At 71.0% G+C, this 44,939-nt stretch carries 41 protein-coding genes, 2 tRNA genes and 1 pseudogene; 32 read left to right on the plus strand and 12 right to left on the minus strand.

The window, feature by feature from the left end:
• Positions 1-265: hypothetical protein (locus J5X75_RS45155; RefSeq protein WP_238490891.1), on the plus strand; the 265-nt coding region annotated here is incomplete at its 5' end.
• Positions 266-327: 62 nt separating this feature from the next.
• On the opposite strand, the pseudogene J5X75_RS45160 reads toward J5X75_RS45155, so the two are convergent.
• Positions 328-549: pseudogene (locus J5X75_RS45160) on the minus strand (FmdB family zinc ribbon protein); the annotation flags it as partial.
• Between the two features lie 20 nt (positions 550-569).
• Positions 570-1,490: a 5-formyltetrahydrofolate cyclo-ligase gene (locus J5X75_RS46590; protein ID WP_443607763.1), complete on the minus strand. Its 921-nt coding sequence runs from the start codon at positions 1,488-1,490 to the stop codon at positions 570-572.
• Between the two features lie 82 nt (positions 1,491-1,572).
• Here J5X75_RS46590 and J5X75_RS41100 point away from each other — a divergent pair, with 82 nt between their 5' ends.
• The 6 genes from J5X75_RS41100 to J5X75_RS41125 all read left to right on the plus strand — a co-directional run bounded on the left by J5X75_RS41100 (position 1,573) and on the right by J5X75_RS41125 (position 7,560).
• Positions 1,573-3,546, plus strand: a complete 1,974-nt coding sequence (locus tag J5X75_RS41100; protein ID WP_208473148.1) for a diguanylate cyclase — start codon at positions 1,573-1,575, stop codon at positions 3,544-3,546.
• Positions 3,547-3,593: 47 nt separating this feature from the next.
• Positions 3,594-4,487 (plus strand): UTP--glucose-1-phosphate uridylyltransferase, encoded by an 894-nt coding sequence (locus J5X75_RS41105; protein ID WP_183222578.1) that lies wholly within the window; start codon positions 3,594-3,596, stop codon positions 4,485-4,487.
• Positions 4,484-5,797: a molybdopterin molybdotransferase MoeA gene (locus tag J5X75_RS41110; protein WP_208473149.1), complete on the plus strand. Its 1,314-nt coding sequence runs from the start codon at positions 4,484-4,486 to the stop codon at positions 5,795-5,797. Before J5X75_RS41105 ends, J5X75_RS41110 begins: the two co-directional genes overlap by 4 nt.
• Positions 5,798-6,436 carry a GNAT family N-acetyltransferase gene (locus J5X75_RS41115; RefSeq protein WP_208473150.1) on the plus strand — a complete coding sequence of 213 codons (639 nt, stop codon included), beginning with the start codon at positions 5,798-5,800 and terminating at the stop codon, positions 6,434-6,436.
• A 100-nt stretch (positions 6,437-6,536) separates the two neighbouring features.
• Positions 6,537-7,286 (plus strand): divisome protein SepX/GlpR, encoded by a 750-nt coding sequence (gene sepX / locus J5X75_RS41120; protein WP_208473182.1) that lies wholly within the window; start codon positions 6,537-6,539, stop codon positions 7,284-7,286.
• 197 nt (positions 7,287-7,483) lie between these two features.
• Positions 7,484-7,560: transfer RNA gene (locus J5X75_RS41125), tRNA-Ala, on the plus strand.
• Between the two features lie 78 nt (positions 7,561-7,638).
• Here the strand turns inward: J5X75_RS41125 and J5X75_RS41130 are convergent.
• Both J5X75_RS41130 and J5X75_RS41135 read right to left on the minus strand, forming a co-directional pair.
• On the minus strand, positions 7,639-9,276 hold the full coding sequence (locus tag J5X75_RS41130) for a sensor histidine kinase (protein WP_208473151.1): 1,638 nt from the start codon (positions 9,274-9,276) through the stop codon (positions 7,639-7,641).
• The gene (locus J5X75_RS41135; protein WP_208473152.1) at positions 9,273-9,962 is read right to left on the minus strand and encodes a response regulator transcription factor; all 690 of its coding nucleotides are present in this window, start codon (positions 9,960-9,962) and stop codon (positions 9,273-9,275) included. The genes J5X75_RS41130 and J5X75_RS41135 overlap by 4 nt, the downstream gene beginning before the upstream one ends.
• A 338-nt stretch (positions 9,963-10,300) precedes the next feature.
• On the opposite strand from J5X75_RS41135, the gene J5X75_RS41140 reads away from it, so the two are divergent.
• From J5X75_RS41140 to J5X75_RS41170, 7 genes are all read left to right on the plus strand, one after another.
• Positions 10,301-10,618 (plus strand): hypothetical protein, encoded by a 318-nt coding sequence (locus tag J5X75_RS41140; protein WP_208473153.1) that lies wholly within the window; start codon positions 10,301-10,303, stop codon positions 10,616-10,618.
• A 270-nt stretch (positions 10,619-10,888) separates the two neighbouring features.
• Positions 10,889-11,668 (plus strand): hypothetical protein, encoded by a 780-nt coding sequence (locus J5X75_RS41145; RefSeq protein WP_208473154.1) that lies wholly within the window; start codon positions 10,889-10,891, stop codon positions 11,666-11,668.
• A 5-nt stretch (positions 11,669-11,673) separates the two neighbouring features.
• A complete protein-coding gene (locus tag J5X75_RS41150) occupies positions 11,674-12,168 on the plus strand; it encodes a hypothetical protein (protein WP_208473155.1) in 495 nt (164 codons plus the stop codon).
• Between the two features lie 80 nt (positions 12,169-12,248).
• On the plus strand, positions 12,249-12,821 hold the full coding sequence (locus tag J5X75_RS41155) for a hypothetical protein (protein WP_208473156.1): 573 nt from the start codon (positions 12,249-12,251) through the stop codon (positions 12,819-12,821).
• On the plus strand, positions 12,822-13,877 hold the full coding sequence (locus J5X75_RS41160) for a peptidoglycan-binding protein (RefSeq protein WP_208473157.1): 1,056 nt from the start codon (positions 12,822-12,824) through the stop codon (positions 13,875-13,877).
• Complete coding sequence (locus tag J5X75_RS41165; RefSeq protein ID WP_208473158.1) at positions 13,874-14,587, plus strand: ABC transporter ATP-binding protein; 714 nt, start codon at positions 13,874-13,876, stop codon at positions 14,585-14,587. The genes J5X75_RS41160 and J5X75_RS41165 overlap by 4 nt, the downstream gene beginning before the upstream one ends.
• A 41-nt stretch (positions 14,588-14,628) precedes the next feature.
• A complete protein-coding gene (locus J5X75_RS41170; RefSeq protein ID WP_208473183.1) occupies positions 14,629-15,765 on the plus strand; it encodes an ABC transporter permease in 1,137 nt (378 codons plus the stop codon).
• Between the two features lie 30 nt (positions 15,766-15,795).
• On the opposite strand, the gene J5X75_RS41175 is transcribed toward J5X75_RS41170, so the two are convergent.
• Together J5X75_RS41175 and J5X75_RS41180 are read right to left on the minus strand one after the other, a co-directional pair.
• A complete protein-coding gene (locus tag J5X75_RS41175; protein WP_208473184.1) occupies positions 15,796-16,251 on the minus strand; it encodes a GNAT family N-acetyltransferase in 456 nt (151 codons plus the stop codon).
• A gap of 5 nt (positions 16,252-16,256) precedes the next feature.
• A complete protein-coding gene (locus J5X75_RS41180) occupies positions 16,257-16,760 on the minus strand; it encodes a DUF2199 domain-containing protein (RefSeq protein ID WP_208473159.1) in 504 nt (167 codons plus the stop codon).
• Between the two features lie 131 nt (positions 16,761-16,891).
• Here J5X75_RS41180 and J5X75_RS41185 point away from each other — a divergent pair, with 131 nt between their 5' ends.
• Positions 16,892-18,136 (plus strand): GAF domain-containing sensor histidine kinase, encoded by a 1,245-nt coding sequence (locus J5X75_RS41185; protein ID WP_208473160.1) that lies wholly within the window; start codon positions 16,892-16,894, stop codon positions 18,134-18,136.
• Between the two features lie 55 nt (positions 18,137-18,191).
• Here J5X75_RS41185 and J5X75_RS41190 read toward each other — a convergent pair whose 3' ends face one another.
• The 3 genes from J5X75_RS41190 to J5X75_RS41200 form a co-directional block, all read right to left on the minus strand.
• Complete coding sequence (locus J5X75_RS41190) at positions 18,192-20,456, minus strand: bifunctional polysaccharide deacetylase/glycosyltransferase family 2 protein (RefSeq protein WP_208473161.1); 2,265 nt, start codon at positions 20,454-20,456, stop codon at positions 18,192-18,194.
• Positions 20,453-21,154 (minus strand): hypothetical protein, encoded by a 702-nt coding sequence (locus tag J5X75_RS41195; RefSeq protein ID WP_208473162.1) that lies wholly within the window; start codon positions 21,152-21,154, stop codon positions 20,453-20,455. Before J5X75_RS41195 ends, J5X75_RS41190 begins: the two co-directional genes overlap by 4 nt.
• A gap of 429 nt (positions 21,155-21,583) precedes the next feature.
• Entirely contained in the window at positions 21,584-23,167 is a 1,584-nt protein-coding gene (locus tag J5X75_RS41200) for a dolichyl-phosphate-mannose--protein mannosyltransferase (protein WP_208473163.1), read from the minus strand.
• 75 nt (positions 23,168-23,242) lie between these two features.
• Here J5X75_RS41200 and rsmI point away from each other — a divergent pair, with 75 nt between their 5' ends.
• Positions 23,243-24,094 (plus strand): 16S rRNA (cytidine(1402)-2'-O)-methyltransferase, encoded by an 852-nt coding sequence (gene rsmI, locus J5X75_RS41205; protein WP_208473164.1) that lies wholly within the window; start codon positions 23,243-23,245, stop codon positions 24,092-24,094.
• 121 nt (positions 24,095-24,215) lie between these two features.
• On the opposite strand, the gene J5X75_RS41210 is transcribed toward rsmI, so the two are convergent.
• Positions 24,216-25,229 carry a hypothetical protein gene (locus J5X75_RS41210; protein ID WP_208473165.1) on the minus strand — a complete coding sequence of 338 codons (1,014 nt, stop codon included), beginning with the start codon at positions 25,227-25,229 and terminating at the stop codon, positions 24,216-24,218.
• A gap of 132 nt (positions 25,230-25,361) precedes the next feature.
• Here J5X75_RS41210 and metG point away from each other — a divergent pair, with 132 nt between their 5' ends.
• From metG to J5X75_RS41225, 3 genes are all read left to right on the plus strand, one after another.
• The gene (gene metG, locus J5X75_RS41215) at positions 25,362-27,167 is read left to right on the plus strand and encodes a methionine--tRNA ligase (RefSeq protein ID WP_208473166.1); all 1,806 of its coding nucleotides are present in this window, start codon (positions 25,362-25,364) and stop codon (positions 27,165-27,167) included.
• Positions 27,168-27,352: 185 nt separating this feature from the next.
• A complete protein-coding gene (locus J5X75_RS41220; RefSeq protein ID WP_208473167.1) occupies positions 27,353-28,612 on the plus strand; it encodes a hypothetical protein in 1,260 nt (419 codons plus the stop codon).
• A 172-nt stretch (positions 28,613-28,784) separates the two neighbouring features.
• Entirely contained in the window at positions 28,785-30,083 is a 1,299-nt protein-coding gene (locus J5X75_RS41225; RefSeq protein ID WP_208473168.1) for a hypothetical protein, read from the plus strand.
• On the opposite strand, the gene J5X75_RS41230 is transcribed toward J5X75_RS41225, so the two are convergent.
• Positions 30,084-31,118 carry a hypothetical protein gene (locus J5X75_RS41230; protein ID WP_208473169.1) on the minus strand — a complete coding sequence of 345 codons (1,035 nt, stop codon included), beginning with the start codon at positions 31,116-31,118 and terminating at the stop codon, positions 30,084-30,086.
• A 70-nt stretch (positions 31,119-31,188) separates the two neighbouring features.
• Between J5X75_RS41230 and J5X75_RS41235 the strand changes: the two genes are divergently transcribed.
• The 5 genes from J5X75_RS41235 to J5X75_RS41255 all read left to right on the plus strand — a co-directional run bounded on the left by J5X75_RS41235 (position 31,189) and on the right by J5X75_RS41255 (position 36,325).
• Positions 31,189-32,103, plus strand: coding sequence for a TatD family hydrolase (locus J5X75_RS41235; RefSeq protein WP_372451039.1), 915 nt, complete (start codon positions 31,189-31,191; stop codon positions 32,101-32,103).
• A 20-nt stretch (positions 32,104-32,123) separates the two neighbouring features.
• The gene (gene rsmA / locus J5X75_RS41240) at positions 32,124-33,011 is read left to right on the plus strand and encodes a 16S rRNA (adenine(1518)-N(6)/adenine(1519)-N(6))-dimethyltransferase RsmA (protein WP_208473171.1); all 888 of its coding nucleotides are present in this window, start codon (positions 32,124-32,126) and stop codon (positions 33,009-33,011) included.
• A 28-nt stretch (positions 33,012-33,039) separates the two neighbouring features.
• Positions 33,040-33,984 carry a 4-(cytidine 5'-diphospho)-2-C-methyl-D-erythritol kinase gene (locus J5X75_RS41245; protein WP_208473172.1) on the plus strand — a complete coding sequence of 315 codons (945 nt, stop codon included), beginning with the start codon at positions 33,040-33,042 and terminating at the stop codon, positions 33,982-33,984.
• 7 nt (positions 33,985-33,991) lie between these two features.
• The gene (locus J5X75_RS41250; protein ID WP_208473173.1) at positions 33,992-35,785 is read left to right on the plus strand and encodes an ABC-F family ATP-binding cassette domain-containing protein; all 1,794 of its coding nucleotides are present in this window, start codon (positions 33,992-33,994) and stop codon (positions 35,783-35,785) included.
• A gap of 78 nt (positions 35,786-35,863) precedes the next feature.
• The gene (locus J5X75_RS41255; protein ID WP_208473174.1) at positions 35,864-36,325 is read left to right on the plus strand and encodes a DUF4383 domain-containing protein; all 462 of its coding nucleotides are present in this window, start codon (positions 35,864-35,866) and stop codon (positions 36,323-36,325) included.
• Positions 36,326-36,356: 31 nt separating this feature from the next.
• Here J5X75_RS41255 and J5X75_RS41260 read toward each other — a convergent pair whose 3' ends face one another.
• The gene (locus J5X75_RS41260) at positions 36,357-36,959 is read right to left on the minus strand and encodes a TetR family transcriptional regulator (RefSeq protein ID WP_208473185.1); all 603 of its coding nucleotides are present in this window, start codon (positions 36,957-36,959) and stop codon (positions 36,357-36,359) included.
• 142 nt (positions 36,960-37,101) lie between these two features.
• Between J5X75_RS41260 and J5X75_RS41265 the strand changes: the two genes are divergently transcribed.
• The 8 genes from J5X75_RS41265 to cysD form a co-directional block, all read left to right on the plus strand.
• Positions 37,102-37,173: transfer RNA gene (locus tag J5X75_RS41265), tRNA-Gln, on the plus strand.
• 84 nt (positions 37,174-37,257) lie between these two features.
• Positions 37,258-38,700, plus strand: coding sequence for a bifunctional UDP-N-acetylglucosamine diphosphorylase/glucosamine-1-phosphate N-acetyltransferase GlmU (glmU, locus tag J5X75_RS41270; protein WP_208473175.1), 1,443 nt, complete (start codon positions 37,258-37,260; stop codon positions 38,698-38,700).
• Between the two features lie 113 nt (positions 38,701-38,813).
• The gene (locus tag J5X75_RS41275) at positions 38,814-39,794 is read left to right on the plus strand and encodes a ribose-phosphate diphosphokinase (protein ID WP_208473176.1); all 981 of its coding nucleotides are present in this window, start codon (positions 38,814-38,816) and stop codon (positions 39,792-39,794) included.
• 378 nt (positions 39,795-40,172) lie between these two features.
• A complete protein-coding gene (locus tag J5X75_RS41280; protein ID WP_208473177.1) occupies positions 40,173-40,778 on the plus strand; it encodes a 50S ribosomal protein L25/general stress protein Ctc in 606 nt (201 codons plus the stop codon).
• Positions 40,779-40,866: 88 nt separating this feature from the next.
• A complete protein-coding gene (gene pth / locus J5X75_RS41285) occupies positions 40,867-41,454 on the plus strand; it encodes an aminoacyl-tRNA hydrolase (protein WP_208473178.1) in 588 nt (195 codons plus the stop codon).
• 357 nt (positions 41,455-41,811) lie between these two features.
• Positions 41,812-43,263, plus strand: coding sequence for a sugar transferase (locus J5X75_RS41290; RefSeq protein WP_238490890.1), 1,452 nt, complete (start codon positions 41,812-41,814; stop codon positions 43,261-43,263).
• Between the two features lie 29 nt (positions 43,264-43,292).
• Positions 43,293-44,183, plus strand: coding sequence for a 3'(2'),5'-bisphosphate nucleotidase CysQ (locus J5X75_RS41295; RefSeq protein ID WP_208473180.1), 891 nt, complete (start codon positions 43,293-43,295; stop codon positions 44,181-44,183).
• A 49-nt stretch (positions 44,184-44,232) separates the two neighbouring features.
• On the plus strand, positions 44,233-44,939 hold a 707-nt coding region (gene cysD / locus J5X75_RS41300; protein WP_208473181.1), incomplete at its 3' end, for a sulfate adenylyltransferase subunit CysD.

Consider the following 44,939-nt stretch of genomic DNA (forward strand, 5'->3'; position numbering starts at 1 on the left):
GAACGGCGAAGCGCCGAGCGGGTGGGCGGCTCGGCGCTTCGCGTCAGGGTGGTGGCGGTGCGCTCAGGAAGCGGCCGCGGCCTTTGCACCACCGCTGCTCGACGAGGAGGTCGAGCTGCTGCTGGTGGAGGAGGACGAGGTCGACGGGGTCGACGTCGTCGAGGTGGAGGTCGAGGTGCTCGAGGTCTCCGGCTTCTTGGCGGTGGTGTCGCCGCTGCCCGACTTCTCGGCGCTCACGCTGCCTGAGCGGGAGTCGTTGCGGTAGAAGCCCGAGCCCTTGAAGACGATACCGACCGAGTTGAACACCTTGCGGAGCTTGCCGTGGCAGTTCGGGCACTCGGTGAGTGCCGGGTCGGAGAAGGATTGCACGGCTTCGAGCTGCTCACCGCACTCGGTGCAGGAGTACTGGTAGGTAGGCACGGCTCCTCCGGATCGATCGGCTCTTGGCACTCGCCAACTCCGAGTGCCAATGTTGCGGTATCGGAGGTCAGTTCGTCCACTCCGGGTCCGGCCTGAGGGAGAAGCGGTCGGGTGTATGCGGCCGCTCATGCGGTTCGAAGTGGGGCTGGTCACACCCGGTGATTGGCGGTCGGCCGGAGGGAGAGGCCGCCGGTCGGAGTGATCACGGCGTGCACGCGACGGTCGTGCGGTTCGGCGGGAACGGTGTCGACGTCCTCGCCGTCGTGGAGGAGCGCCACGATCCGTGGGCCGCTCGGCCGGATCCGGTCGCTTGAGTGGGGCGTTGCCACGCCGCCGTGATGGGCCCGGGATGGGTCGCCGGGGCCGTCCGCGTGGGCCGGGACCTGGTCGTGCGGGCCGCGGCCGGGGGCGTTGTCGGAACCCGGGATCTGGTCGTGCGGGCTGCCGGGGGCGTTGTGGAAACCCGGGATCTGGTCGTGCGGGCTGCTGGCGGGGGCATTGTGGGAACCCGGGGCCTGGTCGTGCGGGCTGTGGCCGGGGGCGTTCAGGTGGGGCGGGGCTTGGGTGTGCGGGCCGTGGCCGGGGGCGTCCAGGCGGGACAGGGCTCGGTCGTAGGAGCCGCCGCCGCGGCCCATGCGGGTGCCGTCCAGGGCTACGGCCAGGGCGGGGACCAGGATGAGGTCGGCGTGGCGCAGGCCGGCCGGGCCCAGGCGGGGGCCGGTGGGTTCCCGTAGGCCGCGGGGTGCGGGTGTGAGGTCGCCGGTGAATGCGGCCCAGTCCAGGTCGTTGTCGGGCAGCAGGACCGGCAGCAGCAGGCGGCCGCCGGCGGGGAGTGCCTCGGCCAGGCGGTACGGGAGATCGGGCCCCCCGGGTTCGGAGCCGATGGGGACATAGGCGGCGATCGTGATCGGGTGCGCCGCGCGTACCAGAGCAAGGGTTTGATCGTGAAGTTTGGCCGCCGCGGACGCGAGGGCGATGTCCGAGAGTGATCGACGGACGGTGAGGAGCCGTGCGCGTAGCGCGATCTTGATTTGCCGTGATTTTTCCGCGTCACCGGTTAAATCCGACATGCAACACCCCCTTTTGAAATGCGGCAAACGGTGCACACTATGTCAGCATCGCTGGAAGAGAAGGTCGCTCCCGGGAGGATGTGTGACACTTCGAGGCCGGCTGACCAGTGCTTTCCTGGTCGTCGTGCTCGGTCCGGTCCTGCTCGGGGCGATTTTCGTCGCACTGACCGTGAGTGCCGTCAGCCGCGACCGGACCACCGAACGCCTGGACCACGCGGCCACCACGGTGAGCGCCGCCGTGGGCGCTCTCTGCCGCCAGTTGCAGGCCGCGGCCGACGCGGTGGCGGTGGTTCCCGCCGAGAACCGGATCGCGGTCGCCGACCAGCTGGTCGCGCGAGGGCTGGCCACGACGGTGGACGTGACCGTTCCGGACCAGCCGTTGCTGGGTCGTGCGGCGGCGACCGGGAACGGGACGACCAGCCCGCTCAGTTGTGCCGACCCGGCGCCGCGGGGCACGGCCACGGCGTTCGCCGCGTACGCGTACGCCGACGAAGTGACCGTGATCGCCGCCCAGGGCATCGATCCCGCCCTGATGGACCGGCTCGGGGATGCCGCCGGGGTGGCCGTGGCGATCGGCGCGCCGGCGCCGGAGACCGGCGCCCGCACGACCCGGCAGCTGACCGCGGTGCCCGGCCAGCCGTTGCCGCTCACGCTGAGCGTGCCCACCGGCGAACCCACCCTCCGGTACGCGATCCTGCTCCTGATCGTGCTGGTCACCGCTGTGGTGGCGGTCCTGGCCGCCCGCTGGCTGGCCCGGTCGACCACCCGCCCGCTCGGTGACCTGGCCTGGGCCGCCGACCGGGTGGCGAACGGCGATCTGGACACCCGGGTGCCGATCCCGCGCCCGGACGAGCTGGGCCGGCTCGCCGGGACCTTCAACCGGATGACCCGTGAGCTGCAGTCCTACGTGCAGGCGCTGACCGCGAGCCGGGATCAGCTGCGCCGTCATCTGGCCATCCTCGGCGACACCCTGTCCAGTACGCACGACCTGGACCGGATCCTGCCGGTGATCCTGCGCACCGCGATGACCGCCACCGGCGCCCGGGCCGGGCTGCTGCTGCTCGCCGACCCGTCGGACGGGCGACTGGCGGCCCGCTGCGGGGCCGGGCTGACCGGCGCGTGGGACCTGACGCCGGCCGAGCTGGCGCAGCGCCGCCTGCCGTCGGGGCGCGGCGTGCTGGGGACGGTGGCGTCGACCGGCCGGCCGATGCGCGGGACCGGCGGGCAGAGCCCGGACGAGCCGGTCTGCGAGTCGTATCTCGCGGTGCCGATCTGCGCGCCGCCGGCCGATCCGGAGACCGACCCGGAGCCGGGCACGCTGGGGGTGCTGGCCCTCTACGACCGGCTGGGCGGGCCCGCTTTCGAGGACGCCGACCTGCGGACCCTGCGCACCTTCGCCGGGCAGGCCGGGGTGGCCGTGCACAACGTCCGGGTCCATGAGGAGGCACAGCGTCTGTCGTTGACCGATCCGCTGACCGGACTCTGGAACTACCGTTATCTGCGTGAGGTGCTGCGCCGCGAGGTGGAGCGGGCCAGCCGGTTCGGCCGGATGCTCACCGTCCTGGTCCTCGATCTGGACCACTTCAAGGAGGTGAACGACACGTACGGGCACACCGCGGGCGATCAGGTGCTGGGCGAGTTCGCGCGGCGGATCCGGATCGGGCTGCGGGAGGTCGACGTGGCGTTCCGGCAGGGCGGGGAGGAGTTCGTGGTGCTGTTGCCGGAGACGGACGCGTACGGCGGGGTGATCGTCGCCGAGCGGCTGTGCGCCGCGGTGCGGGACCGGCCGGTGCCGGTCGATCCCCGCCGGCCCGGGCTCGACGACCGGATCCCGATCAGCGTCTCCATCGGCATCGCCGTCTTCCCCGAGCACGGCGGAACCGCCCAGCAGGTGCTGGACGCCGCCGACGAGGCGCTGTACGCCGCGAAGCACGCCGGCCGGGACACCTATCGGCTCGCGGAACGGGTTTCCCAGGCCGGGCCGGAGGGGCATCTGGATGCCGCGACCGCCACCACCGGTGGGCCGCAGCCGCCGCGACCCGGCCGTGGCCGATAGTCTCGCGGCATGCCTGGTCACGAACCCAGCGAAGGTGAAGGAACGGAATGACGACGAAGCGCGCCGTCAAGGCGGTGATTCCGGCGGCGGGACTCGCGACCCGCTTCCTCCCGGCCACCAAGGCGGTACCCAAGGAACTGCTGCCGGTGGTGGACCGGCCGGTTCTGCAGTACATCGTCGAGGAGGCCGCGTCCGCCGGCATCACCGACGTCCTGCTGGTCACCGGCCGTGGCAAGACCGCCATGGTGGATCACTTCGACCGCCGGCCGGACGTCGAGGCCCGGCTCGAGGAGAAGGGCGACCACGAGCGTCTCGCCGCGGTGCGCCGGTCCAGCGAACTGGCCGACATCTACACCTGCCGGCAGGGTGAGCCACTCGGGCTGGGGCACGCGGTCGGCTGCGCCGCCTCGCACGTCGGCGACAACCCGTTCGCGGTGCTGCTCGGTGACGAGTTCGTCGAGGAGGACAAGCCGCTGCTCCCGGCCATGCTCGACCTCCAGGCCCGGACCGGCGGCATCGTCCTGGCGTTCATGGAGGTCGCGCCGGAGGAGACTTCCCGGTACGGCATCGCCTCGATCCGGGAGAGCGACCTGGGCGAGGACGTCGTCGAGGTGACCGGCCTGGTGGAGAAGCCGGCGCCGGGGGAGGCCCCGAGCAACCTGGCGGTCCTCGGCCGGTACGTGCTGCCCGGCTCGATCTTCGACGTCATCGCCGACACCAAGCCCGGCAACGGCGGCGAGATCCAGCTGACCGACGCGATGGCCGCCATGCTGGCCGACGGGGTGCCGGTGCACGGCATCGTCTACCGCGGCCACCGGTACGACACCGGCATGCCGCTCGGCTACCTCCAGGCCGTCGTCCAGCTCGCGGTGCAGCGACCCGACCTCGGCGAGGAGTTCCGGGCCTGGCTCACCGAATTCGTCGGTGGCCGGAAGGGATGACCGCCACGGCCGATCGCGAGGCGGCCGCTTCCAACGAGCTGATGCCTCTCGCCGAGTACCTGGGCAGCGTGCTGCGCAGGCTCCGGGCGCTGCCTCCGCTCGACCTCGACCTCACCCAGGCGCACGGGAACGTGCTCGCCGCCGACGTGGTGGCGCCGCATCCGTTCCCGGCGTTCGACCAGGCCGCGATCGACGGGTACGCGGCCCGATGGGAAGACCTGGCCGGCGCCGGGCGCATCGGGTCGCACCCGTCGTTCGGGCAGTTCGAGAACACCGCCCGTACGGTCCGGCTGAACGTGGTCGGCGACATGGGCGCGGCACACTGGCGGCCGGTCCGGATCACCCCCGGCACCTGCTTCTCGGTGGCGGCCGGGGCGCCGCTGCCGATCGGCGCCGACGTGGTCGTCCCGGTCCACTGGACCGATCAGGGCATGGCCGCCGTCGAGATCCTGCACGCCCCGAAACGGGGTTCCGGGGTCCGCCGGGCCGGTGAGGAGTTCGCCGTCGGGCAGCTGCTCGCCGCCGCCGGGTCGTACGTGACCCCGCCCATGGTGGCCGTCTTCGCCGCCGCCGGGATCGGCCACGTCCTGGTCCGGCCCAGTCCGCGGGTGGTGGTCGTGGCCACCGGCGACGAACTGGTCGACGTGGGCCGCCCCAGCCAGCCCGGCCAGGTGGTGGACGCCAACTCGCACGCGCTCACCGCGGCCGCCGTGGAGGCGGGCGCGCTGGCGTACCGGATCGGGATCTGCGACGACGACCCGGAAGGGCTGCGCGGCCTGCTGGAGGACCAGACGCTGCGCGCCGACCTGATCATCACGACCGGCGGCACCGGCACCGGCCCCGGCGACATGCTGCGCCGGGTGCTGTCCCGGCCCGGCCCGAGCCGCGGCACCGTCGAGTTCACCGACGTCGCCCTCTGCCCCGGCACCTCGCTCGGCTTCGGCACGGTCGGTGGCGAGGAGGTGCCGGTGGTCTGCCTGCCCGGGGAGCCGGGCGCCGCACTGATCGGCTTCGAGGTGCTGGCCCGCCCGGTGATCCAGCTGCTCGCCGGCGCCGAACCGGTGTTCCGTCCCGGGGTCAAGGCACATCTGCTGGAGACCGTCTCCTCGCCCGGTGGGCTGCGCGAGTTCCGGCCGGCGCACGTGGCCGAGCGACGTGGTGGCGGTTACACGGTGCAGCCGCTCGCCGGGGGGCCGTACACTCTCTCCGGTTTGGCCGAGGCGAACGGCCTGCTGGTGCTCGGCGAACGGGTCACCACAGCGGCCGCCGGCTCGACCGTCGACGTCCTGCTGCTCGACCGGAGGCGATGAATGCTCGGGGCCACCACACCCGGATGGCCCGCCGTGCTGTCGGACGGGGCCGTGCTGCTCCGGCCGTACAAGCGGGGTGACGCCCGGGCCTGGTCCGAGGTGCGGATCGCCAACCAGGCGTGGCTGGCGCCCTGGGAGTCGGCGCCGCCCGGGCCGTGGGCGGAGATGAACTCGCCGCGCGCGTACGGCTACGTCTACCGCGACATGAAGCGGGCCGCCCGCAACGGCGACAGCATGCCGTTCGCCGTCTGCCTGCTCGAGGACGGGCGGGAACGCCTGGTCGGCCACGTCAACCTGGGCAACATCGTGCGGCGGGCGTTCGCGTCGGCGTACGCGGGCTACTGGGTCGACCATCGGGTGGCCGGGCGGGGCGTGATCCCGACCGCGCTCGCGCTCGCCGTGGACCACGCGTTCGGGCCGGGCGGGCTGCACCGGATCGAGGTCAACATCCGGCCGGAGAACGGGCCGAGCCGCCGGGTGGTGGAGAAGCTGGGGTTCCGCGAGGAGGCCTACCACCAGCGGTACATGCACATCGACGGTGGTTGGCGCGATCACCTCGGTTATGCGATGACGAGCGAAGAGGTCGCCGCCGAGGGTGGCCTGCTGGCGCGGTGGCGGCGCGCCCGTACCGCTAAATGATCTTGAAGGTCGGAGAGCCTCCGGCGCGGCGCGCGAAATATCACGGCTACCGCCCGTAACCTCGCATTCGTCGTGTCCTTTTCCGTGGCGGATCGGAGGCCTGAGGGTGCCGACCTCGGTGCTCCTTGCGGTCCTCGCCGCGGCGGGTCTGCTCGCTCTCGCTCCGGCGCTGGCCCGCCGGTACGATCCCGCCGAGCGCCTCGCCGCGGAGCGGGCGTCATCGACGGCGCGGGTGCTGCAACGCCGCCGCCGTCTGCGCACCGTGCCCGGACGCCGACCGATCAACCCCGCCCGCCAGGTCACGGTTACGGTTCCGGCCCCATCGGGTGATCCCACGCCACCCGAACGCAGGCTCCGCCTCGTCACCGGCCGGCCGCGCCGCGTCCCACGCCGCCGCGGCACCCCCGCCATCGTCCGCCGCCGGCGTGTCTTCGCCGCCCTGGTGCTGCTCAACGCCATCGAACTGGTCGGCGTACTGGCCGTCGGCCCCGGCTTCTGGATCAGCTTCGCCGTCACCGGCAGCCTCCTCGGCCTGTACCTCGTACACCTGCGCAACCGCGCCATCGCCGATCGCCGCCGCCGGCGCGTGCAGGCCCGCGAAGCCGCCTGGCTCGCCGCCCGCCAGGCCGAGGTCCGCCGCGAACAGGCCCGCCGCGCCGCCGCCCGCCGCGAAGCCCAGCGCCGCCTCGCCGCCCAGCGCGAAGCCGTCCGGAGGGCCGCCATGGGCCTCGACCGGGAACCCTCCGACCTGCCCGTCGCCGCCAACGGCGGCTCGGTCTCCTATCGGAGGCGCGGCGGGCTGCGTGGTCGCCCTTACGAGGCCGGGGGTCGGCATCATCACGCTTCCTAGAAGGGGTACGGCCTACGCCGCCCCCAGGAATCGATCCCCGTCCCGTCCGCTCCGCGCGACCTGGCTGCCAGTCCAGCCGGTGCCGCCCGTTCCGGGCGGGGCTGCCCTGCCGCTTCGAGGAGGGGCGGTTCGCGAGGCGCATGGACGACCTGTTAGCCTTTCCTCGGTTCCACGGTGAGCGATCATCGAGGGACCAAGGGGCTGTGGCGCAGTCTGGTAGCGCACCTCGTTCGCATCGAGGGGGTCTGGGGTTCAAATCCCCACAGCTCCACCAGTAAGACCAGATCGACGGGCTGATCGCGGAAATTCGCGACCAGCCCGTTCTGCATTCGATACCGCGATGGGACCGGCTTCAACGCCGGCCGGGGTCGCTGCTGACCGGCAGCGTCACCGTGAAGGTGGTTCCCCGCCCGATCTCACTGGTCACGCTGATGGTGCCGCCGTGGTCGGCGATGATCTGGCTGACGATGGCCAGGCCCAGCCCACTGCCGCCGGCACCGCGCCGCCGTGCGGCGTCGGCCCGCCAGAACCGGTCGAACACGTGCGGCAGGTCCGTTTCGGCGATGCCCTTGCCGGTGTCGCTGATGCGGACCACGGCGCGGTCGCCGGCCCCGGCCACCTCCAGCCGGATCCGTCCGTTCGGCGGGGTGGCGGCGATCGCGTTGCGGATCAGGTTGCCGAAGACCTGGCGCAGGCGATCCGGGTCGGCGTACACCGGCATCTCGGCCGGGGCGTCCACGGTGAGGTCCAGGCCGGCGGCCTCGGCGACCGCGCCGTGTGCGGTGCGGCAGGTCTCCGCCAGTTCGGCGAGATCGACCACACCGCGGTGGTAGGTCAGGACGCCGGCTTCGGCCAGGGCCAGATCCTGGAGGTCGTCGATGATCCGTTGATGGAGCAGCGCCTCCTCGTGGAGTGAGGCGAACAGTTCCGGATCGGGTTCGAGTACCCCGTCGGCGAGCGCCTCCAGGTATCCCCGCAGATTCTGCAGGGGTGTGCGAAGTTCGTGGGCGATGTCGGCGATGAGCTGGCGCTGCTGCCGCTCGCTCTGGTCCAGGGACGCGGCCATGTGGTTGAAGGTGCGGCCGAGTTCGGTGAGTTCGTCCCGCCCGGTGATGGCGACCCGCTCACTGCGGGCTCCGGCGCCGAGCCGGCGTGCGGCGGTGGTGAGGGCGCTGATCGGGCGGAGCACCCGGCGGGTGAGCAGCAGGGCGGTGCCGGTGGCGACCAGCACGACCGCGCCGGCTACCAGGGCGATCGACCCGCCGGAGAGGCGGTACGGCACCTCGTCGCGCGCCCCGATGTAGAGCCGCAGCGGCTCCGCGGCCGGGGTCGCGACCTGGCGGGCGAAGAGGGTACGCAGACAGGTGTGGTCGTCGCCGGTCTCGGTGCAGGCGTACGCCTCGCGCCCGGCCGCCCGGGCCTGCTCGGTGCTGCTGCGGGTCCGTTCCCGGCAGGCCGTCACGACCGCTGCCGCGCCGTCACCGTCGAAGACCGGTACGCCGTCGGCGCCGGGCCGCTGCCGCACCTCGGCACCCGCCTGGGCCAGGCAGTCGGCGAAGGCCCAGCCGTCCCGGTAGGCGGTGATGGTCCGCCCGATCAGCCCCGCCCGGGCCGACGCCGTGGGAAGGGTGAGTTCGGGCATGGGGGGCCGGGGGTCGACGACCGTCGGCTCGCCGGCGACGGCCCTGGCCTGACGCCCACTGAGCAGGTCGGAGTCGGCGACCACCAGCCCGTCCTCGGTGACCAGCCGGATCCGCTGCCCGAATTCTCCGGACAGGTCGGCAACGCTGCGTTCGACGCCGTCCCAGGAGCCGTGCGCCAGGCCGTAGCCGGTCAGCCTTCCGGTGATCGCGGTGACCTCGCGCTGACCGGCCGCGACCGTGTCGGTGAGCTGTCGGTTCGCCTGGCGGAGGGTCAGCCAAGCGGTGGCGGCCGACGACGTGAGCACCAGGAAGGCGGTCAGGAGCAGCACCCGGAGACGAAAGCTCATGGCTGTTCCACGAGCCGGTACCCGCGGCCGTACACGGTCTGCACGTAGCCGGGCTTCGCCGGATCCTCCTCGATCTTGCGGCGCAGGTTCATGACGTGGGCGTCCACGGTGCGCTCTTCGACGTACCGGTCGAAGCCGAAGGCCCGGTCGATGATCTGCGCCCGGGTGAACACGTGGCCCGGTTCGGCCGCGAGGACCTGGAGGATGCCGAATTCCTTGGCGGTGAGGGGGATCTGCCGGTCGCCGACCCAGACCTCGAACCGTCCGACATCGATCCGGAGTTCGCCGACGGTCAGCACCGCGGTCCGGTCGGTGCTCAGGGATCCGGAGCGGCGCAGCAGCGCACGGACGCGCGCGGTCAGCTCACGAGGGCTGTACGGCTTGGTCATGTAGTCGTCCGCGCCGAGGTCCAGGCCGGTGAGCAGGTCCTCCTCGGTGTTGCGGGCGGTCAGCAGCAGGATCGGGACCTCGCACTCGGCGCGCAGCACGCGACAGACGTCGAGACCGTCGAGGACCGGCAACATGATGTCGAGGACGATGAGGTCGGGCTGGTACGCCCGGCAGCGGTCCACCGCCGACCGTCCGTCGCCGACGACCTGAACGCTGTGCCCGTCCCGCTCCAGGTAGACCTGAATGAGTTTCGCCTGTTTGGCGTCATCCTCCGCGACCAGGACCCGCGCCGTCATCAACCGCTCCTCCCGTGGCGTCCGGCACCACCCTAGAGAACGGGGCGGGCCCCGTCGAACGGGGATTTCGCGGAAATACTTTGACGTGGGCCTATCTCAGGATGTGGAAGGATTGTTACTTCCCCTGCGTAGTTATTCGATCTTTTCGGCAATTCCATGGTGCTCGCCGCCGCACAGGCCAGGCGAGCTGCCAGCGAGTCATGGAGATCGACACGTAACGTATAGAAATTTCTCAATTAAATTTCAGGCAACATTCTGCGCCCCCGATCTTCCCTGCCCGGCTGTTAGTTTCACGCTGATCGATCGATCGTCCGAAACATTCACGGGAGGAAGAAAGAATGCGTTCCATCACCCGACAGCTCACGGTGGCCGCCATGGCCACCGGTGCGGTCCTGGCCGCGGCCGTTCCGGCCCAGGCCTATGTCGACGGCGACTACACCGGGAACGGTGTCCGCATCCGGGCCAGCGCGCCCAGCGGCACCACCCACGGCCTGGGTTACCCGGGCCAGGGGGCCCGGCTCTACTGCTACGTCACCAGCTCGACCGTCAACGGCAACCCGTACTGGGACAGCAACCGCAACCGGACGACCGGCGTCACCGGCTACAGCGCCGAGGGTCTGCTGACCCCGCAGTACGCGAACATCCCGCACTGCTGAATCACCGCGTAGTCAGCTGAAGGATTCCGCCGGGCGGGCCCGCCCGGCGGAATTCCGTGGTCCGAGTACGACGTCCACGACGAGGAGTTGAGTTCCCAGGTGTCATCCGCACGCCGTGCCGCGGGGGTCCGGCGTCCGGTGCAGGGCCTCGCGCTGCTGTTCGCAGCCTGCGCCACGTTGCTCACCGGTTGCCATGACCCGAATCCGCCGCACCAACCACGATCCAGCGATGCGCCGCTACCCGCACCGTCCATCAGCGCGATCCCCACGGTGAGCGCGGGAGCCAGTCACGCGTTGCCACTGGCGGCCTACATCGGTTCCGCCGAGGAGCAGGCCACCCTGAGCCGGGCCGAGGGGATCCTGCTGCAGCGGTGCATGCACGGTCTCGGTTTCACCGGCTGGCGGCCCACCGAGACCCAGCCGGCCACCCAGTGGACCACCGGTCTGCGGATCGGCATCGTCGACGCCGAGTTGGCCGGGAAGTACGGGTACCACCCACCCGGGGAGCGCACCGAACGAGTCGCCCGCGCCACGGCGAGCCCACGGCAGCGCGCCGAGATCGCCGCGCTCACCGGACAGAAGACCGCCGAGGCGGCCACCACCGAGCCGTTGATCGGTAGGACGATCCCTGATGGCGGCTGCGAGGGCGAGGCCGAACGTGTGCTCGGGGCCGGCATGCCGGCCTACGACAACGAGCTCTACGGAAGGCTCGGAGTCGAGGCGGACAAGGCCACCCAGCGCGACGACCGGGTGGTAGGCGGTCTCCGGGCCTGGAGCGACTGTATGAAGCGGGCCGGGCATCTTTACCGCAACCCCTGGGAGGCCGCCGCTCAGACGTGGGCGGTCGTTCCTACCGCTACCGAGAAGGCGCTGGCCACCGCGGACGTCGCCTGCAAGACCGAGACCGGCCTGCCGGGCATCTGGTTCGCCGTGCTCGGCGGGTACGAGCAGCGACTGATCGACCGGAACCGGGCGGGTCTGGAAGCCACCCGTGCCGCGGTGGAAGCCCGACTGCGGAACGCCGGCGCGGTCCTTGCGAGCAAGGGATGAACCGGATGCGTACGTTTCGCTGGTCCCTGGCCGCCGCCGGCCTGCTGGCATCGACCGCCTGCACGCCCGCCGCCCCGGCCACCGACGCCGCCTCGTCCGCGCCGGCGCTCCCGCCCGATGTCGACGCCGCCTACCAGGAGTTCTGGGCGACGTGGCAGGCGGCCATGGCCTCGCCGGACTACGACGTCGAGCGGCTCGGCGCGCGCGTGGGGGATCCGTTGCTGGAGACACTCCAGACGAACCTTCGCAAGACGCGGGAGCAGCACGTGGTGACCCGCGGCCAGGCCACCCACCAGATCCGGCAGGTGGAGGCCGACGGCGGGGCCTGGTGGGTCACCGACTGTGTCGGCATCGGGGGCTGGCAGCTCTACGACGCCGGCTCCGCCAGCCCGATCGCCGGCCAGGCCGACGGGCCTCGGAGCCAGCTGACCATGCTGGTGCTGCGGCGGCAGGACGGGGCGTGGAAAGCCACCAACATGTACGACTCCGGCGTGTGCTGATGAAGTGCCCGGCAGAGGCATCACGACGGCTGGACAACTCCTTCAAGAGTTCTTCATACCGCGCTCCCTACCGTGGCACTGTGCGAATGAAATGGACATCAATCAGCCTGTTCCTCCTGTTGAGTGCCGGTCTGGCCGGCTGCGCCGGCGCATCGGAGGAGCCGAAGATCGCCACCGCGGCCAGCGCGCCGGCCGCCGCCTCCGCGGCCGCCGCCACGACCGCGGCCGGCGACGAGGTGGCCGCCTACCTGGCGAGCGCCCGCGACTACGCGCGCTGCATGCGGGACGCCGGCTTCAACGTCAGCGACCCGGACGAAAAGGGCCAGGTCAAGACGCTCGGTGAGCCCAAGGCCGGCGCCGACCCGCGCGCCGGCCGGGAGAAGTGCTCGAAGCTGTTGCAGCCGATCCCCGCCGAACTCCAGCAGGGCACCGAGCGTACGGCCGAGCAGATCGCGGCCGCGCGGGAGTACGCGAAGTGCATGCGTGCCAACGGGGCCGCCGACTTCCCCGACCCCGACGCCAAGGGCGAGTTCCCGGACTCCGCGGACGGCAAGCCGGCCTGGAACCAGGAGACCGCCGCGGCGCGCAAGGCGGTCCAGAAATGCGCCCCGATCGTCGGAGGCAGCGGCGACACCTCCGGGGGAGTGGGCTGAGTGGGCAGACGCCGGGTCGCCACGGCGGCACTCGGGTTCGGGGTGGTGACCGTCGCCGCGCTGGCGGTCACCGCGTCGCTCGGCCTCCACTGGAATCAACGGTCGGCGGAACCGGTGGTCCCGGCCGCCGAGTTCGCCACCACGCCGATGAAGCGCGAGACGCTCGTCGCGTACAGCACGGTGGACGCGCAGATCAGTTACGGGGCAGGCTGGCCGATCAGCGTCCGGTCGCAGGGTGTGGTGACCTGGCTCCCGGCCGCCGGGAAGGTGATCCGGCGGGGCGAGACCCTGTTGCGGGTGAACGACACGCCCATCGTCCTGCTGTACGGCGACCTTCCGGCGTACCGGCAGTTGACGGAGGGCACCGAGGGTAATGACGTGCGTGAGTTCGAGGAGAACCTGAGCGCCCTCGGCTACCGGGGCTTCACCGTCGACCGGATCTATTCGAAGTCCACGGTGGACGCCGTGAAGCGCTGGCAGAAGGATCTGGGCCTGCCCGAATCCGGCACCGTGGAGCCGGACCGGGTCCTCTACGCCACCCGGCCGGTGCGGATCGCCGGCCGGCTGGTCCGGGTGGGTGCGACGGTTCCGGCCGACGTGCTGACGGGCAGCGGTACGCGCAAGGTCGTCACCGCCGAGATCGAGACCGCCGACGCCGCCTGGGCGACCGCCGGTACGACGGTGAGCGTGCTGCCGGCCTCGGGCAAACCGGTTCCCGGCAAGATCACCTCGGTGAGTGAGCCGTCCAACGCGGGAGCGGACACCGAGGCCGGGACGAGCAAGATCAAACTGGTGGTGAGCGTCGAGAACCAGAAGGCGCTGCCGGCCGGCGGTGCGGGCATCTCCATCCGGCACACCGAGCAGGAACGGCGTGACGTGCTGACCGCCCCGGTGACCGCGTTGCTCGCCCTCGCCGAAGGTGGCTACGGCGTCGAGGTCGTGGCGGACGGCACGTCCCGGATCGTGGCCGTCGAGGTGGGCATGTTCTCCGGCGGCCGGGTCGAGGTCTCCGGCGCCGGTCTGGAGGCCGACACCCTGGTCCGGGTTCCGAAATGACCACGTCACCGGCCGAACCGCCCGCGGTCGAACTCAGCGGGGTCGGCAGGACCTATCCCGGGGGCGTGACCGCGCTACAGGATGTGGATCTCCTGATCCACCGGGGTGAGCTCGCCGCCATCCTGGGGCCCTCCGGCTCCGGAAAGTCCACCATGCTGAACCTTCTCGGCACCCTTGACCGCCCGACCACCGGATCGGTGCGCATCGACGGCTGCGACGTGTCGGCGATGTCCGACCGGGAGCTCTCCGCGCTGCGAGCCGCCAGCATCGGTTTCGTCTTCCAGCAGTTCCACCTGTCGCCGGGCCGGTCGGCGACGGAGAACGTGGCGGATGGGCTGCTCTACACGGGCACGCGCCGACGGGAACGCCTGCGCCGGTCCGCGGAGGCGCTGCACCGCGTCGGCCTCGGGCACCGCCTGGACCACGCCCCGCACGAACTCTCCGGCGGCGAGCGCCAGCGGGTGGCCATCGCCCGCGCCGTCGTCGGCGAGCCGGTCCTGCTGCTCGCCGACGAGCCGACCGGGAACCTGGACAGCGTCTCCGGAGCCTCGATCCTCGAACTCCTGGTGCGGCTCAACGCGGCCGGGACCACGGTTCTGGTGATCACCCACGACAGCGGGGTGGCACGGCAACTACCGCGCCGGATCGAGATCCGGGACGGGCGCCTGGTCTCCGACTCGGCCGTACCGGAGAGGGTGGGAAGCCGGTGAGGGTGCGTCGTCTCAGCGTGGCCGACCTGGCCCGCCTCGGCATGGTGGGCCTGTTCGCACGGCCGTTGCGGGTCTTTCTCTCCGCGCTCGGCATCGCCATCGGCATCGGGGCGATGCTCGCCGTCGTCGGGATCTCCGCCTCCAGCACCGCGGAACTGGACCGTACCCTCAGCCGGCTGGGCACCAACATGCTGATCGTGACCCCGGGCAAGACTCTGAGCGGCAAGAACGCCGAGCTACCGGCCGAGGCGACCGCGATGGTCAGCCGGATCGGCCCGGTCGAGGCGGTGGCCGCGACCGGGCGCGTGCCCGCGTACGTCTACCGCAACGATCACATCGCACCCGGCGAGACCAACAGCATCGAGGTGCTCGCCGTCGACCGCGACCTTCCGGGCACGGTTCGGGCCACCGTCTCGGCGGGCAGCTGGCTCACCCCGGCGACGGTCGACTACCCGGCCGTGGTGCTCGGCGCGGTCGCGGCCCAGCGGCTGGACGTCCGCACACCCGGCACACGGGTGTGGCTCGGTGGCCACTGGTACGCCGTACAGGGGGTTCTCGCCCCGGTCCCGTTGGCGCCGGAACTCGACCGGGCCGCACTCGTCGGCTGGGGAGCGGCCCGCGAGTACGCCGGCTTCGACGGCCATCCCACCACGGTCTATCTCCGTGCGGTGGAGAGCCAGGTCGAGGCGGTGCGAGGGGTGCTGGGCCGGACCGCGAACCCGCAGGCGCCGATGGAGGTGGGCATCTCCCGCCCGTCCGACGCGCTCACCGCGAAACGGGCCGCCGACGACACCCTCACCGCCCTGCTGCTCGGCCTGAGCGCGGTCGCCCTGCTGGTCGGCGGGGTCGGGGTGGCCAACACGATGGTCATCTCGGTGCTGGAGCGCCGCTCCGAGATCGGGCTGCGCCGGGCGCTCGGCGCCAAGCGGAGTCATGTCCGGATCCAGTTCCTCAACGAGGCGCTGCTGCTGTCCGCGCTCGGCGGGGCCGGTGGCGTGATCCTCGGCGTCCTCGCGACCGGCGCGTATGCGCTGAGCCGTGGCTGGCCGGTGGTGGTGCCCGGCTGGGCGAGCGCGGGCGGTCTCGGGGCCACGCTGATGATCGGTGCGCTGGCGGGGGTCTATCCGGCCATGCGGGCGAGCCGGGTGGCGCCGGCGGAGGCGCTCAGCGCCCCCTGATCCGGGCCGGCGGTCGCTCCCCCGTACCGATCAGAGGATTTTGACCGCGACCGTCTCGTCTCCGCTGATCTCGCCGGTGGGGGTGAAGCCCAGCTTGGCGTAGAACGGCCCGGGACCGCCTTCGCGGGGCTCGTAGGTGACGTAGGCGCGGGTTTCGCCGCGGGCGCGGATCTCGGCGCAGACGGCCTCCACCGCGAAGGTGCCGTAGCCGTGGCCCTGGCGGTCGGCGGCGATGTTGAGGCGCCAGAGGCCGGAGCGCAGGTCGGTGGGGTCGGAGGGCTCGCCCCACGGGAGGTCGAGGAAGGCCATCACGAAGCCGACCAGCTCGTCGCCGTCGTAGATCAGGCGCGGCCAGGCGTATTCGGGATAAACGTACGCCTCGGCCAGGGACTTGACCACCGGCTCGACCAGGTCCTCCTGGTCGGGGCGGACGGTCAGGGCCAGGGCCGCCTCGTAGTTGCCGGGGGTGACCGCGCGGAGATGCATGCCGGTCATCGGTGCAGGTGGAAGGAGGCGATCTCCTCCACCCGGGTCCGGGTGACGCCGGCGAGTTGTTCGACGGCGAGGGGGTGGCCGGTCGGTTCCAGTTCGATGTACGGCAGCTGGCCCACGGCCCGGGTGTGCACGTTCGTCCGGAGATTGAGCGTCGACGGCTCGTATCCGGCGATGATGTTGGAGAGCCAGCCGAAGTAGGGCGGTTCCTTCTCGCGGCCGGGCTGTTCCCAGACGTCGACCGCGCGGGTGAAGCTGGCCCGGCTCAGTGACACCCACATGCTGTAGGTGAACACCTCGCCGGTGTCCCAGACCGGCAGTTCGATCAGGCCGCGGACGAAGAACTGCTCGCCGGCGATCACGCACAGGTCCGCGTCCAGCAGGCAACCTTCCTGGTCCGCCATCTCCGGCTGCCAGAAATCCGGTGCCGGGGCGGCGAAACTGAGCGGCGGGCCGTCGTGCACGGCCCCGCACGTGCCGCAGGTGAACTGCTCGGTGCTCATGGCCGCGAAGCATACGGGCGAGCCCGGCTGTGGCGGTCGGCACGCCCGCTGCCGGTGCCTGATCTGGGTGAAAAGCGAGTGTTGCTACTTTTGGGTGGTACCTCTGAATCAAGTCTCGGAGGTGACGTCACATGAAAGCACCACTGCCCGACAACGAGATCGAGCGGCTGGCGGCGCTGTACTCGCTCGACATCCTCGACAGCCCCCCGGAGAAGGACTTCGACGACATCGTCGCGCTGGCGGCCGCGGTCTGCGAGGCACCCGTCGCGATGGTCAGCCTGGTCGACGCCGATCGGCAGTGGGCCAAGTCCAGGACCGGCTCCGAAGTAGCGGAGACCTCCCGGGACATGTCCATCTGCGCCCACGCCATCCTCGGCCGCGACCTGCTCATCGTTCCGGACACCCGGGCCGACAACCGGTTCGCCGACATGCCGGCGGTGGCCGGGAGCGGAGGCATCCGGTTCTACGCCGGGGCGCCGCTGCTCACCACCGACGGGTTCGCGCTCGGCACCCTCTGCGTCATGGACGTCGAACCACGGCGGCTCGACATGGAGCAGCAGCAGGCGCTGCGTGCCCTCGCCCGGCAGGTGACCGCCCAGCTGGAGCTGCGCCGGTACGCCTTCGCGCTGGCCAACACCACGGCCCGGCTCCAGGAGCTGGAACGCCGCAAGGACGACCTGGCCGGTCTGGTCGGCGGGGAGTTGCGGTCGTCGCTGCGGCTCATGTCGGCGTACCTGGAACGCCTGGGCGACACCGGCTACCACGACGCCGAGATGGCGGACCTGGTCGGCCGGGCCACGGCGGCGCACGTGCGGGGGCTCCGCGAGCTGATCGACCACCTCACCACGATGGCCGACGCCGGGCTGGGCGGGGAGAGCCTGCACATGCGGCAGTGCGACCTCACCCGGGTCACCCAGCGGGCGGTGGAGGCGGTACGGCCGATCGCCGCCAGCAAGCACATCTGGATCCTCAACCAGGCGGGCGGCCCGTCGTTGCCGATCATCGCCGATCCGGTGCGCCTGGAGCAGGTCCTCACCCACCTGCTGTTCGCCGCGGTCAAGTACACGCCGGAGGGCGGCCGGGTACGGGTCGGCACCGAGATGGAGTCCGGCCCCACCGTACGGCTGGACGACATGGACCTGCCCGACGGCCTGCGACCCGACCTGTTCCCGCATCTGTACTACGGGGCCATCGCCAACCCGACCGACGTACCGGGGCCGGACCGGGGGCTGGCCGTCGCCAAACGCATCCTGGACGCCCATCACGCCACCGTGGCGCTCTCCGACCGGCCGGGCGACGGGACGTCCCTGCACGTCGTGTTCCCGTACGCCGAGATGAACCCGGCCGAGATGATCCGGGACCTGGCCGTCGCCTGAGCACGAGCGGAACCCGCCCCCGATCGGCTGCAGTTCGGTCGGGGGCGGGCCGGTCTCATCGCCGTGCCGGTGGCCTTCCGTGCGCGGACGGCGGCCAGGTGTCCACGTCGGGCGCCACCCGCTGCCCGGGCATCGCCGGCGTCGGCGGAGGCGGCGGAGCCGGCGTACGCGGGGCCAGCCCGGCCCGGTTGAGCTTGTGCCAGCGCAGCCGCCCACCGGTCAGGGCCGTGGTCGCCGACTGCAACAGCACCAGGTACATCAGCTGCCGGTACGCGAACTGCTGCAACGGCAACCGCAGCAGCGGCTTGAACGACTCCTTGTCGAGGCGGAACGCGACCCCCGCGGTGAACAGCTGGAGGGCCAGCATGCCGAGCCAGGCCGCGACGGTCTCCTGGCGCTCCCAGAAGACCAGGCCGTACACGAGCATGATGTCGACCACCGGCGCCAGCATCGGCAGCGCCACCCCGAAGAGGGCGAGGAACGGCAGGCCCACCCGCCCGAAGCGGCCGGACGGCCCGGAGTCGAACAGCGCGCCCCGGTGCTTCCACATCGCCTGCATGGTCCCGTAGCTCCACCGGTACCGCTGCCGGTACAGCTGCTCCAGCGTGGTCGGGGCCTCGGTCCAGGCCAGGGCGTCCTCCACGTAGACGACCCGCCATCCGCCCCGGCACAGCGCCATCGTGACGTCGGTGTCCTCGGCCAGGGTCTCGTCGCTGACCCCGCCGACCTGGGCCAGCGCCTCCCGGCGGAACGCGCCGATCGCGCCGGGCACGGTGGGCATGCAGTTCAGCACCTCGTAGAGGCGGCGGTCCAGGTTGAAGCCGATCACGTACTCGATGTGCTGCCAGGAGGCGACCATGGTCTCCCGGTTGCCGACCTTGACGTTGCCGGCCACCGCGCCCACCGACGGGTCGCCGAACGGCTGGACCAGCCGGTGCAGCGAATCCGGTTCGAAGATGGTGTCACCGTCGACCATCACGATCAGGTCGTGCTTCGCCATGGCCACACCGGTGTTCAGGGCGTTCGGCTTGCCGCCGTTGGGCACCCGGACCACCCGCACGTGCGGCAGGCCCATCCGGTCGACCAGGTCGGCGGTGCCGTCGGTGGAGCCGTCGTCGACCACCACCACCTCGATCATCGGATGGTTGCCGCCGGCCAGGGAGCGGACCGCGGCCTCGATGCCCTCCTTCTCGTTGTAGGCGGGCACGATCACCGAGACCGGCTCGTTCACCGGTGGGCCCCAGCTCCAGCCGGGCTTGCGCCGCTGCCGGGCGTTGTGCGTGGCGAGCAGGAGCATGAGCAGCGTACGGCCGATGGTCAGCAGCCCGACCACCAGGAAGAGCACGGCGATCACGGTGACCATGCCGTCGGCCAGGCCGACCGTCCAGATCAGGGCCATGCCGCGCCACTCGTCGCCGGCCGGCGCCTCGGGGTTGACCGGCAGCGCCGCCGCGGGGGCGTCCGCGCGTTCGGCGAGGCCCAGGTTGAGCCCCTCGGTGACGGTGGTGAAGCGGTAGCCCTGGGCCTTCATCCGCGGGATGAACTCGCGCAGCGCCGCGACGGTCTGCGAGCGCTCGCCGCCGGCGTCGTGGAAGAGGACGATCGAGGACTGGTCGCCGGTCGGGGCGGCGTTGGCGATGATCTCGTCGATCCCGGGGCGCTGCCAGTCCCCGCTGTCCTTGTCGTTGACCACGACCAGGTAACCGAGGGCGCCGGCCTCCTTGATCAGCTTCCAGTTCACCTCGTCGATGGCCGCGTTCTTGGACGAGTACGGGAACCGGGCCAGGTTGGTGTGCACCCCGGTGGCCCGGGCGATCGCCACCTGGTTCTGGGACAGCTCGAGCTCCCGCCGCCACGGGGCGAGCTTCTGCATGTTGCGGTGGGTGAAGGTGTGCAGGCCCAGTTCGTGGCCGCCGTCCACGATGCGCTTGGTCAGCTCGGGGTGCCTGGCGACCTGGGCGCCGACGACGAAGAAGGTGGCGTGGGCGTCCTGCTCGCGCAGCACCTCCAGGATCTTCGGCGTCCACACCGGATCCGGCCCGTCGTCGAAGGTGAGCGCGATGGTGCGATCCGGCAGCCGGCTGGTGCTCTCCTGGCCGCCGGTGGTGTTGATGACCGGGCCACCCTCGCGGATCGCCGACGGCACGCCGGCGTGGTCGCCGGCCTTGCTCGCCACGTGGTCGCCGGTGAACTTGGGGTTGATGTACGTCTGCACGAACAGCACCGCCGTGAAGAACACGACCAGGAGCGTGCCGAGCAGCACGCGCGGCGGGGGCACGATGCGGCGCCGGCTGCGGGCCCGGCGGGACGCGGCGGTCACGGGGCGGCCCGGGTGGACGGCGGAGTGCTGTCGGCCGCGTCGTCGGCGACCGGTGGCAGCGACGGCGGGGGCGCCGGCGTGCCGGTGTCCTCGGCCGGCGCCGGGCCGCCGCCACCCTCACCGCCGGAGTCGGGGACCACCGGAGGCGCCGGCGGCACCGGCCCGGTGGGGTCCGGGGTCGGGGTGATCGTCGTGGTGGGGGTCGGTGTCGGCGACTCGGTGGACTCCAGCGTCTTGGTGGTCGTGGTGCTGGGCGTCCCGCCGGCCGGCGGCCGGGTGGTCGCCTTCGCCGGTCCGCTGGAGGTCGGCGCGGACTGGCTCGCGGTACGGCGTTCGGTGCCGCCGGTGCGCCGCTCCACCGACTCGATGCGCCGGGTCGGGGTGGCGCTCGGGGTGGGCGTCGGCGCCGGGGTGGGACGGGCCACCGGCTTCTCCTCCTCGCCCTCGTCCTCGTCGTCGTCCAGTCCGGGCAGCGGGAACACCACGCTCGAGGCCACCGGACCACCGGCGAGGCTGACGCCGACCAGGCCCCCGTACGCGACGAGAAGGACGCCGAAGGCCAGTGCGAGGCGCCGGAGCAACCGGCTGCGGCGTCCGGTGGAGTCCACGAACACCGGCGCCGGCTCCGGCACGGTGATCACTTCCGTGGGGAGGTAGGGGTCGACGTCGTCTGGGTTTCTGGGCTCCTGCGAAGTCACGCGGCGAGCTTAAGAACATTTATCGCGATCTTGGCACAGATCACTCACAAGGGGGACAGCCGACTGATCCTCTGAAATAGGACGAAATGCCGTGCGTGGTGATTTGGCCGGTCGGAGGGGGTGTGAACGCGTTTCGCTGACCTGCGGCGCGGCATCGGATCGAAAGACGTTATGCCCTTGCCCAAAGCAATTTACTGTCGTATTCCCGACCGCGCGGCCGAGCATTTCTCGTGAAAGAAGAAGACCGATAAGAGAAGTAAGAACTTAATGTCGGAATCGCTGTGATGGTGGGAGCGACACGAGAAACTCCTGGCGGCACCCGTTGTGCACGCCATCCGACCTAGTTAAGCTCTTGATGCGCGCCCCAATCGCCCGCTTCCCCCGTGGCAGGCGATCGGGGCGCGCCCTTCTGTTTCCGGGCTGTCGCCGCTAGATCCAGCGGCCCCCGAGCCACATGCGCACCGACCAGTCGTCGTAGGGCAGCAGTGTGCCCACGAAGACCGGATAGAAATACGCGAAACACAGCGCGACCAGGACGACGTAGGTGGACACCGCGACCGCGCCGATGAGCTGCCGGTCGGAACGGTTCGCCCCCACCGCCATCCCGCCCGGGGGCGTCATGATCGCCCCGAGCACGTAGACCACCGCCAGGATCAGGAACGGCAGCGCCGGCATCACGTAGAACGCGAACATCGTGCGCCCGTCCTTGACCGCGAAATAGAACCACGGCAGCAGGCCGGCCACCGCGCCGGTCATGATCGCGTAGGCCCGCCAGTCGCGCCGGGCGATCCCGAACCAGGCCAGCGCGCCCAGCGCCGGCAGGAACGACCACCACAGGATCGGCGTACCCAGGAGCAGGATCTCGGCGGCGCAGCTCGGCGCCCCGCAGTTGCCGGCGGTGCTCCAGTAGAAGGCCACCGGACGGCCCAGCAGCAGCCACTGCCACGGCCACGACTGGTAGGTGTGCTTCTCGGTCAGTCCGGTGTGGAAGTTGAACGCCTCGGAGTGGTAGTGGGCCAGGTTGAGCAGCGCCCCGACGACCGGCGGCTCGCTCCACCCGTTGTCCGCCCGGTAGTGCCGGAAGTAGCCGTTGTCGGTGACGAACCAGCCGGTCCAGCTGGCCAGGTAGACGCCGATGGCCAGCCCGAAGCAGAGCAGCAGCCAGCCCAGGTCGCCGATGATCCCGGCCAGCACCGGCCCGCGCACCCCCGCGGAGCGCCGCGCCTGCACCCGCCAGACGATCACCAGAGCCGCGAAGAACGGCGCGAAGAAGGCGGCGCTCCACTTGACACTGCACGCCATGCCGAAGGTGATCCCGGCGACCAGCAGCCACCACGGCACGATCAGCGGCACGGTCGGCGTCTTCTGCGGGTCGTAGCCCCGCTCCAGCGCGCGCAGCCAGCGACGGCGGTAGTGGTCCCGGTCCAGCACCAGGGCACCGAAGGTCATCAGGATGAACAGGCCGATGAAGATGTCCAGCAGCGAGGTCCGGGAGAGGACCAGCTGGAAGCCGTCCAGCGTCATCAGCAGACCGGCGATCCCGGCCAGCACGATCGAGTGGAACAGCCGGAACGCGATCCGGATCAGGATCAGCACCATCAGCGTGCCGGCGACCGCGGTGGAGAACCGCCAGCCCAGCTCGTTGTTGCCGTACACCGACTCGCCGAGCGCGATCAGCCACTTGCCGAGCGGGGGATGCACGACGTACGCCGCGCCGTTGACCTTCTCGTCCCACTCGATGCCGTGCTGGAGCATGTCCCAGGCATCGGTCGGGTAGTACACCTCGTCGAAGATGTAACCCTTCGGCTTGTCCAGCCCGGCGAACCGCAGGATGCCGGCCACCGTGACGATGATCAGGGTGATGAGCCACGAGTAGGGATTGAACCGTCGGTCCAGCGTCGACAGGCGACGCCGGACGATCTCGGGCACATCACGCACGCTTGGGGATGACCCCGTCCCGGCGGTGGGGTCCGCGGGGGTGAGGTCTGTGTCAGCTGTCGCCGCCGTCGTCACCCCGGAATCGTAGGACGGAAGCCTGAGAAGCGATGCCCGCCATCACCACCTCTTGCCATGTGATGGACTTTTGCGATGTCTGATGACGAAGAAGCCGGCGGCCGGGTGATCCTGGTGGGTGCTCCGCTGGGCAACACCGGCGACGCCTCGACCCGGTTGCGCGAGGTCCTGGCCTCGGCAGACGTGATCGCCGCGGAGGACACCCGGCGGCTCGGCCGGCTCGCCCGGGACCTCGACGTCACCGTGCGCGGCCGGATCGTCTCCTACTTCGAGGGCAACGACGAACGGCGTACCCCCGAACTGGTCGAGGCGCTGCGCGACGGCGCGGTCGTCGCCGTCGTCACCGACGGCGGCATGCCGAGCGTCTCCGACCCCGGCTTCCGGCTGGTCCGGGCGGCGCTCGACGCCGGCTTCCCGGTCACCTCGGCGCCCGGGCCGAGCGCGGTCACCACGGCGCTGGCCCTCTCCGGCCTGCCCAGCGACCGGTTCGTCTTCGAGGGCTTCCTGCCCCGGTCCGGCTCGAACCGCCGCTCCCGCCTCCGCGAACTGGCCGCCGAGCCGCGCACGCTGGTGTTCTTCGAGGCGCCGCACCGGATCGCCGGCGCGCTCGAGGACCTGGCCGCGATCTTCGGGGCGGACCGGCCGGCCGCTCTCTGCCGGGAGCTCACCAAGACGTACGAGGAGATCCGCCGGGACACCCTCGCCGAGCTCGCCGCGAACGCCGCGGCGGATCCGCCGCGCGGTGAGATCACCCTGGTGGTCGCGGGTGCGCCGGCCGGGCCGCCGGAACGGCCCGGCGACGACGAGCTGCGTGCCGAGGTCGCCCGGCGGGAGGCCGCCGGCGTTTCCCGCCGAGACGCGATCCAGTCGGTGGCCGACGCTTATCAGCTGCGCAAACGCGACGTCTACGCCCTCATACACCATTGATTCGTACGACTACCCGAACCGGTTTCGGAAAATACGCGAGGCGCCGTCCCGCCCAGCCATCGGTTCGGTAGGCGGCCACCCGTTCGGTAGACGGCCACCCATTCGGTAGGCGGCCACCAGTTCAGTAGGCGGCCACCAGGAAGCCGCTCAGCAGCAGGAGCGGGCCGAGGAAGCTGGCGATCAGGGCGCTGCGCCGGGTGGGCCGGGACGGCAGCCGCCGTGCCCCGGTCGCCTCGGCGATGCCGTAGCCGCAGATCAGCACGAGCAGGAAGCCGAGCCCCCAGCGCAGGTGCATGAGCGCCCCGTCCGGCGCCGCGTAGGCCTGGTCGCTGTCCGGGCTGACCATCCGGGCCGAGGACACCGCGCCCGCCTGCCGTCCCGAGCCGGAGATCCCGAGCAGCGTCACCCGGGAGACGCTGTAGTGCCCGTCGAGCGAGGCGAACCGCCCGGCGCAGCGCTGGGCCAGGCCGTCACCGCGGCAGTGGGTGGTGGTCGCGTACCCCCGATCGCCGTGTCCCACCGCCAGCCAGAACGGCTCCGCGCTGACCCAGCTGAAGAAGGCCGCCACCAGGCTCAGCGAGATCAGCGCGAGCAGCGCGCTCAGCGGGTTGTGCGCGGGCGGCCGGCGGCGCCGGCCGGGCCTGCGGTCGAAGCGCGCCGCGTCGTTGCGGGCCCGCTCCTCCTCGGTGAGCCAGAACGGCGAGTTCTCCATCCGTTCCAGGCGGGCCTCGATGTCGGGGCAGCCGATCACCTCGGGCAGTGGCGTGACCCCGGGCCGGGGCTCCCGCTCCGGGCCGCTTTCGACGATCATCAGCTCGCCCGCGGTGGCGAGCCGGGAGCCGTCGGGCGCCGCGCCCGGTTCGGTCAGCCGGGCGGGCGGTCCCGGCTCCCCGGCGTGGTCCCGGCGGTCCCGATGGTCCCGGCCGTCCCGGCGATCCAGGTGTTCCAGACGGTTCAGGTGCTCGGTGAGGTCGCGGACCCCGGCGACGTGGGCGGCGACCGACGGTGGATCGTCGGCGTCCGGCCGGTCCCGGTCGTCCTCGCCGTGCCACCAGGCGCCGTCGGGGTCGGACAGGGTCCACGGGTTGCCCTGGTCACGGGGCGGTTCCGCGGGCTGTGGAGCGTCTCCGGTCATTTGCCCATTGAATGCCCCGGCTCGTCGGTGATCACGTTCCTGATCGGGCGTGTCGGGACAAATCGGCATACCAGCGCGGGAGGAGGCAATCCGTTCGCGAAGCCCTGGGAGCGGTCACTACGCTTGGACACCATGAGTCACGTTCTCGCCGCGGTTGCCTGGCCCTACGCCAACGGCCCCCGCCACATCGGTCATGTGTCCGGCTTCGGGGTGCCGTCCGACGTCTTCAGCCGGTACATGCGGATGGCCGGCCACGACGTGCTCATGGTCTCCGGCACCGACGAGCACGGCACCCCGATCCAGGTGCAGGCCGACGCCGACGGGGTGACCCCGCGTCAGCTCGCCGACCGGTACAACCGGGTGATCGTGGAGGACCTGCACGGGCTCGGCCTGTCGTACGACCTGTTCACCCGGACCACCACGCGCAACCACTACGCGATCGTCCAGGAGCTGTTCGAGGGGCTGCACCGGAACGGGTACATCGTCGCCCGGACCACCCTCGGCGCGATCTCCCCGTCCACCGGCCGCACCCTGCCCGACCGCTACATCGAGGGCACCTGCCCGATCTGCGGCTACGAGGGCGCCCGCGGCGACCAGTGCGACAACTGCGGCAACCAGCTCGACCCGGAGCAGCTGCTGAACCCGCGCTCCCGGATCAACGGCGAGATCCCGCAGTTCGTCGAGACCGAGCACTTCTTCCTCGACCTGCCGGCCTTCGCCGAGGCGATCGGCGGCTGGCTGGACCGCCGGGAGAACTGGCGGCCCAACGTCCTCAAGTTCTCCCGCAACCTGCTCGACGACCTCCAGCCCCGGGCCATCACCCGGGACCTGGAGTGGGGCGTGCCGATCCCGCTGGACGGCTGGCGGGACCGGGCCGACAAGCGCATCTACGTGTGGTTCGACGCGGTCATCGGTTACCTGTCCGCGTCCATCGAGTGGGCCCGGCGCAGCGGCGACCCGGAGGCCTGGCGGCAGTGGTGGTCGGCCGACGCGCAGGGCAAGGACGCTCTCGGCTACTACTTCATGGGCAAGGACAACATCGTCTTCCACTCGGTGATCTGGCCGGCCCTGCTGCTCGGCTACTCCGGCGAGGGCGACTCCGGCGGCACGGCCGGCGAGTTCGGCAAGCTCAACCTGCCCACCGAGGTGGTCTCCAGCGAGTACCTGACGATGGAGGGCAAGAAGTTCTCGTCGTCCCGCCGGGTGGTCATCTACGTGCGCGACTTCCTGGAGCGGTACGACGCCGACGCCCTGCGTTACTTCATCGCGGCGGCCGGGCCGGAGTCCAACGACACCGACTTCACCTGGGCCGAGTTCGTCCGGCGCAACAACGACGAGCTGGTGGCCGGCTGGGGCAACCTGGTCAACCGGTCGATCTCGCTGACCGCGAAGAACTTCGGTGAGATCCCGGCGGCCGGCCCGCTCACGCCGGAGGACGAGGCGGTCCTCGCGGTGGCGAAGGCCGGTTTCGAGACGGTCGGTGAGCTGATCGGCAAGCACCGGCAGAAGGCGGCGATCGGCGAGGCCATGCGGGTGGTCGCCGAGGCCAACCGGTACCTGTCCGAGCAGGCCCCGTGGAAGCTCAAGTCCGATGAGGACAAGCCGCGCCAGGCCACCGTCCTGCACGTCGCGCTCCAGGTGGTGAGCGACGCCAACACGCTGCTCACCCCGTTCCTGCCGCACTCCGCGCAGAAGGTGTTCGAGCTGCTGGGCGGCGAGGGTGTGCACGCCCCGATGCCGCGCATCGAGGAGGTCGAGGATCTGGACGGCGGCCCCGGCTACCCGGTGCTGACCGGTGACTACCGGGTCGGCGCCCGCTGGGAGTCGGTGCCGCTGGTGCCCGGCACCCCGCTGGCGGCACCGAAGCCGGTGTTCCGCAAGCTCGACCCGTCGGTGGTCGAGGAGGAGCTGGCCCGCCTGGGTGGCGACGAGTCCTGAGCCGAACGCGATGCCCACCGGATTGTGATCAATCCGGTGGGCATCGTCGTTGCCTAATACGTTGATCACGTCCCGCCGGTTCGGTATCTTCACCATGCCACGGGGACGGGGGCGTTTCGTCGATACGTTTTGGTAACGGCCAATCCGCTCCTTCGAGTGGCGAACATCCCCCTTGAAGGAGTTCTGTGAAGACACGCCTTGCCGTCGCCGTCGTGAGCGGCGCCCTCATCGCGGGCGGCACGCTCATCGGCGCACCGGCCTACGCGATCCCGGATTCGGCCGCCGACGCGCCCTCCGGGAAGAACCCGTCGGCCGTCATCGAAGAGTCCGCCACCGGCCTGGACGCGGTCGACCCGACGCCGACGCCGACGCCGACGGACCCCACACCGACCCCCACCGACCCCACGCCGACGCCGACGGACCCGACCCCGACGCCGACGTCCACCGAGCCGACCCCGGACACGACGAAGCCGACCGGTTCGTTCGCGCTCGACTACACCTCGGTCTGGGTCGGGCAGCAGATCAAGGTCGTCCAGGAGTCCTGGGACTACAGCGACCCGGGCGACGCCCAGAACACCCTCAAGCGGGTGGTGAACTGGGGCGACGGCACCAGCACCGCGCTGAGCCCGACCACGTCCAGCGCCCGGAAGTCGTACGCCCGGTCCGGCAGTTTCAAGGTCACGGTGACCATCACCGACCCGGCCGGCAACACCTCGGCGATCCCGGCCCGTACCGTCGCGGTCACCGTGCCCGCCGGCAAGGTCTCGCTCAGCCGCAAGAGCGTCTACCAGGGCGGGCTCTTCAACATCAACATCGGCAAGGTTCCGGCCGGTGCGACGATGTACAAGATCGACTGGAGTGACGGCTGGGACTCGGCCCACTGGTCGAGCTCCAAGTCGCTGACCGGGCGCATCCTCTACCGGTGGAGGTGGGACCCGGCGGCGAAGCGCCACGTCAAGGTCAGCAACGCCCGTCTCTCCGGCGTTCGCACCCTGCGGATCGCCTGGGGCAACGACAAGGGCTACGGCGCCTGGCAGGCGATCGGCAACCTCAACCTCGTCAAGGACAGGTGGAAGCCGACCCTGACGATCAAGAAGCCGTCCAGCACGAACCGGGCCAGCTCCTGGAAGACGATCACCGGCACCGTCGGCGACAAGGGCGCCGGCGTGCGGCACCTCGGCGTCACCGCCTTCCGGGTCACCGCGAGCGGCAAGGCCTACTGCCTCACCCCGGCCCGGAAGTGGAAGCGGTACTACAGCGACGCGGACGTCGACAAGTACTGCTACGCGACCGGCGTCAAGGTGAAGATCAAGAACGGCAAGTGGTCGCTCAAGCTGCCCGCCGGTCTCGGCAAGAACCAGTACTTCGCGGTCGACGCCTGGGTCTACGACTACGCGGACTACTTCCGCGAGACCTACCGGACCGCCAAGATCACCCGTAGCTGACCTCGGTCCGTCCGCCCGCCGCCCGTCGGAGTCGATCTCCGGCGGGCGGCGTCGTTTCCCGGCCTTCCGCAGGATTGATCGTGATCCGGCCCTGGGGTAGCGTCCCGACAACCGCGGGGAGGCCTGGCTTTCGCGTGTCCTTCGTGCGGTTTCCGCACCGAAGGAGTCGAAGTTGAAGTCACGGCACACCCGCCCGCTCGTGGCCGCGATCGTCAGTGGCGTGCTGGTGGCCGGCGGCGTGGTCGTCACGTCCCCCGCCTCGGCGGTCGGCCCGGCCACCACACGGGTCGACCTGGCCGACGAGTCGACCGACCCCACCGTGGACCCGACCGAGACGACCACGTCGCCGACGCCGGACGAGACCACCACGCAGCCGACGACCGAGCCGACCACCACCCCGCCGACGACCGACCCGACGACGACGCCGCCGACCACCGGGCCGACGACGACCCCGCCGACCACGGACCCCACCACGACGGCGCCGACCACCGGGCCGACCGGTGACACCGCGGCGCCGACCGGCACGTTCCGGGTGAACGCCACCTCGCTCTGGCTCGGCCAGTCGGTGCAGCTCAGCCAGACGGCCGCCGACTTCCAGGACGACACCGACACCGACGCGCAGATCACCCGGGTGGTCAACTGGGGTGACGGCACGACGCAGACCCTCGCGGCCGGCGCCGTCGGTGCGACCAAGCAGTACTCCCGGGTCGCGTCGTTCACGATCACCGTGACGATGACCGACCGGGCCGGCCACGCCCGCGCCCTCACCCGGACCGTCGCGGTGACCAACCCGGCCGCGAAGTACTCGCTCAGCCGGGCCGGCGTCTACCAGGGCTACCCGTTCGCCGTGAAGATCAGCAGCCTGCCGGCCGGCGCCCGGTACATGTCGATCGACTGGGGCAACAACTACCGGTCCAGCCTGTCGCCGAAGACCGGCACCTACAACACCTCGCTCCTGTACGACTGGGACCCCGCGAGCCGGCAGTGGAACCTGAGCCGGAAGATCACCGGCGCCCGTACCCTGAAGATCGCTTTTTGGAACGCGAACGGATGGAGCGCCTACCGGGCCATCGGCACGGTCCGGGTCTACGCCGACGCCGTGAAACCGTCGCTGACCATCACCAAGCCGTCCCCGTCGAACCGGGTCGGCTCCTGGAAAACGATCCGGGGCACCGCCTCCGACAAGGCGTCCGGCGTGACCCACGTGTGGATGACCGTGGCCCGTTCCACCGCGAGCGGCAGGCTCTACTGCCTGACCCCGCAGCGGAAGTGGAAGCGGTTCTACACCGACGCCCAGTTCCAGACCTACTGCTCGAACGCCGGGGTCCGGGTCACCGTCAGCAAGGGCCGATGGTCGCTCAAGCTGCCGGCCGGGGTGACCCGCGGGCAGTTCCTGGTCTACGCCTGGACCTTCGACCGGGCCGGCAACCTGACCGAACGGGCCCGGCAGGTCACCCTCACCAAGAGCTGACTACATCAGGTAGGCGATGTCCGCGATGTGGTGGTCGGTCAGCTCGTCGATCGGCGCCCACGCCTCGTAGACGCCACGCTCGTAGCACCGGGCGCCGGTCGTGTTGATCCCGTCCACCTCGGGACGGAGCAGCCGCAGCCGGGCCCAGGTCTCGTCGCGCTGCAACACCCAGCAGGAGACCCCGCGCCAGTGGGCCTGCTCGGCCCGGCGGCTCAGGGTCTGCACCGGATAGCGGGCCGCGCGGGTCAGCGCCCGCACCCGGAACTCGCCGGGCGGGTCGGCGACCGCCTCGTACTCCTTGTCGTCGATCCGGCCGACCAGCCGGGCCGACCCGGCCGACGTGCAGGGCACGTACTCCCGGTCGGGGCTGCCGCCCGGGATCTCCGACAGCAGGCTCCGCCAGCGCGGCCCGGCCAGGCGCAGCCAACCGTGCTGTTCCGGCTGGTACGTGTACAGCACCACCTCGTCCCCGCCCGGCACATACGCGAGGAGCTGCGCGTTCGCCGGCATCGGCAGGTCCGCGAAGCCGGCCGTCACATACTCCGGGATGAGGTCGTCGGTGCTGGGGTTGAAGCCGGTGCCGAGCACCATGGCCCCGATCCGGGAGTGCGCCGGCAGCGCGGCCAGACCCGGTTGCGCGGGCTCGCCGGGGATCTCGTAGTCCAGCGGATCGGTGGCCCGCCAGCGCAGCGCGAACGTCACCTGCGAGCCGTCCGTGCCGTCCGTGCGCAGCAGTGCCAGATCCCCGGGTTCACGCAGGTGGGCGAGGTCGCTGGAGCGGTAGCAGAAGCCGTACGGCAGCCAGCCGGCGAGATGGCCGGCGACCTGGGCGGCGGAGAGCACCTTGGTCATCCGGGTGCCCCGGCGGATCGCCGCGGTGGCCCGGATCCGGCGCAGCATCGGATCGTCCCGGTAGGCCACCGACTGGCTCATCGACTGCACCTGCTGCCAGGTGAGGTCGCGGCGCAGCGGGGCCATCAGGGGCGGCTCGAGTGGGTCGGTGCCCAGCTCGTTCTCCTCACCGGTCACGGTCACGCGGCGCAACCTAAGTGATGCCGGTGGATATCGGATGAACGCCCGGTTACCGGAAAACTCGGCGTGCACAATGTCTCACATGCCTTCGTCTCCCTCGGGTCAGTCCCCATCAGACCGGCGCCGTGCCAAGGAAGCCCGCCGGGCCGGTGAGTTCCCGCCGGCGCCCGAGCCGCTCGCGGTTCCGGTCTTCGACAGCCACACCCACCTCGACCTCACGGTTCAGGAGGCGGGGGTGCCCGGGGACGGCGCCGGCGACCCGGTCGAGGCGCTGATCGGCGCGGCCGCCAAGAGCGGTGTCGACCGGCTGGTCCAGGTGGGAGTGGACGTCGACTCGTCCCGTTGGGGCGCCGACCTGGCCGAGCGCCATGAGTCGATTCTGGCAGCGGTGGCCCTTCACCCGAACGAGGCGCCGCGACTCTCCGATCTGGACGAAGCGCTGCGCGTCATCGAGTCGCTGGCCGCCCGCGACCGGGTGCGGGGGATCGGCGAAACCGGGCTGGACACGTTCCGTACCGGGGAGGAGGGCCGGGCCGCACAGGAGGAGAGCTTCCGCGCGCACATCGCCATCGCGAAGCGCTACGGCAAGGCGCTGATCATCCACGACCGGGACGCGCACGCCGACGTGCTGCGGGTGCTCGACGCCGAGGGCGCGCCGGACCGGGTGGTACTGCACTGTTTCTCCGGCGATGCCGAGTTCGCGGCCGCATGCGTGCGGCGTGGCTACTACCTGAGCTTCGCCGGGACGGTCACCTTCGCGAGCGCCGGCAGCCTGCGGGAGGCGGCCGCGATCACGCCGCCCGGGCAGATGATGGTGGAGACCGACGCGCCCTACCTCACCCCGACACCGTTCCGGGGGCGGCCCAACGCGTCGTACCTGGTTCCGCTGACCATGCGGGCGCTCGCCACCACGACCGGCACCGACCTCGACACGCTCTGCGCGGCGATCTCGGCCAACGGCGAGGAGGTCTTCGGCGGCTGGCGATGAGGTCACCGTAGGCTCTGGCCATGGCTGATGCACTTCTCGGCCCGGCGGAGATCCGGGACCTGGCCGCGCGCCTCGGCGTCGCGCCGACCAAGAAGCTCGGCCAGAACTTCCTGCACGACCCGAACACGATCCGCCGGATCGTGGCGGTGGCCGCCCTGCGCCCGGACGACGTGGCCCTGGAGGTCGGCCCGGGGCTCGGCTCGCTGACGCTGGGCCTGGTCGGCGCGGTCCGGCACGTGCACGCCGTGGAGATCGACCCGGCCCTGGCCGCGGCGCTGCCGGGCACCGTCTCCGCGGCGCACCTCACCGTGCACCCGGCCGACGCGCTCAAGGTGACCGGCGACCGGTTCGATCCGGCGCCCACCATGCTGGTGGCCAACCTGCCGTACAACGTGGCGGTCCCGGTGGTGCTGCACCTGCTGGCCGAGCTGCCCACCCTGCGCGGCGGGCTGGTCATGGTGCAGAAGGAGGTCGCCGACCGGCTCACCGCCGGTCCGGGCTCGAAGGTGTACGGCGTGCCCTCGGTGAAACTGGCCTGGTACGCCGAGGCCAGACCGGCCGGGAAGGTGCCGCCCGCGGTGTTCTGGCCGGTGCCCAACGTGGACTCGGGACTGGTCGCCTTCACCCGCCGGGAGCCGCCGGCCGACGTCCCGCGGGCGGCCGTGTTCGCGGTGGTCGACGCCGCCTTCGCGCAGCGCCGCAAGACGCTGCGGGCCGCGCTGGCCGGCTGGGCGGGCGGACCGGACCGGGCCGAGTCGGTGCTGCGGGCGGCCGGGGTCAGCCCGCAGGCCAGGGGAGAGGCGCTCACGGTGGGTGAGTTCGCCGCGATCGCGGGGGCGGCCCGACAGCAGGGGTACGGCGGTAAGCTCACCCCGTCCGGCGCAGAGCCCGAGGAGAAGAACTCATGACCACGGAAGCTATCCGGGACTTCGCTCCGTGACGGAGGCGTGGGGACCGGACGATGACGAGCCGCGCCCGCACCACGGTCCGGTGAAGGTGCGTGTCCCGGCGAAGATCAACCTGCATCTCGGGGTCGGCCCGCTGCGGCCGGACGGATATCACGAGCTGAACACCGTCTACCACGCGATCAGCCTCTTCGACGAGCTGACCGCCCGCCGTGGGGACACCCTCACCCTGACCATGGAGGGCGAGGGCGCCGGCGAGCTGGAGCTGGACGAGTCGAATCTGATCATCCGGGCGGCCCGGGCGCTGGCCGCCCGCGGCCGGGTCCCGGCCTACGCGCGGCTGCACCTGCGCAAGAGCATCCCGCTGGCCGGGGGCCTGGCCGGGGGCAGCGCCGACGCGGCCGCGACCCTGATCGCCTGCGACATGCTCTGGGGCCTCGGCATGTCCCGTGACGAGCTGGCCGAGGTCGGCGCCGAGCTGGGCTCGGACGTGCCGTTCCTGCTGCACGGCGGCACCGCCCTGGGCACCGGCCACGGTGAGGCGGTCAGTCCCATCCTGGCCCGCCCGACCACCTGGCACTGGGTGGTGGCGATCGCCGACGGCGGGCTCTCCACCCCGGCGGTCTACCGCGAGCTGGACCGGTTGCGCGCCGCCTCGCCGCCCGAGCCGCTCGGCGGGCCGGACGAGCTGATGGCCGCCATGCGCCAGCGTGATCCCAAGGTGCTCGGCGCCGCGCTCGGCAACGACCTCCAGCCGGCCGCGCTCGCGCTGCGCCCGCAGCTGGCCGACGTGCTGCACGCGGGCCAGGAGGCGGGCGCCATCGCCGGCCTGGTCTCCGGTTCCGGCCCCACCTGCGTCTTCCTGGCCGCCGACGCCAACCACGCGCAGCGGGTCGCGGCCGGGCTCACCGAGGCCGGGGTGTGCCGGGCGGCGGTCACCGCGCGCGGACCGCAGCCGGGCGCGCGGGTAATCTAGAAGCATCGTGGCCAACATCATCAACCTGGACCGGGTCAGCAAGGGTTACGGCGCCGCCGGTCAGCTGCTCACCGACGTGTCGCTCGGCCTGGACGACGACGCCCGCATCGGGATCGTCGGTCTCAACGGCGCCGGCAAGTCGACCCTTCTCCGCATGCTCGCCAAGACCGAGGAGCCGGACTCCGGCCGGGTCACCCACCGCCGTGACCTGCGGGTCGCGTCGCTGCCGCAGACCCTCACCCTGGCCGGCGAGGCCACCGTGCGGGATGTCGTGCTCGGCACCGCCTGGCTGCCGCAGAGCATGGGCGCCGAGCACGAGTGGGCCGGTGACGCCGGGGTGCGCACCATCCTCGACGGCCTCGGCATGGGCTACCTCGGGCTGGACACGCCGGTCGGGCCGATGTCCGGTGGCGAGCGCCGCCGGGTCGCCCTGGCCGCGCTGCTGGTCCGGCAGAGCGATCTGCTGATCCTCGACGAGCCCACCAACCATCTGGACGTGGCCGGTGTCGACTGGCTCGCCAAGCATCTGCTGACCCGCCGGGGCGCGCTGCTGGTGGTCACCCACGACCGCTGGTTCCTGGACGCGGTCTGCACCATGACCTGGGAGGTCGTGGACCAGCAGGTGCACACGTACGAGGGCGGTTACGCCGCCTGGGTGCTGGCCCGCGCCGAGCGCCAGCGGGTCGCCGCGGCCGTCGAGGCCCGCCGGCAGAACCTGTTGCGTAAAGAGATCGCCTGGCTGCGCCGTGGCCCGCCGGCCCGGACGTCGAAGCCGAAGTTCCGGATCGACGCGGCCAACGAGCTGATCGCCGACGTCCCGCCGGTCCGGGACACGGTCAGCCTCCAGCGGCTCGCCACCACCCGGCTCGGCAAGCAGGTCTACGACCTGGAGCAGGTCCAGCTGAACGCCGGTCCGAAGAGCATCTTCCAGGATCTGACCTGGCAGGTCGGCCCCGGCGACCGGATCGCCGTACTGGGCGCCAACGGGGCCGGCAAGACCACCCTGCTGAGGCTGCTCGCCGGAGTGACGAAACCGGACGGCGGCCGCCTCGTCACCGGTTCGACGGTCCGGCCCGCCTTCCTCTCCCAGGAGCTCAAGGAGCTGCCCGGGCAGCTGCGCCTGCTGGAGGCCGTGGAGGAGGTCGCGAAGCGGGTCAAGCTGGGCGACCGGGAGCTGTCGGCCGGTCAGCTCGCCGAGGTGTTCGGGTTCACCGACAAGCGGATCTGGACGCCGGTCAGCGACCTCTCCGGCGGTGAGCGGCGGCGGCTCCAGCTGCTGCGCCTGCTCGCCACCGAGCCCAACGTGCTGCTGCTCGACGAGCCGACCAACGACCTGGACACCGACACCCTGGCCGCGCTGGAGGACCTGCTCGACTCGTGGCCGGGCACCATGGTGGTGGCCAGTCACGACCGCTACCTGGTGGAGCGGGTCACCGACACGGTCTACGGCATGTTCGGCGATGGCCGGCTGGTGCACCTGCCCGGCGGCATCGACGAGTATCTCGCCCGGGTCTCCGCGCCGGGCGCCGTGCCGACGGTGGCCAAGACGGGCGCCCCGTCCACTGCCCCGGGGCTCTCCGCCGGCGAGCTGCGCCAGGCGAAGAAGGACCTGGCCCGGCTGGAGCGGCAGATGGAGAAGCTGTCCGACCGGGAAGCGAAGATCAACGAGAGCCTGGCCGAGCACGGCAGCAACTACGACAAGCTGATCGAGCTGGAGGCTCAGCTCAAGGCCGTGCAGCAGGAGAAGGCCGAGGCCGAGGAGGCCTGGCTGGAGCTGGCCGAGCAGGTGTCCGAGAACTGATCCGGGGGGTGTGGCTGCGCCCGTTGTCGGGGATACGCGAGAATCTGCTCGAAGACACCCGACCTTGGAGACTGAACCATGGCGCACACCCCGGTCAATCACCCGCTTCGGCCGATCTACCGGATCGTCGGCTTCATCACCGGTGCGTACCTGGTGGCGTTCGGCCTCATCGGGTTCATCACCACCTCCGGTGAGGAGTTCACCGGCCCCGGCGTGCGGGTGCTCGGGCAGGGCAGCAACATGCTGTGGTCGATCGTCTCGCTGGTGCTCGGCGCGCTCGTGCTGCTCGGCACCGCGGTCGGCCGCAACATCGACGTCGTCGTCGACCAGTACCTCGGCTGGGGCCTGCTGGTGGTCGGCACCTACGAGCTGGCCATGCTGCGCACCGACGACCTGAACATCTTCGGGTTCACCATGTCGACCGTGGTCGTCACCTACCTGGTCGGCCTGCTGCTGATCACCGTGAGCCTGTACAGCAAGACCGCCCCGAAGGCCCAGGCCGGCGCGCCGCGGCAGGTGCGCGAAGGCCGTACCGCCTGATCCGCCGCCCGGGTGACCCGCCGGGGACCGCTCAGCGGACCCGGCGGGTGATCAACCCCGGTTTGGCCTCCAGATGGGACAGGCCGTTCCAGGCCAGATTGACCAGGTGCGCGGCGACGATCTCCTTCTTGGGCTTGCGCTCCTCCCGCCACCACTGACCCACCAGCGCCACCATCCCGACCAGCGCCTGCGAGTAGAGCGCGGCGAACCTCGGATCGAGGCCCCGGCTCTTGAACTCGGCGCCGAGGATGTGCTCCACCTGGTGCGCCACATCGCTCAGCACACTCTGGAGATTGCCCGAGGCGGACAGCACCGGCGACTCGCGCACCAGCACCTGGAAGCCGTGCGGCTCCTCGTCGATGTAGTCGAGCAGCGCCAGCGCGGCCTGCTCCAGCAACTCGCGTGGATGCCCGGCGGTGAGCGCCGTGGTGATCCGGTCCAGCAGGGACCGCACCTCGCGGTCGACGACCACCGCGTACAAGCCCTCCTTGCCGCCGAAGTGCTCGTAGACCACCGGCTTCGACACCTTGGACCGGGCCGCGACCTCCTCGACGCTGGTGGCGTCGAAACCGCGCTCGGCGAACAGCTGTCGCCCGATCGTGATCAGTTGCTCCCGGCGCTGGGCGGCCGACATCCGAATGCGTCTCTGCCGGTCGGTGGCGTCCCCGTGCTCACTCACCCGGTTCATCCTGCCAGCCGATCCTGTCGTCAACTCGACAGGCTTCGTCCGCTTATCGCGATCGCACAGCGGGACGCTAGTCTGTCTCCAGCAACATTCGGCCGTGGTGTAATTGGCAACACCTCTGGTTTTGGTCCAGATGTTCCGGGTTCGAGTCCTGGCGGCCGAGCAATTTCTGTGGTGAGCCCCGATGGCTGCGGGTGGACATGACGCCACCTATGCAAGATGCCACTGCGATCGATGGAGTTACCGCGTGAGCCAGGCCCCCAGCCGTACCGTCGTCGTCCTCGCCGCCGGCGAGGGCAAGCGGATGAAGTCCCAGACGCCCAAGGTCCTCCAGCCGCTGCTCGGGCGCACCCTGCTCGGGCACGTCCTGGCCGTCGCCCAGGCCATCCACACCGACCGCACCGTGGTGGTCGTCGGTCACAAGGCCGACCAGGTCGGCGCGTTCCTGGCCGAGGCCGCCCCGGAGGCCACCCCGGTGCTGCAGGCCGAGCAGAACGGCACCGGCCACGCGGTGCGGATCGCGCTGGACGCCACGGCCGGCCTGACCGGCACCGTGGTGGTGCTCAGCGGTGACGTGCCGCTGCTGCGCCCGGAGACGGTGGAGGCGCTGCTGGCCACCCACGAGAAGGCCGGCGCCGCGGCGACCGTGCTGAGCGCCGAGGTGGCCGAGCCGGGTGGGCTGGGCCGGATCGTCCGGGGCGCCGACGGCAACCTGGAGCGGATCGTCGAGCAGAAGGACGCCACCGAGGAGCAGCGGCGGATCCGCGAGATCAACTCGGGGATCTACGCGTTCGACGCGGTGCTGCTGCGCGACGCGCTGGGCAAGCTGTCCACCGACAACGCGCAGGGCGAGGAGTACCTGACCGACGTCTTCGGGATCCTGGCCGCCCAGGGGCACCCGGTGGCGATCGAGGTGGCCGAGTTCGCGTACGAGACCCTCGGCTGCAACGACCGCGCCGAACTGGCCCGGCTGCGGGTGCTGATGCGCGACCGGGTGAACGAGGCGTGGATGCGCTCCGGCGTGCTGATCCTCGACCCGGCCACCACCTGGATCGACGTGACCGCCACGCTCGAGCCGGACGCGACCGTCGACCAGAACTCGCAGATCCTCGGCACCAGCTCGGTCGCCACCGGCGCGGTGATCGGGCCGGACACCACGCTCGTCGACACCGCGGTGGCGGCCGGCGCCACGGTCCTGCGGACTCACTCGATCGGGGCGCAGATCGGCCCGTCGGCGACCGTGGGACCGTACTCGTACCTGCGCCCGGGCACCCGTCTGGGGGAGAAGTCCAAGATCGGTGGCTTCGTCGAGGCGAAGAACGCCGAGCTCGGCGCGGGCGCCAAGGTGCCGCACCTGACGTACGTGGGTGACGCCACGATCGGGGCCAAGGCGAACATCGGCGCCGGCACCATCTTCGCCAACTACGACGGGGTCCGGAAGAGTCACACCACCGTGGGCGAGGCGGCCTTCGTCGGGTCGGACACCGTGCTCATCGCGCCGGTGGAGATCGGCCCGGGGGCGTACGTGGCGGCCGGCAGCGCCGTGCAGAAGAACGTCCCGGCCGGCAGCCTCGGGATCACCCGGGCGCCGCAGCGCAACGTGGACGGCTGGGTGGCGCGGGCCCGTCCCGGGACGGCCTCCGCGGACGCCGCCGCCAGGGCCGCGGATACCACCCCTGACCAGGAGTGATCCAGCTGGGGTGAGCCATCCCACGCGAGGCCCTCGAAACGTGGCGGTTACGTTGCCGCAAGGGATACTTCACTGCGAACCTCCACCCCCTAATCCACGGGAGCAGCGAGCCGATGGGCAGCATCGTCGCCGAGAACCGTAAGAGTCTGATGCTCTTCTCCGGCCGGGGTTTCCCGGAACTGGCCGAGGAGATCGGCCAGGTGCTCGGTGTGGCACCGACCCCGTCGGACTCGTACGAGTTCGCCAACGGTGAGATCTTCGTCCGTTTCAAGGAGTCGGTCCGCGGCTCGGACGCCTTCGTCGTCCAGTCGGTGACCGAGGGCGTCAACCGGTGGGTCATGGAGACCCTCATCATGATCGACGCGCTGAAGCGCGGCTCGGCCAAGCGGATCACCGTGGTGCTGCCGTTCTACCCGTACTCGCGGCAGGACAAGAAGCACCGCGGCCGTGAGCCGATCTCCGCCCGTCTGGTGGCCGACCTGCTGAAGACCGCGGGCGCCAACCGGATCCTCACGGTGGACCTGCACACCGCCCAGATCCAGGGCTTCTTCGACGGCCCGGTGGACCACCTGTTCGCCATGGACACGCTGGCCGACTACGTGCAGAAGAAGTACGCGGGCCGTCCGATGACCGTGGTCGCGCCGGACTCCGGCCGGGTGCGGGTGGCCGAGCGCTGGACCGACCGGCTGGGTGGTTGCCCGCTGGCCTTCATCCACAAGACCCGTGACCCGCTGAAGCCCAACCAGGTGGTGGCGAACCGGGTGGTCGGTGAGGTGGAGGGCCGTGTCTGCCTGATCGTCGACGACATGATCGACACCGGCGGCACGATCGCCAAGGCGGCCGACATCCTGTTCGAGGAGGGCGCGGCCGACGTGATCGTGGCCTCCACGCACGCGCTGCTCTCCGACCCGGCCACCGAGCGGCTGAAGAACAGCAGGATCAGCGAGCTGGTGGTGACGAACACGTTGCCGCTCTCCCCGGAGAAGCGACTCGACAAGATCACTGTGCTGTCCATCGCCCCGCTGCTGGCCCGGGCGATCCGTGAGGTGTTCGACGACGGCTCGGTGACCACCCTGTTCGGTGGCCTGAGCTGACTCTGTTGTTCGTGAGGCGCCCGTCGACTCGGCGGGCGCCTTCGCATGTGGTGCAACTTGCATCAGTAGCATCGTTTTTTCGCGGACGCCGCCAGCCGGACGGACCCGCTGACTGATGCACGATCGTGCCAGGTAAGCTGGTGCGGTTGCCACGGCGAGGGTGCCTCGTGGTCTGCTGAGGTTCCGCAGTCCACTCGAGGTGCCGTCATCGACGCGGTGCTCCGGGCCTGTGCCCAGCGCGCCCCTTGCCCGGCAGCGCCAGGAACACCTACGCCTTCGACGGTCACGCGCCGTCGGCGGCGACCACCGCAGCACTGCCGGATACCGCAGCCGCAGACTTAGCCGCAGCCCGCATCGAAGAGTTTCAGGAGTTTCCCCGTGTCCGAGGTAAAGATCAGCGCCGAGCCCCGTACCGAGTTCGGCAAGGGTGGTGCCCGCCGCACGCGCCGGGCCGGTCTCGTGCCCGCCGTGCTGTACGGCCACGGCGAGGCGCCGCAGCACATCGCCCTGCCGGCCCGTGAGTTCGCGGCCGCCATCCGCCACGGCGGCATGAACCAGGTCTTCACGATCGACATCGCCGGCAACTCGGGCGCCACCCTGGCGCTGCCGAAGGCGATCCAGCGTGACCCGATCAAGGACACGTACGAGCACGTGGACCTGCTGATCGTGAAGCGCGGCGAGAAGGTCCAGGTCGACATCCCGGTGACCCTGACCGGCGAGGCCGCCAAGAACACCCTGATCGTCAACGAGTCGACCACCGTCGCCGTGGTCGCCGAGGCGCTGCACCTGCCGACCGAGCTCGAGGTCTCGATCGCCGGCCTGGAGGCCGGCTCGCACGTCACCGCCGGTGACGTGAAGCTGCCCAAGGGCGTCGAGCTGGCCGCCGACCCGGAGCTGGTGCTCGCGGTGATCAGCGCCGCCCAGAGCAACGCCGAGGCCACCGAGGAGTCGGCCGAGGGTGCTGAGGGCGAGAGCGCGGAGTAATTCTGTCGCGCAGCAGCGGTAAGCCAGATATCAGGGAAAGTGCCGGGCGGCACTTTCCCTGATGCGTATGCGGCGGGAGGCGAGAGGGATGAGCGACGAGGCACCCTGGCTGGTGGTCGGCCTGGGCAACCCGGGCCGGGAGTACGCCGGCAACCGGCACAACGTGGGATTCATGGTGGCCGACCTGCTGGCCTCCCGGACCGGTGGCAAGTTCGGGCGGGCGAAGCGGGCGCAGGCCGAGGCCGCCGAGGGCCGGCTGGGCTTCGGTGGACCCAAGGTGATCCTGCTGAAGCCGCTCACCTACATGAACCTCTCCGGTGCTCCGGTGGTGGCGCTGTCGCAGTTCTTCAAAGTCCCGGTGGCGCAGGTGATCGCGGTGCATGATGAGCTGGATGTGCCGTTCGGGCAGGTTCGGGCGAAAAGGGGTGGGGGCGAGGGCGGTCACAACGGACTCCGCTCGATGTCCAAGTCGCTCGCGACCAAGGAGTACGCCCGCGTGCGCTTCGGCATCGGACGGCCTCCCGGACGGCAGGATCCGGCCGACTACGTGCTCTCCGACTTCTCCGCAGCGGAGCGCAAGGAGCTGGACTTCCTGGTGGACCGGGCCGCCGACATGGTGGAGGCGATCGTCCATGAGGGCGTCGAATGGACCCAGAACAAGTACCATGGTGTCTGATTTGTCCATCTAATGATCCCGTGACGCGTTCCGCCTCCGACCCGTTGGTCACTCGGACGCACGAACCGGTGCGCTGGCTGACGTGACGGGAGGTTCGAGGTGCCGCAGGACGTGTCCGAGGACCGTGCGGATGCGTTGACCGAACCCACGGCGACGCTGCCGGCGGTCGATGGGCGGGGCGCGGGACTGAACCAGGGGCCGCAGCGGACGCCCGAGCGGCGCAGCGGCCTCAACACCCGGATCCCCGGCCCGGCGGCCGGTGTGGAGAACGCCCCGCCACAGGCCGTCCGTGGTGAGCCGGTGCCGGCCCGGAACCAGGCGGTCGAGCGGCACGTGCCGGCCGGCCGCAACCGGTCGATGGCGGCCCGCCCGTTCCAGCGGGTCCGTGGCCGGCACGCGGCCATGTCGCGCCGGCAGGACTGGGAGCGCCGCTACGTACGCTCGCTGCTCCTCTCCGATCTGACCGCCGGCGTGGTGGCCGGGGCGGGCACCTTCTTCACCCGGTTCGGCGACCAGGTCACCGTGTACAACCGGCAGTACCTGGTGTGGTCGGCGCTCATGCCGCTGGCGCTGCTGCTGGTGCTGGTCGCGGCACGGGCGTACGAGCGCCGCTACCTGTTCGTCGGCTCCGACGAGTACCAACGGGTACTGCGCGGCGGTGCGGGTCTGGTCGGCGGGGCGGCCGTCGTGTCGTACGCCCTGCATCTCGATCTGGCCAGGTCCTACGTCCTAGTGGCGTGCCCGCTGGCCATCGTCGCGATCGTGGTGTTGCGGTTCGTGCTGCGCAAGCGGCTGCATCTGGCCCGGTCCCGGGGCGAGAACCTGCGCCGGGTGATCGTGGTCGGGCACGAGCTCTCGATCATCGGCATGACCCGGCAGTTGCGCCGTGAGCGCTACCACGGTCTGGAAGTGGTCGGCGCGTGCCTGCCACCCGGCGCCGACGGGGTCGGGCTGACCGATCTGACGGTCTTCGGCACCTTCGACGACGTGGCGACCGCGGTGGAACTGGCCGATGCCGACACCGTGGTGGTGCTGAGCTGCCCGGAGCTGGACGGCGCCGCCGTGCGCCGGCTGGCGTGGCGGCTGGAGCGCGACGAGGTGGACCTGGTGGTGGCCAGCGCGCTGGTGGACGTCGCCGGTGCGCGGACCACGATCCGGCCGTTCGACGGGCTGCCCATGCTGCACGTCGAGCATCCCCGGCTGCACGGTGGCTCGCGCCTGGTAAAGGACCTGGTCGATCGGCTCGGCGCGGCTGTCCTGCTGATTCTGCTGAGCCCGGTGCTCTTGACCGTGGCGCTCTGCGTGGGCCTTACGTCTCGCGGGCCGGTACTCTTTCGCCAGGTGCGCGTGGGACGTGACGGCCGGTTGTTCCGGATCTTCAAATTCCGCAGCATGTACGTCGATGCCGAAGCCCGGCTGGCCGAGCTGAGGCATCTCAACGAGCACGATGGTGTGCTCTTCAAAATCCGCGACGACCCGCGAGTCACTCCGGTCGGACAGTGGTTGCGCCGGTTCTCGCTCGACGAGCTGCCGCAGCTGCTCAACGTCCTGTCGGGGCAGATGTCGCTGGTCGGTCCGAGGCCGCCGCTGCCGACCGAGGTCGCCGCCTACGCCGACGACGTGCGGCGCCGGCTTGCCGTCAAGCCGGGCATGACCGGCCTCTGGCAGGTGTCCGGGCGGTCGGATCTCTCCTGGGAGGAGGCGGTCCGGCTCGACCTGCGCTATGTGGAGAACTGGTCGTTGAGCCTGGATCTGGTGATCCTGCTCAGGACGGTGACCGCGGTGGTGCGGTCGTCGGGGGCGTACTGAGGACGCACACGGAGCGAAGGAGCGAGACGATGGGCGAGCAGACGAAGACGTCGGCACGCATTGCCGGGCCACGAGAAACCGGTGAGGGCGGAGCGCCCCCGGTGAACGACTCCGCCTTCGCCCGCTGGCTCGCGGATCGTGCCGGACAGGTGCTGCTCCAGGTCCGGCAGAACACCGGCTTCTCGGACGGCAAGGCCCTCAAGACGGCCGGTGACCAGGCCGCCCACGAGCTGCTCCGGGCCGAGCTGGCCCGCTGGCGCCCGGCCGACGCGGTGCTCTCCGAGGAGGACGAGCACTCCCGTACCGCCTGGATCGAGGGCGAGCCCACCCTGACCCGGCCGAACCGGCTCGACGCGAACCGGGTCTGGATCGTCGACCCGCTCGACGGGACCCGCGAGTTCTCCGAGGAGGGGCGGGACGACTGGGCCGTACACGTGGCCCTGTGGACCGCCGACTCGTCGGCGCCGGCCCGGCTGACCGCGGGCGCCGTGGCCATGCCGGCCCGGCACTGCACCCTGGCCACCGACCACGCGCCGGCCTACCCTCCGATGCCCCTGGAGGCGGCGACCGGTGGGGCGATCCGGATCGCGGCGAGCCGGACCCGCCCGCCCGCCTTCGTCACCGCGCTGGCCGGGGAGATCGGCGCCGAGCTGGTGCCGATGGGCTCGGCCGGGGTGAAGATCGCCGCGGTGATCAACGGCGACGCGGACGCCTACGTGCACGCCGGCGGTCAGTACGAGTGGGACTCCGCCGCCCCGGTCGCTGTGGCGTTGGCCACGGGCCTGCACGCGAGCCGTATCGACGGCACCCCGCTCACCTATAACCAGGCAGACCCCAAGTTACCTGACCTGGTGGTTTGTCGGAAAGATCTCGCTCCTCGGTTGCTTGCTGCACTGCAGAGGCACCTTCCGTCAGAATGACGTCTGCCCTGCCCGGCTGATACCGGAGAAAGGTCTGGGGACAGAACCCATGAGCCAGACGAAGCCCTATCGCGTATCGCATCTGGATGCTCTCGAAGCGGAGAGCATCTTCGTCATGCGTGAGGTCATGGCCGAGTTCGAGCGCCCTGTGCTGCTCTTCTCCGGCGGTAAAGATTCGATCGTGATGTTGCGCCTCGCGGAGAAGGCGTTCGCGCCGGCGCGTATCCCGTTCCCGGTCATGCACGTGGACACCGGGCACAACTTCCCGGAGGTCCTGGAATACCGGGACCGCCGCGTGGCCTCGCTCGGCCTGAACCTGGTGGTGGCCAGTGTGCAGGAGGCGATCGACACCGGCCTGGTCCGGGAGTTGCCGGACGGTACCCGTAACCGGATCCAGACGCCGGTGCTGCTCGCCGCGGTGGAGAAGTACCGGTTCGACGCTCTCTTCGGCGGTGCTCGCCGTGACGAGGAGAAGGCTCGCGCCAAGGAGCGGATGTTCAGCTTCCGTGACGAGTTCGGCCAGTGGGATCCGAAGAACCAGCGGCCCGAGTTGTGGGCGCTCTACAACGGCCGGCATCATCCGGGCGAGTCGATCCGGGTCTTCCCGCTGTCCAACTGGACCGAGCTGGACGTCTGGCACTACATCGCCAAGGAGAACATTCCGCTCCCGGGCATCTACTACGCCCACGACCGGGAGGTCGTCGAGCGTAACGGGATGTTCTACGCGGTCAACGAGTTCATCCGGCTGCGTGACGG

The sequence above is a fragment of the Actinoplanes flavus genome, assembly GCF_017592555.1.
In the GTDB taxonomy this organism is placed as follows: domain Bacteria; phylum Actinomycetota; class Actinomycetes; order Mycobacteriales; family Micromonosporaceae; genus Actinoplanes; species Actinoplanes flavus.

Coding starts and splice junctions, on each gene's coding strand:
- J5X75_RS46590 (WP_443607763.1), bottom strand. CDS start 1,490: ATGTCGGATTTAACCGGTGACGCGGAAAAATCACGGCAAATCAAGATC.
- J5X75_RS41105 (WP_183222578.1), top strand. CDS start 3,594: ATGACGACGAAGCGCGCCGTCAAGGCGGTGATTCCGGCGGCGGGACTC.
- J5X75_RS41110 (WP_208473149.1), top strand. CDS start 4,484: ATGACCGCCACGGCCGATCGCGAGGCGGCCGCTTCCAACGAGCTGATG.
- J5X75_RS41115 (WP_208473150.1), top strand. CDS start 5,798: ATGCTCGGGGCCACCACACCCGGATGGCCCGCCGTGCTGTCGGACGGG.
- J5X75_RS41130 (WP_208473151.1), bottom strand. CDS start 9,276: ATGAGCTTTCGTCTCCGGGTGCTGCTCCTGACCGCCTTCCTGGTGCTC.
- J5X75_RS41135 (WP_208473152.1), bottom strand. CDS start 9,962: ATGACGGCGCGGGTCCTGGTCGCGGAGGATGACGCCAAACAGGCGAAA.
- J5X75_RS41140 (WP_208473153.1), top strand. CDS start 10,301: ATGCGTTCCATCACCCGACAGCTCACGGTGGCCGCCATGGCCACCGGT.
- J5X75_RS41150 (WP_208473155.1), top strand. CDS start 11,674: ATGCGTACGTTTCGCTGGTCCCTGGCCGCCGCCGGCCTGCTGGCATCG.
- J5X75_RS41165 (WP_208473158.1), top strand. CDS start 13,874: ATGACCACGTCACCGGCCGAACCGCCCGCGGTCGAACTCAGCGGGGTC.
- J5X75_RS41170 (WP_208473183.1), top strand. CDS start 14,629: ATGGTGGGCCTGTTCGCACGGCCGTTGCGGGTCTTTCTCTCCGCGCTC.
- J5X75_RS41175 (WP_208473184.1), bottom strand. CDS start 16,251: ATGCATCTCCGCGCGGTCACCCCCGGCAACTACGAGGCGGCCCTGGCC.
- J5X75_RS41180 (WP_208473159.1), bottom strand. CDS start 16,760: ATGAGCACCGAGCAGTTCACCTGCGGCACGTGCGGGGCCGTGCACGAC.
- J5X75_RS41185 (WP_208473160.1), top strand. CDS start 16,892: ATGAAAGCACCACTGCCCGACAACGAGATCGAGCGGCTGGCGGCGCTG.
- rsmI (WP_208473164.1), top strand. CDS start 23,243: ATGTCTGATGACGAAGAAGCCGGCGGCCGGGTGATCCTGGTGGGTGCT.
- J5X75_RS41210 (WP_208473165.1), bottom strand. CDS start 25,229: ATGACCGGAGACGCTCCACAGCCCGCGGAACCGCCCCGTGACCAGGGC.
- metG (WP_208473166.1), top strand. CDS start 25,362: ATGAGTCACGTTCTCGCCGCGGTTGCCTGGCCCTACGCCAACGGCCCC.
- J5X75_RS41235 (WP_372451039.1), top strand. CDS start 31,189: ATGTCTCACATGCCTTCGTCTCCCTCGGGTCAGTCCCCATCAGACCGG.
- rsmA (WP_208473171.1), top strand. CDS start 32,124: ATGGCTGATGCACTTCTCGGCCCGGCGGAGATCCGGGACCTGGCCGCG.
- J5X75_RS41255 (WP_208473174.1), top strand. CDS start 35,864: ATGGCGCACACCCCGGTCAATCACCCGCTTCGGCCGATCTACCGGATC.
- J5X75_RS41260 (WP_208473185.1), bottom strand. CDS start 36,959: ATGTCGGCCGCCCAGCGCCGGGAGCAACTGATCACGATCGGGCGACAG.
- J5X75_RS41275 (WP_208473176.1), top strand. CDS start 38,814: ATGGGCAGCATCGTCGCCGAGAACCGTAAGAGTCTGATGCTCTTCTCC.
- pth (WP_208473178.1), top strand. CDS start 40,867: ATGAGCGACGAGGCACCCTGGCTGGTGGTCGGCCTGGGCAACCCGGGC.
- J5X75_RS41290 (WP_238490890.1), top strand. CDS start 41,812: ATGGCGGCCCGCCCGTTCCAGCGGGTCCGTGGCCGGCACGCGGCCATG.
- J5X75_RS41295 (WP_208473180.1), top strand. CDS start 43,293: ATGGGCGAGCAGACGAAGACGTCGGCACGCATTGCCGGGCCACGAGAA.